Origin of the sequence: Azospirillum aestuarii, assembly GCF_016632405.1 — a bacterium.
In the GTDB taxonomy this organism is placed as follows: domain Bacteria; phylum Pseudomonadota; class Alphaproteobacteria; order Azospirillales; family Azospirillaceae; genus Azospirillum; species Azospirillum aestuarii.
Genome location: NZ_JAEPIV010000001.1, coordinates 908078 through 964852, shown reverse-complemented (window position 1 = coordinate 964852; position 56775 = coordinate 908078). Strand labels below are relative to the sequence as shown.

The window sequence follows — 56775 nt, the reverse complement described above, 5'->3', positions numbered from 1 at the left end:
GGGGCGGAGCGGAGCCATCGGCGGGCGCTTGCCCTGACGCCGTCGGAGGTGGATGCGCTGGTGAGCCTCGGCGCGCTCCACCTGAGGACCGACCAGCCAGCGGAGGCGGAGCGGCTGTTGCGTCGCGCCACCGTGACCGCACCCGACGCCGCCGTCGCCTGGAGCCACCGGGGCAGCGCGCTCGACCGGCTGGGTCGTGTCGAGGAGGCGTTCGCCTGCCACGGCCGGGCGGTCGACCGAGCGCCGGAGATGGCGGAGGCTCAGGCGAATCTCGCCATGCATTGGGCGCGGCGGCAGCGACCGGCCGAGGCCATCGCCGCCTACCGTCAGGCCATCCGGATCGATCCGGCACTGCCGACCGCTCATTACAACCTGTCGCTCCTGCTTCTGGAGCAGGGGGAGCTTCGCCCCGGATGGGCGGAGCATGACTGGCGCTTCGACACCCCCCAGTTCGGCGACCAGAAGCGGCGCTTCGCCGCGCGGCCCTGGCGTGGCGAGAACGTCGCCTCCGCCCGCCTGCTGGTCTGGCGGGAGCAGGGGGTGGGCGACGAGATTCTCTTCGCCTCCTGCTATCCCGATCTGCTGCGCCGCGCCGGGCATCTGGTGGTCGAATGCGACCGCCGTCTGGTGTCGCTCTTCGCACGCTCCCTCCCCGGAGCGACGGTCCGCCCGCCGACCGTGGAGCCGCGTGACGTGGACGTGCAGGTCGCCGCCGCGTCGCTACCGCGGTTTCTGCGGTCCGATAGGAAGCGGTTCCCGGCCCGGCCCTGGCTGGTGCCCGATCCCGGACGTGTGGACCACTGGCGGGACCGGCTGGCCGTTCTGGGGCCGGGACTGAGGGTCGGCATCGCGTGGCGCAGCCAGATCATGGATGGGGAGCGGCGGGCCGCCTACGTCACGCTCGACGCCTTGGCGCCGCTGTTCGCCGTGCCGGGCGTGGTCTTCGTCAATCTGCAGTACGGGGATTGCGCGGCGGAGATCGCGGCGGCGGAGGCTCGCTTCGGCGTGACCATCCACCGCTGGGACGATCTCAATCTCAAGGACGACTTCGAGGGCGCGGCGGCCCTGACGGCCAATCTGGATCTCGTCCTCACGCCCGCAGTCTCCTCCGGCGAACTGGCCGGCGCCCTCGGCGTGCCGGTGTGGCGCTTTGGGCATCGCGACTGGACGCAGCTCGGCACCGGCGTCCGTCCCTGGTTCCCGTCGATGCGACTCTTCCAACCACGCCCCGGCGAAGGGCTGGACGCCGTCATGGGCCGGATGGCGGCCACGCTGCGCCGGCTCATGCCCGGGGACGACGAACCGCCGCCCGGCGATGTTGCATGTGATCCGGACGCGCTGCTGGACACCGCCGCCGCCCATCACCGGGACGGTCGGCTGGCCGAGGCGGCTCCGCTGTACGAGCGCGTGCTGACGGCGCGGGCCGACCACCCGGTCGCTCTTCACCTGTCGGGATTGCTGGCGCACCAAAGCGGCGATTCCGATGCGGGTGCGGCGCGCATCACCCGTGCCCTGGACGCGCTGCCCACTTACGGTGCGGCCCAATCGAGCCTGGGAACCGTGCTGCTGGCGCTTGGCCGTGCGCCGGAGGCCGTGCGTCGGTTCCGTTTGGCGCTCGCCCTGCAGCCCGCCGCCGCGGCCACTCTGACCAATCTCGGCAACGCGCTGGAGGCGGCGCACGAGCTGACCGCCGCCGCCGAGGCTCACCGCCGGGCAACCTTGGCCGACCCGGTGCTGGCGGAGGCGCATGACAATTGGGGCGCCGTGCTGACCCGGCTCGGCGCGTTGAAGGCGGCCGAGGGGCGCCATCGCCACGCCCTGCGCCTGGCCCCGGACCGCGAGGTTGGCTGGCTCAATCTGGGGGTGGCGCTGCGCCGGGTGGGGCGGCTGGACGACGCGCGGCGGGCGCTGGTCCGCGCGCTGGCCCTGGCGCCGGCGCAAGAGGATGCGTTGGGCAACCTGGGCCGATTGCTGCGGGACCGGGGCGAAGCCGTCGCGGCGGAGCGCTGGTGCCGCCGTGCCCTGGCGGTTGAGCCGGGGCATCCGGCGGCCGCCTTCAACCTCGGGCTGCTGGATCTGGCCCGCGGCCGGCTGGAGACGGGCTGGGCCGGCTACGACGCCCGCTTCCGCGCCCGTGAGCTGTCCGGTGCCGCCCGGGTCGTCCCGGTTCCCGCCTGGGAGGGGGAGGACCCCTCCGGCCTTCGCTTTCTGGTCTGGGCGGAACAGGGGATCGGTGACGAGATCCTGTTCGCCGGTTGCCTGGACGAGCTGATCGCGCGGGCCGCCGCCGTGGTGGTGGAGTGCGACCGACGGCTGGTGCCGCTGTTCGCGCGGTCCTTCCCCCGCGCGGAGTGGCGTCCGGCCCCGGCGGACCCGGAGGCGCCCTGCGCCGGCATCGACCGCCACGTCGCCATGGGATCGTTGCCACGCTGGTTGCGGACCCGCCTCGACCACTTTCCGCAACGCCCATCCTTTCTGACCGCCGACCCGAAGCGGGCCGCCCGTTGGCGGGAGAGGGTGGACGCGCTCGGCCCCGGCCTGAAGGTCGGCATTGCGTGGCGCAGCGGGCTGATGACGGCGGAGCGTCGCGGAGCCTACGCACCGCTGGACATGTGGGGGCCGGTGTTCGCGCTGCCGGGGGTGGTTGTCGTCACCCTGCAATACGGTGACTGCGCCGCCGAGATCGCCGAGGCGGAGCGTCGGTTCGGCGTGACCATCCACCGCTGGGACGATCTGGACCTGAAGGACGACCTGGATGGCGTGGCGGCCCTGATGACGGCGCTCGACCTTGTCGTCACGCCGGCGAGTTCGGTGGGGGAATTGGCGGGGGCGCTGGGCATGCCGGTCTGGCGGTTCGGGCCACCGGGCGATTGGACGGCGCTCGGCACCGGGGCGCGGCCCTGGTTCCCGACCATGGCTTTGATCCCCGCGCCGCCGGGACAGCCGGCGTCCGGCGCCTTGCCGACAATCGCGCGCCGTCTGGCCGGGCTCCGTCCCAAGGCGGCGCCAGTCGTCGGAAAGAAAACATAAAGAAAGCCGGGAGCGAACCGTCCGCCGCTCCCGACTTTTCGAATCGGATCGATCCGGAAGGGTGTTAATTCACCCTGTGACTGGTTCTGGCCAAGCGATCAATTTCTTCCTTGAGGTGGAGCTTCTCAAGCTTCATCCGCTTGATGGCGCTATCGTCAGGCCACGAACGCTTCTCCTCGTCGAGGATGGCGCGGTCGAGACGCAGGTGCTTTTCCTGCAAGGAAGATAGGCGAGCATCAGTGTGCATGGGCTGCTCTCCGTCAGATCGAACCGGCTCCTGCCAAGTCCGGCAGGCCGGAAACCATAGTGTTCACCCATCCGTGCTGCCAAACAACCCCAAACTTTTGTCCTAGTACTCCAAAGACGGGGGGTGACCGCCCCTTACGATGGGGGGTAGGACGATTCGCCGCATAGGCCTGCCTTTTGCCGTTCGTTGCGGGATTAGACCAAAAGGCGGAGTTTCCTTGCGTCGTCATACCTCGTCGGGGTTGGGGTTCGTCATCATCCGGGTCAGCATCCGGGCAATTCGGCGGAGCAGGTCGGCAGAGGTCTCGCCTGGGTGTGGGGCGATCAGCCTTTGGGTGGGGAACCAGGGCCGCACCCCGCTGCCCATCCAGGTCCAGTCACGGCTGCCCAGCCGCCAGACCGGCACCCCCAGGGCGCCCGCCAACTCACCGGCGGCGGTGGCGGGCAGGATGACGAGGTCGAGCGCCGCCATCAGGGCCGCCACGCCCTCCAGATCGTTCTTCAGGTCCAGATCGTCCCAGCGGTGGACGCGCTGCACGCCGTCCGGCTCGATGGAGGCCAATTCGACGGCGCAGTCGCCGTATTGCAGGTTGACGATGCGGAGGCCGGGCACCTCCAGCAGCGGCAGCCAATCCGTGATGCGGGTGTAGGCGCCTTCGCGGTGCGCCGTGACGATCTGGCTGCGCCAACTGATGCCCACCTTCAGGCCGGGGCCGAGCGCGTCCACCCGCTCCCGCCAGAGGGCGGCCCGTTCCAGGTCCGGAGTCAGGAAGGACGGGCGGGCCGGAAAGCGCTCCAGCCGGTCCCGCCGCAGGGCGGGCAGGGAGCCGGCGGCGATCTGCAGGTCGCAATCCGGCGGGTCGAACCGCTCCCGCCCGTCGGCGGTGACGGATTCCGCCCGCACGGTTGCCCAGGGAAAGGCGCGGGCGTAGAGGGACACCAGGCGCGCATCGCACTCCAGGACCACGGACCCGCCGCTCTCCTTGAGGTCGCCGAAGACGGAGGCGAAGAGGATCTCGTCGCCCAGCCCCTGCTCCGGCCAGACCAGCAGACGGCGCCCGTGCAGGGGCTCGCCGTTCCAGACGGGCAGCGCGATGCGGCGCGCCCGCTGAAGCTGGCGGGCGGAGAAACGGCGACCGTAACCGGCCCAGCCGGTGACGAGGTCGCCGTCCGCCAGGGCCATCAGCCCGACGTTCCAGGCGGCGAGCGCCAGCCCGGGAGCCACCCGCAGGGCGCGGTCGAGGAAGTGCCGGCAGAGGGCCGGACGATCCGCCATCTTGGCGAGGGTGCCCAGGTTGTTCAGGGTGTCGGCGGAGTCCGGCCGCAGGGTCAGGGCGCGCCGGTAATGGGCCGCGGCGTCGTCGAAGCGTCCTTCCACTTCGCAGGCGTAGCCCAGGTTGGTGTGGGCCGCCGGGTTGGCCGGGGCGAGATGGATGGACCGGCGGTGCCAGCGCTTGGCCTCGGCCAGCCGGTCCGGCCCGTTCATGCTCAGCCCCATGTGGGTCATCGCCTCGGGGAAGTCCGGGCGCAGCGCGATCGCCCGGCGGAAGCAGGCGAGGGCGTGGTCCGGGCGGTTCAGGGCCTGCTGGACGAGGCCCAGATGGTTCCAGGCGGTGGGGAAATCCGGATCGATCCGGAGCGCCGCCGCGATGTTGCGCTCCGCCTCCGCGTGATGGCCCGCCTGATGCCGGGTCAGGCCGAGAAGATGGAGCGCGTCGCCGTGCCGTGGCGCCAGATCGAGGACCGCGCGGTAGGCCGCCATGGCGTCGTCCAGCCGCCCTGCCCGGTGCAGGGCGATGGCGTGGTTCAACAAGGCTTCCGGATCGGCGGGCGGCGGCGACGTCGGGGCCGAGGGGGGAGCGGCCACGCGGTCGGGAACAGGGGGCGGAGCGGGCCGCATCGCGGCAAGGCCGCGCGCCATGCCCGCCAGCACCTCGTCGAAGGTTTCGCCTGCACGTGGCTGGAACAGACGCATCGTCGGGAACCAGGGGCGGACGGCGGTGCCGAGCTGCGTCCAGTCGCGGTGCCCGAAGCGCCACACCGGCACGCCCAAGGCCCCGGCCAACTCACCCGCCGCCATCGCCGGGGTGATGACGAGGTCCAGATTGGCGGTCAGGGCCGCCGCGGCTTCGAAATCGTCCCTCAGATCCAGATCGTCCCAGCGGTGGATGGTCACACCGAAGCGTTTCTCCGCCGCCGCGATCTCCGCCGCGCAGTCGCCGTATTGCAGGGTGACGAACACCATTCCCGGCAGCGCGAACAGGGGCGCCCACTGGTCCAAGGTGGTGTAGGCGCCCTTGTGCTCGGGCGTCGCAAGCTGGCTGCGCCACGCGATGCCGACCTTCAGGCCCGGCCCAAGGGCATCCAACCGGTCCCGCCACAGGGCGGTGCGGGCCGGATCGGGCTTCAGCCAGGGCGTGAACTGGTCGAAGGAGGCGAGCGTTCCCCGCAGCAGTCCGGGCAGGCTGGCCGCCGGAATCTGAAGGTCGACGTCGGGGGGAACCATGGTTTCCCGCCCTTCGGCATCCAGCGTTTCCGCCCGCACCGTCGCGCGTGGGAAGGACCGGGCGAACAGGCCGACCAGCCGCGGGTCGGTTTCTATGGTCACCGGCCCGCCGCCCCAGGCGATCACATCGCCATAGCAGGAGGCGAACAGGATCTCGTCCCCGATCCCCTGTTCCCGCCAGATCAGCAGTCGGCGCCGGCGCAGCCCCTCGCCGCGCCACCGCGGCGCGTCGATCCGCCGGTCGGGCAGAACCCGGCCGGCGGCGAAGCGCCGTTCGTAGCCCTCCCAGCCGCGCTCCAGCCGTCCGTGCAGAAGGGCGATGACGGCGAGGTTGTCGCTGGCGCTGGCGAGGTTCGGGTCGTGGGCCAGCGCCTCCTCGTAACAGGCTTCCGCCTTCGCGAACTGCCCCTGCGCCCGAAGCGCGTTGCCGAGGTTGTGGATGGCCTCGACGGCGTGGGGGTTCCGGCTGAGCACCTTGCGGAAGCACCGCTCGGCCTGGGCGGGGCGTCCCAGCTTCAGAAGAACGCTGCCCAGATCGTTCAGCGTCACCGGGTTGTCGGGTGCGCGCTTCAGCGCCTCACGGTAGGCGATCTCCGCACCCTCATAGGCGCCCTTGCGTTGCAGGGCGGTGCCGAGATTGTGGTGGGCCTTCGGGTCGTCGGGCCGCAGCCGCAGCGCGGCGCGGGCCTGGGCCAGCGCCTCGTCCAGCCGCCCGGCGGCGCTCAAGGCATCGCTGAGGTTGGTGTGGGCCTCGACCATCGCAGGGGCCAGCACCGCGGCGCGGGCGAAGGCGCGCAAGGCGTCGGCAAGGCGGTTCTGGGCGCGCAGCGCGTTGCCGAGGTTGTACCAAGCCTTGGCGTAGCCCGGTTCAAGCTCCACCGCCGTGGTGAAGGCCAGCGCCGCCAATCCCGGCAGCGCCTGCGCCTGGAAGGCGTTGCCCAGATTGTGGCGCGGCTGGGCCGACAGGGGAGTCAGCGCGGCGGCCATGCGGTGCGCGTCCGCCGCCTCGGCGTGGCGGTCCAGCGCGGCGAGCGCGCTTCCCAGATTGTCGTGGTAGTCGGCGACGCCGCCGGCCTGCCGGATGGCTTCCTCGATCAGCTCCACGGCAGGGCCGGGATGCCCGGCCTGGAGCGCCAGAACGCCCAGCAGATGCAGCGCGTCAGGGTGGCGCGGGTCGGCGGCCAGGACGGTGCGGTAGTCGCGTTCCGCATCGGCCAGCCGGCCCGCCCGATGGTAGGCGACGGCACGGCCGAGCCGGGCGGCGACGTCGTCCGGTGTCGTCGGCGAAGCCTGGTCGGGGGGCTGGTTCATGGGGTTCGCCTTTTCCGTCTGCCCGATCCGGACCCGTGTCTCAGGGCCTTCCACCGGTCTGTTGCCGGAAGGGAGTGCCATGTTCACCGGTTCCCGGTAAAGATGCTGTTAGCCCATGCCCCATTCAGGAGCCGTTCCGTGTCCGAACCGAGCGATCCGCCCCGTTCCCCGTCGCCGCGTCCGGGCCTGCTGGCCCGTGGCGTGGGGAGGCTCGGCGGATTGGCCGCTCAGGCGATGCGCCTCTATGCGGAGGCCAACGCCCTGGCCTCGGACGGGCTGGCCGTGGAGGCGGAAGCGGCCTACCGCCGCACGCTGGCGCTGAACCCGCGCTTCGCGGAGGCGCACAACAACCTGGGCAACGTCCTGCGCGCCCTGGACCGCGCGGAGGAGGCGGTGGCGGCCTATCGCGAGGCGCTGGCCTGCGGCCTCGACCATCCGCTGGTCCATTACAATCTGGCTTCGGCCCTGAAGGCGGCGGGCGACGCGGTGCCGGCCGAGCGGCATTTCCGCCGGGCGCTGGTCGAGGAACCGGCCTATGCCGAGGCGTTCAACAACCTCGCCAACCTGTTGCGCGACGGCGACCGGCTGACCGAGTCCGCCACCGCCTACCGCCGCGCCCTGGCCCTGCGGCCCGCGTGGGACGAGGCGCACGACAACCTGTCCGGCGCCCTCTACCTGCTTCACGAGGAGGGGCGGCACGAGGAGGCGGCATGCTTCGCCCGGCTCTGGCTGCGCGACCATCCCGACCATCCGGTGGCCCGGCACATCGGCGCCGCGATCGCCGGGCTGGACTCCGAAGAACGGGCGTCCGACGCCTATGTCCGGCAAGTGTTCGACCTGTTCGCCGGGGAGTTCGACGACAAGCTGCTCGGCGAGCTGGGCTACCGCGCGCCGACGCTGCTCGCGGAGGCGCTGGCCGGGGCGGGGATCGTGGTGGACGGGTCGCTGGACGTTCTGGACGCCGGTTGCGGCACCGGCCTGTGCGGCCCTTTCCTGCGCGGCCCGGCCCGGCGGCTGGTCGGGGTGGACCTGTCGCCGGGCATGCTGGAGCGCGCCGCCGCCCGTGGCCTTTACGACGCGCTGGAGGAGGCGGAACTCGGTGCCTTCCTGTCGACCCGCCCAGCGGCCTTCGACCTGATCGTGGCCGCCGACGTGCTGTGCTACTTCGGCGCGCTGGACGGGGTGCTGGCGCAGGCCGCCGTGGCGCTGCGTCCCGGTGGGCGGCTGGCCTTCACGGTGGAGCGGCTGGAGGAGGGCGGGGCGCCCTGGCGGGTCAGCCCGCACGGCCGCTACGCCCATACGGAGGGCCATGTGCGGGACGGCCTGAGCGCCGCGGGGTTGTCCGTTTCGCGCCTCTGCCCGGATATCCTGCGCCATGAGAGCGGTGCGCCGGTGGCCGGGCTGGTGGTGCTGGCGGCGCGGCCCTGACGAGGCCGCTAAAGCGAATTTTCATTCGCTTTAGATTCATACGGCCTCATTTGCCGGCCGGGCTTCGGCCGCACTTGCGGCCGGGACCGCAGTCGCGGTCCAAAGCGGATTGAAATCCGCTTTAGCCAGCCTCAGTCGAGCATCGGCAGGCCGGTCTCGATCCGCACCAGGGCGGCGAGCAGCGGGGCGCCGATGTCGCGGCGGACGAAGTTGCTCGCCCGGTCCGCGGCGTTGAGCGAGCCCTGGAAGCTCTTGCGCCAGCGGTCGTCGCCGTACATCACCTTCTCCGCCTTGGCCTTCTGGGCGAGCAGGCCGGGACGGCGGCCGGCGGATTCGTCCACCAGTCGGGTCAGCCGCTTCATCAGCTCGTTGGCGCTGGTCGGGTCGCCGCGCTTCAGCGCCGCCTCGATCAACTCGGCCAGGGCCTCGCCGCGGATGTCGAGGTCCTGCACCTGCTCGGCGTAGGACAGCGCCACCGAGGCGTCGGAGCGGCGGGCGATGCGGCCCAGCACCGCCGGGATCGTCCAAGGATTCTCGTCCTGCACGGTGCGCAGCAGGCCGAGAGCCAGATTGGTGTCGCCCAGCTCCGCCGCGGCGACGGCCAGCTCCGGCGGGCAGCAGTCGGTCTTGGTCTCGCGGAATTTGGAGAACTGCGTCTCCACCGTGTTCAGGAACAGGGTGCGGGCCGCCCCCTCCTTGCCGGCGCGCAGCAGAGTCTGGGCGACCAGACCCAGCTCCCAGCTGCAGTTGCGGGCGGTGGCGTAGGCCTTGGCCTCCTCGGCGAGTTGGCCGGCCAGCGCCATGTCGCCGCGCCACGCCGCCGCCTTGGCGATGTCGGCGAGGTTGTAGATGCGGGTCGAGCATTCCGGGATCTGCCGGGTGATGTCGAGCGCCAGCTGGCTCTGCCCCATCAGGGCGAGCGCGCGGGCGACGAACAGATCCTGGCCGGCCCCGTCGGACGCGGCACCGCGCCGCACCGCGCTGACGAAGGGCGCGATGATCTCCTTCGACCGCGCGGTGTCGCCGATTGTGTTGTAGGCGACGGCCAGCGACAGCCAATCCCAGCGCGCGGCGGTGATCGGCGTCTCCACCGGGGGCAGCATTTCCGCCACGCGGTGCAGGAAGCACAGCGAGGTCATCGGCTCGTTGCAGACCAGCGAGCGGATGCGCGAGCGGAACTCGAAGAAGTCGAAGTCGCCGACGAACTGGTTGGTGACGAGCTGGACGGCCAGCGCGCTGTCCGGATACTTGACGACGATCTCGTTCAGCAGCCGGTCGGCCTCCTTCAGGAATCGGCTTTCCTCGGCGATGTCGTAGGTGTTGTCCGCCTGCCGGATCATCTGCATCGCCTGGACGAACAGGCGGTTGGCCGGCCCCTGGTCGGGCTGCGGCTGCTGCGCCATCGCCGGAGCGCCGGCCCCTCCCGCCGCCACGGTGAACGCCGCCAGCGCCACGAGCAGGCTCATGGCGGCGGAGGCGGCAAGACGGCGGGCGAGGGCGGGCAGGATGGCCATGGCGGTGCGGAAACCCTGGTGCGCTAGAGGACGCGGGCGTAATTGACGACACGCTGGACGTTCGGCAGCGTGCGGGCGTGCTCGATCACGCGGTCGAGCTCGCCCTGGTGGGTGGCCAGACCCATGAGATAGACGACGCCGTTGACGGTATCGATGCTGAAATTCTGGCTGTGAATCTGCGAATCGAAGGTGAGCTTCGTGCGCAGCTGCGTGGTGATCCAGGTGTCGCGGGCGCTGTCCATGATGCCCGAGTCCGTGTCCACCTGGATCTCGTTGATGACTTCCTTGACGCCCTCGACCTGCCAGCACAGGCGCACGGCGTCGAGGCGCATCTGGGCGTCGGTGGCGCGGCCGGTCAGCAGCACGCGGCCCTGATCGACCGTCAGGCCGATGCGGCTGTGCATCTCCAGCGAATGCTGAAACCACAGGTGGTTGATGCGGGCCTTGATCTCGGTGTCCGAGGCGAAGCCGGACAGGCCGCGATGCTCGCTGGCCGCGACGACGGCGGTGCCCCCGGCGGCGCCCAGCACGACGGGCGCGCAGCCAGACGCAAGACCCGCGACAGCGGCCATCCCGACCAGCGCCCAAAGGCGGCCAAACCCCGACACGCTCTGCCTCCGATCCCCGGCCCGCCGAAAGAACGGGCGGGCGGAAAAAGTCATGCCGCAGGTGCGTTGGCAATGGGGAATCTTGGGAGTGTCAGGCTTCATCGTGGTTTTGTCCCAGGGTGATGCACGAATGTTTCACTCGCTGCGAGCGCGAAGGAATCCGGGCTAGGCGAAGGGCGCGCGCGTCACCAGACCGGCGATTTCGCGCGCGAGAACGCGGGCGATCTTCTGCCGCGCCTTGGGGTCGCGCAGGATCGCCTCGTCCTTCGGATTCGACAGGAAGCCGGTTTCCAGCAGAACGGACGGGACGTCCGGCGCCTTGAGCACCGCGAAGTTGGCCGAGCGCATCGGGTTGTCCAGCAGCGGAATGTCCTTGCCCGCCCCCTTCACGATCGCGTGCCGGGCCACCAGCGCCGCGTGCCGGGTGTGGCGCGCCGTCAGGTCCAGCAGGATTTCCTTCACGGCCTTCTTGGCATCCTTCACGTCGACGCCGCCCAGCCGGTCGACGGCGTTTTCCTTGTGCGCCAGGGCTGCCGCGAAGGAGTCGGAGCTTTTCTCGGACAGGGTGTAGGCGGACAGGCCGCGGGCCTCGCGGTTGGGCGCGCTGTCGGCGTGGATGGACACGAACAGGTCGGCCCGCGCTTCGCGCGCCGCATCCACCCGCTCGCCCAGCGACAGGAAGCGGTCGCCGTCGCGGGTCAGCGTCACCCCCAGCCGGTGCTGCCGGGACAGAAGGCGCCCCACCTCCTGCGCGATGTGCAGGGTGATCTCTTTTTCCTGGGTGCCGCGGACGCCGATGGCGCCGGGATCGATGCCGCCGTGGCCGGGGTCGAGCACAACCATGCGCTGCCGCGCCGCCGGGCGGGGCTTGGTCTGGGCGCCCGCGGCGTGCGGGAGCAGCAAGGCGCCGGCCCCGGCGAGGGGGACGGTCAGCGCCAGTTGGAGAAGACGTCTGCGTTCCATTCGCCCCTGATTCCGCAAGGAGTTGGGGCCGCCGAAACCAAAAGTCCTGAGCGCGATCGGAAAGGCGGCGTCCGGCCCTAACAGGCCTGAGGTTGAGCCCAAGGTGTGAGCGTTAACCAATGGGGACGCGCAAAAGGGTTGTCAAGGCCGGGTGGGTTAGCTCCGCCAATTGTCGCGGCCAAGCCGTCATGAAGGGCGTCGCCACCCTACGAAGATTCGACTCTTTCCAAGAATTCCTTGATGATGATGGCCGAAAGCGCTAAAATTTTAGAAATAAGCTCGGGAGGTGGCGATGTTGAGGAAAGCCTTGTTCAACATCATCCGGCAGGAGCAGCGCGAGGTCGAAGACGAACTCGAAAAGGAAGAGCGCCGCACGGCTCCCGACGTCGGCCGGGTGGTTGCTTTGCAGCGCGAGGTTACCGACCTGCGTCGCGAACTGGAACATTACAGCGACGTCTGATCGCACGAATACGAACAATTTCGTCCACCGACCCCTTTCCTGCACCGGCGGGAAAGGGGTTTTCTGTATTCGCATGCGCTCTGTCGAGCATTGTAGCGGCGCAGCATTGAAATGCTGCATCGCAGCATAATTCTGCTTATTCAATGAGCAGTGATTGAGTCGCGTCCTAAACTATGACTGAAAATTAATCACGGGCGTGCCCGAAATCGCGGAACCGGTTGATCCAAAGCAATGGGCGCGCCGGACGCGCTTGGCAGACTTCCGGGGTAGCCTGTTTGTCACAGGGGCGATTCATCCCATCCGGCCAAGCACATGAACGGGCCGGGGCGGCAGGCTGCGGGACCGGGTGAGACCGACGACGAACCGCTGGCACGCCGGTTGCGGGGTGCCAGTCCGAACGCTCCCTGCTCCCTGGATGGAGGGCTGCCCGATGACGGACGCTGTTTCGGACGCCTTGGCCGAAGACGCCCAGAACGTCCCCGTTCACTCCCTCGTGCCCACCGTGCGCCGCCGACGCGGCGGCGAATTGACCGCCGGCCTCTCGCTGGTGTCGCAACGCTACCTGCTGCTTCTGCGCTTCGCGGTCGTCAACGCCGCGGGCTTCGCCCTTCTCGCCGCCGCCTGGGCGGAGGGGCTGATCGACCCCATCGTCGCCACCGACAGCACGCATCTGTGCCTGTTGATCCTTTTGGTCTTCCTGGCCGGACTGGCCCTGTCGGCGCAACGCATTCTGCGCACCAGCCGCGAATTGAACCACGCCAAGGAATTCGACCCCTCCGTCCCGTCGCGCGCCGCACGTTATCTGGCGGAGGTTCGCGGGCGGGATTCCGGGGCGCGGTCGATCGCCGCGTCGTCCCTGAAGTTCAAGCTGTCGGCGCGCATCGGCACGGTGCGGCAGATCTCCTCGACCCTGGTGATCCTCGGTCTGATCGGCACGGTCATCGGCTTCATCATGGCCCTGTCGGGCGTCGACCCGGAGAAGGCCGGCGACGTCGCCGCCATCGGCCCGATGGTGTCGAAGCTGATCGAGGGCATGGCGGTCGCGCTCTACACCACGCTGGTCGGCGGCGTCCTGAACATCTGGCTGAACATCAACATCGGCCTGCTTTCGGGCGCCACGGTGAACCTGATCACCGAGATCGTCGCCGTGGGGGAACGCCATGCAGGCCCTTGACCAGTTCGAGGACGACGACGCCGGCACCGTCTTCCGCGACGTCATCACGCTGGCGCTCTGCGGCTTCGTGGCGGTGGTCATCCTGCTGCTTCCCCACATCCGGCCCGAGGCCAAGCAGGCCGACACGGCCGGCGTCGCGGCGCCCGGCAACGTGATGGTCGAGGCGCGCTGGCCCGACGAGCTGGACGCCGACGTGGACCTGTGGGTGGAGGCGCCGGGCGACGTGCCGGTCGGCTATTCCAACAAGTCCGGCGTGATCTTCAACCTGCTGCGCGACGATCTCGGCCGCAACGCCGACCCGACGAAACTGAATTACGAGACCAGCTACAGCCGCGGCATCCCGCCCGGCGAATACGCGGTGAACCTGCATCTCTACCGCAACAAGGCGACGGTCTTCCCGGTCCCGGTCACCGTGGTGGTCAGCGCCAAGCGGCCGGACGGCGACAACGCGCGCCAGCTCCTCGCCACCACCGTCCAGCTGGACCGGGAGGGGCAGGAGCTGACCGTCTTCCGCTTCAAGCTGACGGAGTCCGGCGAGCTGGTCGGCGACAGCGTGCACAGCCTTTACAAGCCCCTGCGCAGCGGAAGGAAATCATGACCCAACTGCTCGACTTCCAGGTCGCCGCGGTCGCGCTGGCCGCCACGCTCGCCACCATCGCCATCTGGGCGCCGCGCCGGCTGTGGGTGAAGGTGTCGGCGGTCGCCGTCTCCATCGGCTTCATGCCGGTCGCCTACGCCGGCATGGCCGACCTGCTGAGCAAGCCGAAGCCGGTCCGCATGGAATGGGCGCAGAGCGCCACCGCCCAGGCCACCATTCTGGGCGCCCAGATCAAGGAGGGGCAGGGGATCTACCTGTGGCTCCAGTTGGAGGGCGGGGCCGAGCCGCGCTACTACAAGCTGGCATGGGACCAGAAGTTGGCCGAACAGCTCCAGCAGGCGATGCGCGAGGCGGAAAGGAACCGGTCCGGCATGGCGATGACCCTGCCCTTCGAAAACACGCTGGACCCCGACAAGCCCAAATTCCACGCCCTGCCGCAGCCGCAGCTTCCGGAGAAGAACGGCGAGGAGGGCGGGCCGGGACCGATGGTCTACCGCCATCCCGGCATGGACGCCTGAAGCCCTGAACTCGACCCGGTCGTGACGCTGGGGGAAGGGGCACTCATCCCAGCTTCACGTACCCCCGCTCGATCACCCGTTCCGCCGCTTCGAAGACGGCCTGCATCTCCTCGTAGGCGCGGCGGACGCGGGCCAGCTCCTCGATGGCGGCGGCGTCGGGATGGCGGTGATCCGCCACCTTCAACCCGGCCCGCAGATAGTCGGCCCGCAGCTCCGCCACCCGGACGGCCATGCGCAGGAAGGAGGTCTGGTTGAGGTTGGGAAGCTCGCGCCCCATCACCTCGCAATTCGCTTCCAGGACCGCCGCTTCCATGTTCTCCAGGAAGTGCATGATCCGGTGCCGCGACGTGCTTTCCGCCGCTTCCGGGGTCAGCAGCTTGTCAACCTTGCCCTTGGCGTATTCGCCGATGATCTTTCCACCCATGCCCATGGCTCGCCTCCGCCGTCGGCCCGATGCCGAAACGGCGCATTGTCGCATGGGAATCCTTACCAAATGCTGCCGGAGGGGCGTTCCGGTATTCCCACATTGCACGATGCATCCCGCGGACGATCGTGCTAGGGAATTCGCCCTTGAGTCCAGGTCGCAATGGTAGGCGCGCATGTCCGGCACCGGTTCCGAATACATCCTCACCGTCTCGTGCCCCGATGCCGTGGGCATCGTCTATGCCGTGTCGGGCTTCCTGGCCGAGCGGTCGTGCAACATCATCGACAGCGCGCAGTTCGGCGACCGCGGGACCAATCTGTTCTTCCTGCGCATTCATTTCTCGGCCGTCGCGTCGGGGCCGTCGCAGGCGGAACTTCAGGCGGCCTTCGCCGAGCAGGTGGCCGAGCGCTTCGGCATGACCTGGAAGCTGCACGACGCCGGGCGGCGCCAGCGGGTGCTGATCATGGTGTCGAAGTTCGGGCACTGCCTGAACGACCTGCTGTACCGCTACCGCACCGGTTATCTGCCGATCGAGATCCCGGCCATCGTGTCCAACCACCGCGACTTCTACCAACTCGCGGCGTGGCACAACATTCCCTTCCACCATCTCCCGCTGACCAGCGACACCAAGGCCCAGCAGGAGGCCCGTCTGCTGGAGATCGCGGAGCAGGAGAAGGTCGATCTGGTCGTGCTCGCCCGCTACATGCAGGTGCTGTCCCCGGCCCTGTGCGAACGGATGGCCGGGCGGGTCATCAACATCCACCATTCCTTCCTGCCCAGCTTCAAGGGCGCAAAGCCGTACCATCAGGCGCACGCCCGCGGCGTGAAGCTGATCGGCGCCACGGCCCACTACGTCACCTCGAACCTCGACGAGGGGCCGATCATCGAGCAGGAGGCGGAGCGCGTCGATCACACGATGACGCCCGACGACCTGGTGGCCATCGGGCGTGACATCGAGAACATCGTGCTGGCTCGGGCGGTCCGCTATCACGTCGAACACCGCGTCCTGCTGAACGGCGGACGCACCGTGGTCTTCAAGTAACGGCTGGGCTTCCCCAGCCCTCCGCGGAACCTCAGTGTTTCATGGCGAGCGAGGCTTCCTCGGGGTGGGGGGTGAAGACGGCGCGGGTGATCGCCTGCTCGATCTGCTCGCGGGTGAAGGGCTTGGGGATCACCGGGCCCAGATGCTCCAGCCCCTGCTTGGCCAGCTCGTTGGGGAAGGCGGTGACGAAGATCACCGGCAGGAAGCGCTGGCGGCGAAGCTCCCGCGCCACCTCGATTCCGTTGTCGCCCTCGGCCAGACGGATGTCCATCAGCGCCAGCGTCGGCGCATGGCGGGAGGCCAGCGTCAGCGCCTCGTCCATGGTGGCGGCGTTGCCGCAGACGGTGTGGCCCATGCCGCGCACGGTCTCCGCCAGATCGAAGGCGATGATGGCGTCGTCCTCGACGATCAGGATCGTCGCCGTCAGCCTTGTCCGCACCCGCTCGCGGGCGAAATTCAGCCGCTCCACGGCGTCCTCCGGAGCAATCCCCAGCACGATGGCCGCGTCGGCGACCGGCAGATCCTCCAGATTGACGAGCAGGTAGAGGCGGCGATCCATCTCGTCCAGGCTGTGCAGCGCGGCTTCGACCGGATGGGAGCCGGGGGCGCCGGCGCGGGCGCCGGAGCTGTCCTGCAATTGGTTTAGGTATCGGTAGAGCGAGCCGCGCGACAGGTCCACCGCCGTCGACCCGCCCGGCCCGTCCAGGTACCATTCCAGCGTGCGCGTCACCAGGGCATCCCCCTGCGTCGATGTGCCGGTCAAGGCCCGCGCATAGCGTCGCAGATAGGGCAGATGTTCCATCAGGTGGCGGGTGTTGTGATCCATGACTTTTTCCCCGTACCTCCAGCCAGTGCGAACCGCCGAGGGGCGCTGGCTTGCCTGCCGCGTTTTCCGGACTTTGCCGAATGTTCCCGTCCGATCGCTTACAAAGTTAAGTTCATATGGCGCAGTTCGCGCCGTATCGGGAGTGAAGACGAAAGGGTTATTCGGGATAGCTTGATCGGATTAAGTCCCTGAGCCGATCGGGCGGCGCCATACCCCGTTCGCTCGGGCGCGGGGGCTTTTCGGGAGGCCTGACCCCGGTCCGGTCGTTGCACATGCGAGGGAAACGGAACAATCGGCAAAGGCCGGTTGTTGGGAGTGCCAATGGTGTGATTCCTCCCTGAACCGCCAGTCACTGCCGCCGCAGCGCCTGTCCCAGCGGGGACGCGCCGGCGGCGTTTTTTTGCACGGCATCAAAAAAAAGCGCGCCGGTGGGCTTGCGCCGGGATGAGTGCGATATTACTGACTGTCCCCGGCGTCGCGCACCGGTGGCGGAACGGCTTGGAAGCCGCCCGGCACCGCCTCGCCAGACCCGTGCCTGTCGAACCGCGAATGCCAGGGCCGCGAATGCCAGAGTCGCGTATGACCGAACCAGATTTCGACCCGGCAGACTCCGATCCGCCCGATTCCGATCCGCCAGACTCAGATCCGTCGGTGACCGACGGCATGGCGCCGGACGAACTGGCGGATTTTCATGCCTGGCGGCAGCGCGTGGTCGGCACCAATATTTCCGACAAGACCTTGCTGGCGACCGATTATCTCAATCACTTCAATGAAATCGTGATGCTGATCGAGATGATTCCGGACATGCCCGACATGCTGGAGGAATGCCTGATCTGGCAGCCCAAGAGCTATTCCGAGCATTTCCGCGACAGCGGATTCTCGGACAAGGATCTGGCCATCGAAGCGTACGGTCACGTCCCCGCCAAGTTCAAGCGGCCGTTCGAGGACACCATCGCCCAGGCGCATCAGGTGGTCCGCCACACGCTGGAGCGCGTGTCCGTCGACATTCAGGATGGGGCGGGCGACAAGCTGAGGATGGACTGCCAGACCTCCGTCGCGATGATCCACCGAATCATCCAGGTCGCCAACGGCATCATCCACGGCACCGCCCACGTCATGGAGCAGGCCGAAATCGACCTGTATCTAAGCGCCGAATAGGCCGCGTCGCGCTTGGGGCAAAACGCCCGATCCCTGCGCAGATGATTATTGCTTGTGCACCAAGCATTCTTTCCTTGCATGGCTCAAAGGCCGAGCGTCCAACTACAGTAAGCCTTCGAACGAAGAGGAGGCGGCGCTGCGGCGGATGCCTCCCACCGGGAGTGGAGACAGACCGTGAAGGGACCCGCCACCGCAGCGGCCGAGGCATCGGCCGGGGCGCAGGGGGACGTGTCGGTCGATGTGGAGGCTGCGGCTGACCTTGCCGCCTCCCCGGAGATGCGCCTCTGGTTGCGTCTTTCGGCGTGCGCCGTTCTGATCGGCGCCCGGCTGCGCAGCCGTTTGCGCGACGAGTTCAGCACCACCCAGCCGCGTTTCGACCTGCTGTGCCTGCTCGACCGCCAGCCGGAGGGGCTGACCATGGGAGAACTGTCGAAGCGCATGATGGTCACCAACGGCAACGTCACCGGCATTGTAGAACGGCTGACCACGGATGGGCTGGTCACGCGCGCCGCGGCGTCGAACGACCGGCGCATGCAGTTCGTCCGGATCACCCCCGAAGGCAGCGCCCTGGCGCAGGCCATCGCGGCGGCGCAACGCCGCTGGCTGGCCGAGCTGACGGCGGGAATGCCCCACGGCGACGTGGTCCAGTTGATGGGGCTGTTGGGAAAGCTCAAGAACACCGTGCGTGGCGGAGGCGTCAGGGGATGATCCGGTCCGGTCATATCGACAGTTTCACCCGCGACCGGCTGCCGCCGCCGGCGCAGATGCCCGATTTTTCCTACGACCGCCCCGAACTGACCTATCCCGAGCGTCTCAACGCCGCCGCAGCCCTGCTGGACGTCTGGCGCGAGCGCGGCTGGGACGAACGTCCCTGCGTCATCGGAAACGGCGACGTGTGGAGCTACGGCCGCTTCCGCGACACGGTGGACCGCATCGCGCGGCTGCTGACCGAGCGGTTCGGCATCGTTCCGGGCAACCGCGTGCTGGTGCGCGGGACCAACACGCCGATGCTGGCCGCCTGCTGGATGGCGGTGCTGAAGGCCGGCGCCGTTGTGGTGCCGACCATGCCGCTGCTGCGCGCGGCGGAGCTGGAAAGCATCATTGAGCGGGCCGCCGTCTCGCTGGCGCTGTGCGACGCGCGCTTCGCCAAGGATATCAACGCGGCGGCGGAAACGACGGGCGGGGGAATGCCCGTCGTGACCTTCAATGGCGGCGACCTGGAAGGGCGGCTGGAGGAAACAGACGCCGGCTTCGCTGCGGTGGACACCGCCGCCGACGACGTGGCGCTGATCGCCTTCACCTCCGGCACCACCGGCAAGCCCAAGGCTACCGCGCATTTCCACCGCGATCTACTGGCGGTGGCCGACCTGTCGCCGCAATCGCTCCTGAAGACCGGCGGCGACGACGTGTTCTGCGGCACGCCGTCGCTCGCCTTCGCCTATGGCCAGGGGGGAATGCTGCTGTTCCCGCTTCGGGTGGGGGCGTCGGTTGTGCTGCTGGACCGGGCCACGCCGGAACGGCTGCTGGAGATGACCGCCCGGCACAGGGCGACGGTGATGTTCACCGTGCCGACCGTCTACCGCGCCATGACCGCGCGGATCGAGGAGGACCCGGCCCTGGCCGAGGGGCTGCGCACGCTGCGCGCCTGCGTCTCGGCGGGAGAGCCGCTGCCCGCCACGACGCTGGAGGGCTGGCAGGCGGTGACGGGGATGGAGATCCTCGACAGCTTCGGCACCACGGAGATGCTGAACGCCGTCCTGCATTCGCCGCCCGGCGCCGTCCGTCCGGGCGCCACGGGCAAGGTGGTTCCGGGATACGAGGCCCGCGTGGTCGACGACAGCCTGACCCCGCTGCCCCCCGGCCAGATCGGACGGCTGGCCGTGCGCGGCCCGACCGGCTGCATCTATCTGGACGACCCGCGCCAGGAGAACTACGTGCAGGGCGGCTGGAACCTGACCGGCGACGCCTTCCGCATGGATGAGGACGGCTATTTCTGGTATCACGCGCGGACCGACGACCTGATCGTCTCCGCCGGCTACAAGATTTCCGGCCTGGAGGTGGAGGACGTCCTGCTCGGCCACGAGGCGGTGGAGGAGTGCGCGGTGATCGCGGCGCCCGATCCGCTGCGCGGCTCCATCCCCAAGGCCTTCATCGTCACCCGCGACGGCGTGCGGCCCAGCGACGATCTGGCGGAACGGTTGCAATGCTACGTCAAGGACCGGATCGCTCCCTACAAGTACCCCCGCGCGGTGGAGTTCCTGGAACAGTTGCCGCGGACGGAGACCGGCAAGATCCAGCGCTACAAGCTGCGGCAGAGGGAATGGGTCGAGAACGAGGATTGACCACGGGCCGGGCGGCGCACGCACCGCTGGTACAGTTCCTGCTCTTCGCGGCGGTCGGCTGCGCGGCGGCGGTCGGCCATTACGGCGTGCTCATAGCCCTGTCGGAGTTGGTGGCAGCCCCGCCGGTCCTGGCCTCGGCGGCGGGTTTCCTCGTCGGCGGCGTCATCAGCTACCTCCTCAACTACGGCCATGTCTTCCGCAGCGAGCAGGAACATCTGCCCACCGCCACGAAGTTCGTCGCCGTCGCGGCGGTGGGGCTGTGCCTGAACAGCGCCATCATGTGGGCCTTGGCGCAGCGGCTGGGCCTGCATTACCTGCCGGCCCAGCTCACCGCCACGGCGCTGGTGATGCTGTGGAGCTTTGGCGCGAACCGCTATTGGACCTTCAACTCCGGATCGTCCCCCGGCTGACCGCCCGCCGGCCGAGCATGGGAATGGGCGACGAAGGAATGGCGGTGCGGCGTCGGGCCGATGTTCTTCGCCAGACGATCGCCCCGCAACCCGGCGGCGGACAGCCGGGCCTGCAATTCCGCCGGCGTGTAGGTGGAAAAGCCGGCCTCCCGCCGGATGCGGCGATAGTCGGACAGCGCCATGCGCCCCAGCCCCATCAGCGCCGCCATCAGGAAGCCGTGCCGGCGCGCCATGCCGAGCTGGCTGGCGATGTCGCGCAGCATCGGCGTGTCGGGCTCGACCACGTCGGCGATCAGGATGCGCCCCCTCGCGCCGATCAGGTGGCGCCACCGGTGAAGGACGCCTTCCAACTCCTCGCGCGGGATGTATTGCAGCACGGAGACCGCCAGAACCAGATCGACGCTGCCCGTCGGCAGGGCGGCGAGGTCATCGTCGTCGAGCACCCGGATTCCCGGATGGCCGGACAGCCGGTCGCGCAGGCGTTGCCGCACCGCGGGGGCGGCGTCGTACAGCCAGACGTTTCGGCAGCGCTTCGCCATGGCTTCCGCCGCGAGCGCGTCGCCGCAGCCGAAATCCAGGACGGTCCCCCCCTCCGGAAGATGGGCGTCGAGGTCGTTCTGCAGGCAGGCGAAATGCGCTTCTAGGTTGCGCTGATTAGCGTAGATGGCGTTGGGACGGTTCCAGAAATCGACCCAGCCGCTGGAACCCTGGCCGCCCGGCGGCCCGGACGACATCCCGTTTTTCTGGCCGTTTTTCTGGCCGTTGTTTTGCATGTCCCGCATCCCTTTTTGTGGGTCGTTTCCTGCCGAGAGGATTGTGTTGTTCGTCTCTTCGCCAGGAAGAGCCCCCTCGATCCGACCGCGTCGCAATCATGGTAGGTGCGAACAAATGGAGCGGTCAAGAATGACCGGCGGGGCCTATGCCGCCGGAGGGTGCGGAGAAGCGGGAGGCGGTGTCAGCGCGCCGGAAACTCGGCGAAGCGGGCGAGCCGGATGTTCCGCTCGGCAAGCAGGGCGGCGAAGGCCGGGCTCTTGAGATAGTCGTGCTCCACCTTGCGCTGGTCCACCAGCGGGTCGGCGCGGCGCAGGGCCTCGTCCGGGATGCCGGGATGGACCATCACCAACAGCCGCCCGGTGGGACGATCCAGGAACCGCGCCATCAGCTCCGGAAAGGGTTGACGTCCGGAGAAGTCGTAGACACCGGCGAAGCGGTCGTTCGCGGGAATGCCGCGCGCCCGCGCCCGCCGCGCCAGCCCGCCGCCCAGCCCGCCGATCAGCAAGGTCTTCGGCACCGCCACGCCGCGGCGCAGGATGGCGGCCACCGGCTCCCCGCACAGACGGACGTAGGCGCCGGGCAGGGCGGCCAAGGCATCGGCGACCGCATCGCGCACGGTGGGGAGCTGGTGGACGTGCTGGTGACCGTCGATGTAGGCGGGCGGTCCACCCCAGGCTGCGGTGAAGGCGTCGATCTGCCGGGCCAGCTCCTCCCGGATTTCCTTGGGGTCGAGGCCGCCGGTGTAGGCCAGTGTCATCAGCCGTCCCAGCGGCGGCAGCTTTCCGTCCGGCGCCAGCTTGGGCAGGGAACCCAGCGGCGGCTGGTCGGTCAGGGTGAAATGCAGCCCGACGTCGGCCTTGCCGGCCAACTCTTTCAGCGGCGCGGCCCCTTCCGCCCAATAGGGGCACAGCGTCATGGCCGAGGTCGCCGTCAGGCGCCCGGCGGCGATGAGGTCGCGGATGGCCTCGTTGACGCCCGGAGACAGGCCGTAGTCATCGGCGCAGAGCAGGACCGGATGCGTGGAACGCGGGGCTGGGGTGGTGTCGGTATCGGGCATGGCGATGTAAGGTAGGACCGAAAGCGGCGCAAAGCCGGGGAGGGGATGATGGAGTGGGACAGCCTGTGGTTCAACGGTCATGCGGCCACCATGGGGCCGGCGGGTCCTGTTCGGGACGCGGCGATCGCCGTGAAGGACGGGCGGATCGCCTGGATCGGCGCCGCCAAGGACCGCCCCGCCGGTCGCGCCGCCGAGGAGCATGACTTGGGCGGGCGCTGGGTCACGCCGGGGCTGATCGACTGCCACACCCATCTGGTCTTCGGCGGCAACCGCGCCCGCGAGTTCGAGATGCGGCTGGAAGGGGCGACCTACGAGGAGATCGCGCGGGCCGGGGGCGGCATCGCCTCGACCGTCGCCGCGACCCGCGCCGCCGACGAGGATGGCCTGATCGCCAGCGCCGCCGTGCGCCTGCAACGGCTGCTGGCTGAGGGCGTGACGGTGGTGGAGGTGAAGTCCGGCTACGGCCTTGACCTCGCCACGGAGCGGCGGATGTTGCGCGCGGCACGGGCGCTGGGCGAGCGTTTCCCCGTTACGGTGCGGACGACCGGGCTGGCCGCCCACGCGCTGCCGCCGGAATTCGCCGGACGGGCGGACGACTACATCGCGCTGGTCTGCGACGAGATTCTGCCCACCCTGGCCGCGGAAGGGCTGCTCGATGCGGTGGATGCCTTCTGCGAGCGGATCGCCTTCTCGCCGGAGCAGACGGCCCGCGTGTTCGACACCGCGCGGCGGCTCGGCCTGCCGGTGAAGCTGCACGCCGACCAGCTCTCGGACGGCGGCGGGGCGGCACTGGCCGCCCGTTACACGGCGCTGTCCGCCGACCATGTGGAGCACACGAGCGAGGAGGGCGCGCGGGCGATGGCCGCGGCGGGGACGGTGGCGGTGCTGCTGCCCGGCGCCTTCTACACGCTGCGCGAGACCAGGCTGCCGCCCATCGACCTGTTCCGGCGCCATGGCGTGCCGATGGCGGTGTCAACCGACTGCAACCCCGGCACCTCGCCCACCGTGTCGCTGCTGTTGATGCTGAACATGGCCTGCACCCTGTTCCGCCTGACCCCGCAGGAGGCGCTGGCCGGAGTCACCCGCAACGCCGCCCAGGCGCTGGGCATGGCCGCCTCCCACGGCACGCTGGAGCCCGGCAAGGCCGCCGATCTGGCGGTGTGGGACGTCGGCGACCCGGCGGAGCTTTGCTACTGGCTGGGCGCCAACCCTTGTGCCGCGGTGGTGCGGGGCGGCCGGCTGGTGAATTCGCTCCAGGGGTAAGATATCATCGGGGCAACGCGGGCAGCCGGCCAATAGCCCTCTCCCCAGAGGGGGGAGGGGACTTCGATTGCGGCGGCACTGTTCCCGTCTGAAAACAACAAACGCATCAAGCAAAATTCGAGAGGGGCGAGTCACATGTCCGACACCAAGCCGCCGGCGGAACAGTCGGCCAACCGCCGCGTCATCCGGGCGCCGCACGGCACGGAACTGTCCGCCAAGTCCTGGCTGACCGAGGCGCCGCTGCGCATGTTGATGAACAACCTCGACCCCGACGTCGCGGAGAACCCGGACGAGCTGGTGGTCTATGGCGGCATCGGGCGGGCGGCGCGGAACTGGGACTGTTTCGACGCCATCGTGGCGTCGCTGAAGACCCTGAACGAGGACGAGACGCTGCTGGTCCAGTCGGGCAAGCCGGTCGGCGTCTTCCGCACCCATGCCGACGCGCCGCGCGTGCTGATCGCCAACTCCAACCTCGTGCCGCACTGGGCGACCTGGGACCATTTCCGGGAGCTGGATGCCAAGGGCCTGATGATGTACGGCCAGATGACCGCCGGGTCCTGGATCTACATCGGCAGCCAGGGCATCGTGCAGGGCACCTACGAGACCTTCGTCGAGGTCGGGCGGCGGCATTACGGCGGCGACCTGAAGGGCCGCTGGATTCTGACCGGCGGGCTGGGCGGCATGGGCGGCGCGCAGCCGCTGGCCGCGACCATGGCCGGGGCGTCGATGCTGGCCGTTGAATGCTCCGCCCGCAGCATCGAGCGGCGGCTGGAGACCAAGTATCTCGACCGCTCCGCCACCAGCCTCGACGAGGCCATGGCGATCCTGTGGGAGGCCCAGGCCGCCGGCAAGGCGGTATCGGTCGGTCTGCTCGGCAACGCGGCGGAGGTGTTCCCGGAACTGGTGCGCCGTGCCAAGGCTGACCCGCGCTTCCGCCCCGACGCGGTGACCGACCAGACCAGCGCCCACGACCCGCTGAACGGCTATCTGCCCGCCGGCTGGACGATGGAGGAGGCCGAGACGAAGCGCCGCACCGTCCCGGCGGCGGTGGTCGCGGCAGCCAAGGCCTCGATGGCGACGCACGTCCGCGCCATGCTGGACTTCCACGCCATGGGCGTGCCGACGCTGGACTACGGCAACAACATCCGTCAGGTCGCCAAGGACGAGGGTGTGGCCGACGCCTTCGCCTTCCCCGGTTTCGTCCCGGCCTATATCCGGCCGCTGTTCTGTCGCGGCATCGGCCCCTTCCGCTGGGCCGCCCTCTCTGGCGATCCGGAGGACATCTACCGCACCGACGCCAAGGTGAAGGAGCTGATGCCCGACAACCCTCACCTGCACAACTGGCTGGACATGGCGCGCGAGCGCATCCGCTTCCAGGGCCTGCCGGCGCGCATCTGCTGGGTGGGGCTGGGCGACCGGGCACGGCTCGGCCTCGCCTTCAATGAGATGGTGGCGAAGGGCGAGCTGAAGGCCCCCATCGTCATCGGGCGCGACCATCTCGACAGCGGCTCCGTCGCCAGCCCGAACCGCGAGACGGAGGGGATGATCGACGGGTCTGACGCGGTCTCCGACTGGCCGTTGCTGAACGCGCTGCTGAATTGCGCCTCGGGGGCGACCTGGGTGTCGCTGCACCATGGCGGCGGCGTCGGCATGGGCTTCAGCCAGCATTCCGGCATGGTCATCGTCGCCGACGGTACGGACGCCGCGGCCAAGCGGCTGGAGCGGGTGTTGACCAACGATCCGGGCACCGGCGTGATGCGCCACGCCGACGCCGGCTATGACATCGCCAAGGACTGCGCGAAGGAGCAGGGGCTCACGCTTCCGATGATCGGCTGACCGGCTTGGCGGGGGCGGGCTTGGCGGGGGCGGCGCGCGGCGGCAGGGTCGCCAGCGCCACCCCCGGCAGCACCAGCAGCACGCCCAGCAGGTGGAACATCTGCAACTGTTCCCCCAGCAGCGCCCACGCCGCCACCGCCGCCCACAGCGGCATGACGTAGAGCGAGGTGCCGGCCCGCGCCGGCCCCATCAGGTTGATCGTCTTCTGGTAGGTCAGGAAGGCCAGGACGGAGGCGAACAGCGCCACCCCGGCGATGCGGATGGCGGCGTCCAGGCTCAGCGGGACGGGGCGCAGGGCCAGCGACTCCCACAGGTAGAAGGGGGCGAGCACGACGACACCGGCCAGCGCGTTCGCCGCGAACACCGTCACCACCGGCAGCGAGCCGCGCGTCTGGCGCAGCAGCACCGTGTAGACCGCCCAAGCCGCCGACCCCACCAGGATCAGCAGATCGCCGGCGTTGAAGGACAGATGGAGCAGCGCCTGCGCGTCGCCGCGGGTCAGGATCACCAGCACGCCGGCCATCGCGACGGCGATTCCCACAGCCTGCCGCGGCGTCACCTTTTCGCGCAGCCAGAGGGCGGCGATCATCAGGATGATGACCGGGCTGGTCGCGTAGATCAGCGCGGCGTTGGTGGCACTGGTGCGCTCCAGCCCCATGTAGACGACGGCGCCGCAGATGCCCTGAGCCAGCGCGCCCAGCAGAAGGAAGCGCTTCCACGAGGCGCGCAGAACGTGGCGGTGCTGGATCAGGCCGGGCAGGGCCAGCGGCAGGATGATGAGGAAGGCCAGCACCCAGCGCCAGAAGGCCAGACCGACCGGCGGCACGATGGAGGCCGCGGCCCGCCCGATCACCACGTTGGAGGCGAAGAAGGCCGAGGAGAGAAGATACAGGGCATAAGCTGTGAAGACGGCGTTGCGCGGCTGGCGGTCCATGGGGCGTCCGGGGAAATCGGTGGGCGTCTTACGGAGCCTGCGGCCCCAGCAGCATCACCAGCTTGTAGTCGGATCGTCCGGCGGGGCACAACGTCACTTGTTCGTAGACCAGCGTCCCGTCCAGGGGATGGGTGAAGCCTCGGGTGCCGCCCTCCCGCTCCAGCACGCCCTGGTCCTGCCACAGCCGGGCGAAGCGGGGCGAGGCCGCGCGCAGGCCGTCGACCAGCGTGGTCACCTCCGCATCCCCGGCGCGGCGGGCGGTGTCGGCGCGGAACTCGGCGAGCAGCCGGCGGGCGCGATCCTCCCAGCCGGCGATGAATTCCCGCGCGCTCGGGTCGAGGAAGACGTAGCGCAGCAGATTGCGCTCCGCCCCGCCCAGCCAGCCGGAAAAGAGATGGGCCGCGGGGCCGTTCCAGCCGCGGGCGTTCCACACGCGGTCGAGCAGATAGGCCGGTGCCGCTACAACCTCCAGCGCCGCCAGCAGCGGGGCGGGCGGCTGGTCCGGCCCCTCCGTCGCGTCGGCGTCGGGATCGCGCTTGCGCGACAGCTCGAACAGATAGGCGCGCTCCGCCGCGGTCAGCCGCAGCGCCCCGGCGATGCGCGCCAGCGCCTGCGGGGAGACGGAGACCTCGCGCCCCTGTTCCAGCCAGGTGTACCAGGTCGGGCTGAGGCCGCAGAGCTGGGCGGCCTCCTCGCGGCGCAGGCCGGGCGTGCGGCGGCGGGCGGAGCCGGTCTGAGGGATGCCGGCCTCCGCCGGGGTCAGCCGCTCCCGGTGGGCGCGCAGGAAGGCGCCCAGCCGGTGCCGGGCATCGTCGTCGGAACTCATGGTGGCAGCGCTTATACCAGGATAAGCGCTTGCCTTGTACCAGTTTGCCGGACGGCCGATGCTGGGGCTTCGAGACGAGTCCGCCCCAACAAGCACGAACGGGAATCGCCGCCATGACCAACAGCCACCACGGCGTCGTCGCCGCACAGTACGGCCAGCGCGCCGACGCCTATGTGACCAGCGCCGTCCACGCCTCCGGCGCCGACCTGGACCAGATCGAGGACGCGCTGCGCGGCAGGAACGCCGGCCGCGTGCTGGATCTCGGCTGCGGCGGCGGCCATGTCGCCTACCGTGCCGCCCCCCACGCCGCCGAGGTGGTGGCGGTGGACGTCACCGCCCCGATGCTGGAGGCGGTGGCCCGCAACGCGGCGGAGCGCGGCCTGACCAACATCACCACCACCCAGGCCCCCGCCGAGCGTCTGCCCTTCCCGGACGGTCATTTCGACGTGGTGCTGAGCCGCTTCAGCGCCCATCACTGGCTGAACGCCGAGGCCGGCCTGCGCGAGGCGCGGCGGGTGCTGGCCCCCGGCGGGCGGGCGGTCTTCGTGGACATCGTGTCGCCGGGGCATCCGCTGCTGGACACCCATCTCCAGGCCGTGGAACTGCTGCGCGACACCTCGCACGTCCGCAACTACAGCGCCGCGGAATGGATGGCCGCACTGTCGCGCGCCGGCTTCGCGGTGACCAGCCTGACGCCGCGCCGCCTGCGCATGGAGTTTGTCGTCTGGACCGCCCGCACCTCCACCCCGGATCTGCGCGCCCAGGCCATCCGCGCCCTGCAGGACCTCGCTTCCGACGAGGTGCGCCGCCACTTCGACATCCTGGAGGACGGCAGCTTTCTCCTGGACAGCCTGACCATCGAAGCGGAGGCTTGCTGAACCACAACAAAAGGTCAGGGGAGGGCCGGTGATGGGCGACGTTCGTGTGCGAAAGGCCGGTCTTGCCGACGCGGGCGCGGTTACCGGCCTGGTGGCCGCTTTGCTGTCCGAACTGACCGCCGGGCAGAGCGACACGCCGCGGGCCGTCATGCTGGCCGTCGCCGAATCCCTGCTGAGCGGCAGCGAGTCCTACACGGTCTTCCTGGCCGAGGACCGGGCGGGACGCCCGCTCGGCGTCGCGACCATTTCGGAGGGGGCCTGCGTCTCCGCGCTGGGCCGGTTCGGGACGATCCGGGAATTGTACGTGAAACCGGAGTCGCGCTCCGCGGGGGTGGGGCGGGTGCTGATCCGGGCCGTTCTCGACCATGGCCGCGCCCATCGCTGGACGCGCGTGGAGGTGGGGGCGCCGTCCGCCGCGGAGTGGCCGGATTCCCTGCGATTCTACCGGCGCGAGGGCTTCACGGAGATCGGGCCGCGCCTGAAATTCCGCTTGGCCTGACACCGACCGTAGAGCTTGCGTGATGCCGCTTGGTTGCGTGTTGACAGACGATTCGGCCACGCGCCAAATGAACCCGCATCACCGGCCGCCGGAGAGAACGGGCGGCCATTCGACCGAACACGGGAGGTTGTTAGGAATGAAGCGCATCCTGCTGGGTGCCGGGCTCGGCGTTGCCGCCACCTTGGCGCTTGCTGCGCCGGCCCAGGCCGCCAAGACCCTCGTCTATTGCTCCGAGGGCAGCCCTGAAAACTTCAACCCGATGGTCAACACGACCGGAACGAGCTTCGACGTCTCGCTGCCCGTGTACAACAACCTCGTGCAGTTCGAGCGCGGCGGCACCAAGGTCGTCCCCGGCCTCGCCGAGACGTGGGAGGTGTCGGAGGACGGGCTGACCTACACGTTCCACCTGCGCAAGGGCGCGAAGTGGCACAGCAGCAACGACTTCAAGCCGACCCGCGACGCCAACGCGGACGACGTGCTGTGGTCGTTCAATCGTCAGTGGAAGAAGGATCACCCCTTCCACAAGGTGTCCGGCGGCGCCTATGACTACTTCAACGACATGGCGATGCCCGACCTGCTGAAGTCGATCGAGAAGATCGACGACTACACGGTCAAGTTCACGCTCAACAAGGTCGAGGCGCCCTTCATCGCCAACCTGGCGATGCCCTTCGCGGCCATCCAGTCCGCCGAGTACGCCGACGCCCTTCAGAAGAAGAACCAGATCGACAAGATCGATCAGGCGCCGATCGGCACCGGCCCGTTCCAGTTCGTCGCCTACCAGAAGGACGCGGTCATCCGCTACAAGGCGTTCGAGCAGTATTGGGGTGGCAAGGCGCCGCTCGACAACCTCGTCTTCGCCATCACGCCCGACGCCGCGGTCCGCTACGCCAAGCTGAAGGCCGGCGAGTGCCACATCGTGCCGTACCCGAACCCGGCCGATCTGGAGGCGATGAAGAAGGACGCCGCCATCAATCTGATGGAGCAGGAGGGCCTGAACGTCGGCTATCTGGCCTTCAACGTCACCAAGAAGCCCTTCGACGACGTGCGCGTCCGCCGCGCGCTGAACATGGCCATCGACAAGAAGGCCGTGGTCGACGCGGTGTACCAGGGGGCCGGCGTTCCGGCGAAGAACCCGATCCCGCCGACCATGTGGTCGTACAACAAGGAGATCGAGGACTACCCCTACGATCCGGAGCGCGCGAAGAAGCTGCTGGCCGAGGCCGGGTTCCCGGACGGCTTCGAGACCGACCTGTGGGCCATGCCGGTGCAGCGTCCCTACAATCCCAACGCCAAGCGCATGGCCGAGATGATGCAGGCGGACCTCGCCAAGGTCGGCATCAAGGCCAAGGTCGTGCAGTACGAGTGGGGCGAGTACCGCAAGCGCCTCCAGGCCGGCGAGCACCAGATGGGCATGCTGGGCTGGACCGGCGACAACGGCGACCCGGACAACTTCCTGCACGTCCTGCTCGGCTGCGAGGCCGCGCGTCCGGGCGGGTCGAACATCGCCAAGTGGTGCTACAAGGAGTTCGACGACCTCGTCGTGCAGGCCAAGCGCACCACCGACATCGCCGCCCGCACCAAGCTGTACGAGCAGGCGCAGGTCATCTTCAAGGAAGAGGCCCCGTGGCTGACCGTCGCGCACTCGGTCGTCCACATGGCGGTGAGCAAGAATGTGGTCGATTACAAGATGGACCCGTTCGGCATCCATCGCTTCTACGGCGTCGATTTGAAACAATAATCTCAGCGTAGCAAGCGGCTTTACAAAGCGGTGGCCGGGGCATTAAACCCCCGGCTTCCCTTTGCGGATGCAGAGGTAAAAGGGGGCCGCGGCCCCCTTGCTTTCGTTTCGAGCCCCCGGTGACGATCCGATGCTACGCTTCATCCTGACGCGGGTGAGCCTGGTGATTCCGACCTTTCTCGGCGTCACCTTCCTGACCTTCCTTCTGATCCGCCTTGTTCCCGGCGACCCCATCGAGGTGCGCGTCGGCGAGCGCGGAATCCCCCCCGAACGGCTTCTCGAACTGCGGCACGAACTGGGGCTGGACCGCCCGCTGTGGCACCAGTTCCTCGACTACATCGGCGGCGTCCTCCAGGGCGACCTCGGCGTGTCGCTGGTGACGCGCAATTCGGTGTTCAGCGAATTCGTGACGCTGTTCCCGGCGACGCTGGAACTGGCGGCGCTGGCCATGCTGTTCGCCACGGTGGTCGGCCTGCCCGCGGGAATCATCGCGGCGGTGCGGCGCGGCTCGATCTTCGACCACGGCGTGATGGGCATCAGCCTGACCGGCTATTCCATGCCGATCTTCTGGTGGGGCCTGCTGCTCATCCTGTTCTTCTCGGTGGGGCTGGGCTGGACGCCGGTGTCCGGGCGGCTCGACCTGCTCTATTACGTGGAGCCGGTGACCGGCTTCATGCTGATCGACACGCTGATGGCCGGCGAATACGGGGCTTTCTGGTCGGCGCTGCACCACCTCATCCTGCCGATGATCGTTCTCGGCACCGTTCCGCTGGCCGTCGTGGCGCGCATGACGCGCTCCGCCATGCTGGAGGTGCTGGGCGAGGACTATATCCGCACCGCGAAGGCCAAGGGGCTGGCGGGCAAGCGGGTGATCGGTCTGCACGCGCTGCGCAACGCGCTGATCCCCGTGGTCACCGTGATCGGCCTCCAGGTGGGCACGCTGCTCGGCGGCGCGATCCTGACCGAAACCATCTTCTCCTGGCCCGGCGTGGGCAAGTGGCTGATCGAGAGCATCAACCGCCGCGACTACCCGGCGCTCCAGGGCGGGGTGCTGCTGATAGCGACGACGGTGATGACCGTGAATCTGCTGGTGGACGTTCTCTACGGCGTCCTGAACCCGCGCATCCGCCATTCGCGGTGAGGTGAGCCATGACGAACCCTACGACGACGGGCGTTCCGGAGACCCTTCCGGCCGCTTCCCCGCCGGTTTCCCAGCCGCCGCACCCGCTGGTCGAGTTCTGGTACCATTTCCGGCAGAACAAGGGGGCCATGGCCGGCCTCGCCGTGATCCTGCTGATCGCCGTTGTGGCGCTGTTCGCCGAGTTGGTGGCGCCGCACGATCCCAACATCCAGTACCGCGACGCCATCCTGGTGCCGCCGGTCTGGCAGGAGGGCGGGCGCTGGGCCTTCCTTCTCGGCACCGACGACATCGGGCGCGACATGCTGTCGCGCCTGATTTTCGGGGCGCGGCTGTCGATGATGATCGGCCTGATCGTCGTCACGCTGTCACTGGCGGTCGGGCTGGCGCTCGGCATGATCGCCGGCTTCTTCGGCGGCGTCACCGACGCGCTGGTCATGCGCTTCATGGACATCCTGCTGTCGCTGCCCAGCCTGCTGCTGGCCGTGGTGGTGGCGGCGATCCTCGGGCCGGGGCTGGTCAACGCCATGCTGGCCGTGTCCATCGTGGTCATCCCGCACTACGCCCGCCTGACCCGCGCCGCCGTGATGGCGGAGACGAACAAGGACTACGTGATCGCCTCCCGCGTGGCGGGGGCCGGGCCGCTGCGGCTGATGCTGGTGGTGATCCTGCCGAACTGCGTGGCGCCGCTGATCGTCCAGGCGACGCTGGGCTTCTCTACGGCGATCTTGGACGCCGCGGCGCTGGGCTTCCTCGGCCTCGGCGCGCAACCGCCGACTCCGGAGTGGGGCACCATGCTCGCCTCCTCCCTCCAGTTCCTCCAGCGCGCCCCCTGGGTCGTCACATGGCCCGGTGTGGCCATCCTGGTGACGGTGCTGGCCTTCAACCTGCTGGGCGACGGGCTGCGCGACGCGCTCGACCCCAAGCTGAAACGCTGATGCCTGCCATGCCTCTTCTCGACATCAAGAACCTGTCCGTCGAGTTCACCACGCGCGCCGGGACCTTCCGCGCCGTGGACGGGATCGACCTCACCGTGGACGAGGGCGAGGTTGTGGGCATCGTCGGCGAGTCCGGGTCCGGCAAGTCCGTGACCTCGCTCGCCGTGATGGGCCTGCTCGGCTCCAACGGCACGGTGGTCGCCGACCGCATGCACTTCGGCGGCAAGGACCTGCTGGCGATGAGCCCGTCGCAGCGCCGGAAGATCACCGGCAAGGACGTGGCCATGGTCTTCCAGGAGCCGATGACCAGCCTGAACCCCTGCTTCACCGTCGGTTTCCAGATCATGGAGACGCTGAAGGTGCATGAGGGGCTGTCCGGCAAGGCGCTGCGCAACCGCGCCATCGAACTGCTGGAGCAGGTCGGCATCCCGGCCCCGGAAAGCCGCCTGTCGGCCTTCCCGCACCAGCTGTCCGGCGGCATGAACCAGCGCGTGATGATCGCCATTGCCATCGCCTGCAACCCGCGCCTGCTGGTCGCGGACGAGCCGACGACGGCGCTGGACGTGACCATCCAGAAGCAGATCCTCGACCTACTGGTCCGCCTCCAGAAGGAGCGGGGCATGGCCCTGATCCTGATCACCCACGACATGGGCGTGGTGGCGGAGACGGCGCAGCGGGTGGTCGTCATGTACGCCGGGCAGGTCGCCGAGACGCGCCCGGTGGACGCCCTGTTCAAGGCGCCGCGCCACCCCTACACCGGCGCGCTGCTCGACGCGCTGCCGGAGCGGGCGCTGGGCAAGCGCCGGCTGCCGACGATTCCCGGCGTCGTGCCGGGCATCGGCGACCGGCCGCAGGGCTGCCTGTTCAACCCGCGCTGCCGCTTCGCCACCGACCGCTGCCGCATCGAGCGGCCGGCCCTGTTCGACGTGGACGCCGGCAAGGCGCGCTGCTTCTATCCGCTCGCTGATGCTCCGGTCGGCGCCGGGGAGGTCCTGTGATGTCCGACATTCTCACCGAAGTCATGCCGGCGACCGGTCCGGTGGTCCTGGAAGCCATCCACCTGCGCAAGCACTACGCGGTCAAACGCGGCGCCTTCAAGCCGGCGGCCACCGTCAAGGCGCTGGACGGCGTGTCCTTCCAGCTCGAAGCCGGGAAGACGCTGGCGGTGGTCGGCGAGTCCGGCTGCGGCAAGTCCACGCTGGCGCGCTCCGTCACGATGATCGAGCCGCCGTCGTCGGGGCAGCTTCTCTATGACGGGCGCGACGTGGTCGGGCGCACCGCGTCGGAGATGAAAGAGCTGCGGCGCACCGTCCAGATGGTGTTCCAGAACCCCTACGGCTCGCTGAACCCCCGCAAGACCGTGGGGTCCATCCTGTCGGAGCCGCTGGTCATCAACACCCCGATGGGCAAGCAGGAGCGGCGGGAGCGGGCCGTCGCCATGATGGCGAAGGTCGGGCTGCGCCCCGATCAGGTGGACCGCTACCCGCACATGTTCTCCGGCGGCCAGCGCCAGCGCATCGCCATCGCGCGCGCGCTGATGCTGAACCCGCGGGTGGTGGTGGCGGACGAGCCGGTGTCGGCTCTCGACGTGTCGATCCAGGCGCAGGTGCTCAACCTGATGATGGATCTTCAGGAGGAGCTGAACCTCGCCTACCTGTTCATTTCCCACGACCTCAGCGTGGTCCGGCACATCGCCGACGCAGTCATGGTGATGTATCTGGGCCGTCCGGTGGAGCATGGGCCGAAGGACGTGGTCTACAGCCGGCCGCGCCACCCCTACACCCGCATCCTGATGGCCGCCACACCGCGGGTGAACCCGGCGTTGCGGGCTGAGCGGGTGATCCCGAAAGGCGAACTGCCCTCGCCGCTGAACCCGCCGCCGGGCTGTCCCTTCCACAAGCGCTGCCCCTACGCGACGGAGCGTTGCGCGACAGAGGTGCCCGCCCTGCGTCCGGTGGACGAGCGGCTGGTCGCCTGCCACTTCGCCGAGGACATGACCTGAGGATAAATGGCCGCGGTGTTCGGTGGTATCGTCAGGCACCGCGGCCGGTTTTGTCCTGAAGGGCGTCGATGCGTTTGGAGGCTTCGGCCTTCGTCAACTCTCCGTCGAAGGATTCGCCGGCCTCCTCGCTGAGCGTCTTCAGGTACGAGGCCTGCGCGCCGGTCATCGGCTCGTCGCCCGTGGTCCAATCGTCCGGGTCCTTCTCGCGGTTGGAGTGCTCGGCACCTCCGGCGTCCGAGGTTTTCGGGTTGCTCCCAGGATTCGGTGCATCTCCGCGATGGGGCTGGGGGTGATTCTCACGCTTGTTGTCGCGTTTCGTGTTCATGAAATGTTCCTTTCTGCCGGAAACGTCTGTCGAACAGGTGCCTGCGGGATTGGTTCCCGGCTTTGGTTCCCGGCTTTGGTTCCCGGCGTTGGTTCGCCGACCGTTGAAGCGCCATGCGGAAGACGTTACCCTTTCGCGGGCTGGGGTTTTCTTCGGCCGGTGAGGTTGGGTCCAGCGCGAGGGACGGAACGAAATGCCGCTGATGGTGTGGAACGACAAGCTGAGCGTCGGGATCGCGCAGTTCGACGAGGAGCACAAGCAACTGGTCGCCCTGGTCAACGAGCTGTTCGACGCCGTTCAGGCCGGGCGCAGCAAGGAGGCGCTGGGCGGCATCCTCGACAGCCTCGTCGCCTACACCAAGTCGCACTTCACCCATGAGGAGGAGCATTTCGCCCGCCTCGGCTATCCGGACCGCGACGCCCACAAGGCGGAACACGACGCGCTGGCCAATCAGGTGCTGGAGGTGCAGCGCAAGTACCACGCGGGCGCCACCGCCACGCTGAGCATGGAGGTGATGAACTTCCTGAAGAACTGGCTGATCAAGCACATCCAGGGTACCGACAAGAAGTATGGTCCCTTCCTGAAGGAAAAGGGCGTGGCGTAAAGGGCCATTTCCGTAAGCACGATCGCCGGGACAGGACGTCCCGGACCGCTCCCTTCCACTGTCCGACCGCGGGCCTCTCCCCATGCGCGTCGCGCGTCAACCCGGCAGGTCCGTCGCCGGGCGTCGGGAACTCTTGGCCGGGGCCGGGGTTCATGACGTGACGGATGACTCCTGAATGGCTCCGTCGTCGCGCAATTCCGGCGAAGGTGCGCCGATGAACGATGGCCGACACGGAGCCGTCCCGCCACCAGCGCCTGGGCTGCCAGCGTTTGGGTCCGCGCGTGTTGCCGCGAATCCGTCCCCCGCTCTCCCGATCCCACCATCGCCGCCCGGCTCTCCGCGGCGCCGCCGTTGTGCGCCATCGCCGCCTGAGCATGACGATCCGGAGACACACGCAACCCTCACAGGGTCAGAACCATGGAAGAACAGTGGCTTCTCAAGGCGAAATTCGTTGCCTTCAACCTGACCATTTCAGCGTTCGTCTTCGTCCTGTATGCGCAGGGGTGGCTGGACCGGGTTCTGACCGGGCACATCGCCGTGGCGACCGCGATCATCGGGATCGTCTTCCTGGTCGGCCTGGTGATGTCAGCCTATCGGGTGTGGAAGATCGGTGGGGAACTGGACCTGGCCAAGCTCGGCGGCGGGCGGCTGATGAAGGTCGAGAGCGAGCGCGCCCTGGAAATCCGCCTGTTCTCCCGGATCTCGCATCTTCAGCACATTGCCAACGCGCTCGGCATGCTCGGCCTGATCGGAACGGCCTGGGGCTTCAGCCTGTTTGCCGCGAACATCACCCCGGACATGGTGGGCAATGCCGCGTCGGCCGGCGCCATGGTGACCACGCTGGCGAGCGGGCTTGGCGTGGCGATCTACGCCACGATGCTCGGCGGCGCCCTGTGCCTGTGGACCACCTGCAACCTGCAACTCCTGCGCGGGGCTACGGCCTCGCTGTGCGCGCTGATCATGGACGAGGCCCATGCCCGTTCGCGACTTGCTCCGCGGACCGGGGCGCCGGACTTCACCGCGCCGCAAGCGGCTCCCTATGGCGCCCTGCGCGGTGAGGCCACACCATGAACGATTTCCTGGGCGAGGACCAAACCGGTGTGCTCGTCGCGCGGGATCTGCTGACGCTGCTGCTGTGCGGCTTCGTGGCCTGCGCGGTGCTGGCGGTCCCCTTCATCAACGAGGCGAAGAAGACCGAGGCCAACCAGCAGAACGAGTCCTCCTCGTCCGCCGCGGCGGGCATGGAACCGCCGGGAAACGTCATCATCGAGGCGCGCTGGGACGACAAGCTGCGCAGCGACGTCGATCTGTGGGTGCAGGCACCGGGCGACGTGCCGGTCGGCTATTCGAACAAGTCGGGGCTGATCTTCAACCTGCTGCGCGACGATCTGGGCGCCTACGCCGATCCCACCGAGATCAATTTCGAAACCTCCTATTCCCGCGGTATTCCTCCGGGGGAATACACCGTCAACGTGCATATGTTCCGCAATCTTGAGAATGTGTTTCCCATCTGGGTCCGGGTGGTCGCCCGCGTCAAGGCGGAGCATGAATCGGGGGCCGCCACCGTCGCCGCCACGCGCGTCCGGCTGGACCACGAAGGGCAGGAGATCACCGCCTTCCGCTTCAACCTGAGCGAACGGGGCGAACTGGTGGCGGGGTCCTTGAACGCCGTGTTCAAGCCGCTGCGCTCGGCGAAAAATTGACCCGTCGGATCGAGAGTGCGCCATGGAAAGCCTGACCGTCATTTTCGGCTTCGTCGCCGTCGTCACCTTGCTGCTCGTCCTGTCGGCGCTGCGCTGGACGCGCAACCGGATGGCGCGCGTGGTGATCCTGCTGCTGTTCGCCCTGCTGCTGCCGGCGGCCTACGCCGCGCCGGCGGCGCTGCTGGGCCGGGCGAAGCCGGTCACGCTGGAATGGATGGGGTCCAACGTCCGCGAGGCGAAGGTTCTGAGCGCCACGCTGGTGGAGAACGAAGCGATCTATCTCACCCTTCTCTGGGAGCAGGCGCCCAACCTCTACCGCCTGCCCTGGGACCGCCGCATGGCGGAGCAGTTGCAGGAAGCCCAGCGCGAGGCCCAGCGCAACGGCACCAACCCGATGATGCGGCTGCCCTTCGAGCGGTCCTGGGACGACCGGGAACCGCGATTCTACGCGCAGCCGCAGCCGAAGATGCCGGACAAGCCCTATGAGAACGCTCCCGGCAACGGGGGGCCGGGCGGCAATCCGGGGATCGAGTTCCAGCACCCCGGCCAACCGACCTGAAACCCGACGGGCCGATTTCCATCGCGTGCTGCGTGCAGGCCCCTTGAAGGCGGGGGGCGGGCTCGTCTACGGTTCCGCGATTCCGTCCGCCCGAGCAAAGAGAGTTCCATGCCGTCCTTCGACATCGTGTCCAAGACCGACATCCACGAAATCGACAACGCGCTGAACGGCATGCGCCGCGAGATCGAAACCCGCTTCGACTTCAAGGGCTCGCGCTGCACCGTGGAGCGCACCGAGAACGACATCACCCTGCTGGCCGACGACGCCCCCAAGCTGGAGCAGATGCAGGAGCTGCTGCGGGTCTATGTCACCCGACGCAAGCTCGACGCCGGTGCCCTGGACTATTCCAAGCCGCCGGAACGGGCGGCGGGCGATGCGCTGCGTCAGGTCATCACCGTCAAGCAGGGCATCGCCCAGGACCTCGGCAAGACCATTGTCAAGGCGATCAAGGACGCGAAGATGAAGGTCCAGGTCTCCATCCAGGGCGACGAGCTGCGCGTCACCGGCAAGAAGCGCGACGACCTCCAGGAGGCCATCACCCTGGTGCGCGGGCTGAAGATCGAGCAGCCGCTGCAATACTTGAACTTCCGGGACTGAGGTTCGGCCAAGGCTCGGCCGGGTCGGTTTTTGCCGCGTGGTCGGTCATTCCTGCCGGGTGGGGCGGAAATTTTTGCCGGGTGCATGGGCTGAAGGTTTGGCTCATGGCCCGACGCTCCGCCCCCTTCTCGTGATGGCCCGTCCTTTGCTTGCCGTGATCCGGTAGCCGAACGCCGCAGGGTCCACGCGCCATGTCGATACCGGCCAACGCCGACGCCTCCCAGTTGATGCGCATCCGGGCTGAAGAGCTTCTGGAGCGCAAAGGCACGGGTGCGCCCCGGCAGGCCGGGGAGCTCGCCGGCCAGTTCGCCGCGATGCTGGAGCAGTTGAACGGCGTCGGCGGCGAGGACGGTGCGACTGGCCTGATGGCGTCCTCTGCGGCGGGTCCGGTCACGGGAAGTTCCGCGATCGCCCACCGGCTGGGAGTCGGCGCCGTCAGCGTCTTTGCACAGAGCGGAGCGGACGAGGCATCGGGCGGCCAGGCCGCCGAAAGCCACACGCCCGACATGCAGGCGCCCAACGCCCAGGAGGCCATGCAGGTGGTGCAGAGCGCGCTCCAGGCCGAGAGCGCGCCGAACTTCCGCTGGCTGACCACGTTGCTGACCCAGAGCGTCCCCGACCACATGAAGGCAGGCTCCGCCCAGTGATGGGACGGCCGGGCCTCAGCGGACGTCCAACCGGCGTTCCAGCGTGACCACCGTTTTGCCGGCGCGGGTCAGCGTCACGATGCCCTTGTAGGGCCCCTTCGGCCATCCGGCCGCCGGCCGCTTCAGCCCTTGGTAGGCGAACCAGACGGCCTTGTCCCCGGAGATGCCCTTGCTGTTGTCGAACAGGGTGCGGCCATCGCCGTCGAGGATGCGGATTCGCTGGGTGTCGCCGTCGCGGACGCCCATGATGTCGGACCATAGCACCAGCAGGGGCGAGTCCGGCGTCAGCGCCTCCGCGGCGAACTCGCCGTGGCGGGCCGGCTCGGCCTCCGGAACGCGGCTGGTGGCGAAGCCGGCGTTGAGGCCGGCGGTCGGACGGTAGGCCAGCGCCTTGGCCGTGGCGGCGTTCCACAACGGCGTCATGGGCTGGCCGCAGGCGGTGAAGGGCTGCTGGCCGACGAAGGGGTCGACGACCGCGCCGTTGTGGCGCACGCCGAAATGCAGATGGGGGAACTCGGTCAGTCCCGACAGCCCGACCTCGCCCAGCCGTTGCCCGGCCTCCACCCGCTGGCCGGGAGTGACCGCGACGCTGCCGCGCTTCATGTGCAGGTAGGCGGTCTGCCAGCCGTCGCCATGCTCGATGATGACGGCGTTGCCGCCCCCGACCTTCATGACGGTGTCACGCCCGATGACGTTGACGTTCACGTCCTCCATGCCGTCGCGCACCCGCAGGACGGTGCCCGCCGCGGCGGCCAGCACGGCGACGCCCTTGTCCATCGCCGTGTAGTCGGGCAGGCGGAAGTCCGTTCCGTCATGGCCGTCGTAGCTCAGCCGGCCGCAGGCATGGTCGCGCCAGCCGGGGCCGGCGTCCTCATCGACGTAGTTCTGGATGAAGCAGGTTTCCCCGATCCGGCACGCGATCGGCAACCCGAAGGCCGGTGCCTCCGCCGCCGCGGGGCCGGCGAAGCCCAGCGCGCCCGCGACGAGGCTTGCGGACAGGAGGGTGGCGATGGCGGCGCGGATCATGCGGGCTTCCCAAGGAAGAGAGGCGGGTCTGCGAGGGCAGGGTGAGGCAAGCCCCGTTCCGATGCAACCGCAAGGAAGCCATACGCCGCCCAGCCAAGGTCCTCCAGCCGGAGCCCATCAGCCGGTGCCCTGCACCGCGAGCACTTCGGACGCCAGGACAGCGGGCTTGATCGGCTTGCAGACTATCCTGAACAGGGGTGGGCTGGTTTACGCCCCGTTTATGAGCGGGGGCCGCCATGCATCCATGTCAAGGCACCCGCCACGCGCGGCCGCACGGCGTTGACTTGGCGTGCCGTCCGCGTAAACTGTTGATGCCTTCACAGAGAGGGTGCCGGCCGCCCATCACGGGGACCGGCGGATTGGGTCATATCGCTTTCAAGAGGATGTGACATGAGCACCGCATTGGCACTGACCACGCCGTTTGCCGGCGAGTCGCTGTCCCGCTACATCGAGCAGGTCCACCGCTTCCCCGTTCTGGGCGCGGAGGAGGAGTATGTGTTGGCCACCGCATGGCGCCAGCATGGCGACATGGAGGCGGCCCGCAAGCTGGTGACCAGCCACCTGCGTCTGGTCATCAAGATCGCCACCGGCTTCCGTGGCTACGGCCTGCCGATGACCGACCTGGTCGGCGAGGGCAACATCGGCCTGATGACCGCCGTCCGAAAGTTCGAGCCGGACCGCGGCTTCCGCCTGTCCACCTACGCGATGTGGTGGATCAAGGCATCCATTCAGGAATACATCCTGCGCTCCTGGAGCCTCGTGAAGCTGGGCACCACCGGCGCGCAGAAGAAGCTCTTTTTCGGCCTGTCCCGCCTGAAGCGCAAGCTGGGCGAGTTCGGCAACGGCGACCTGAAGCCGGAAAGCGTGTCCCGCATCGCCCAGGAACTCGACGTGCCGGAAAGCGACGTGGTGGCGGTGAACCGCCGCTTCGTCCAACCTGTGGCCTCGCTGAACGCGCCGCTCTCCGCCGGGGAGGGGACGGCGGAGATGCAGGACTTCCTGCCCGACGAGCGCCCGAACGCCGAGGATAGCCTGCTGGAGCGCGACGAGGCGATGCACCGCAGCGCCATGCTGCGCGATGCTATGGCGGTGCTGAAGGAGCGCGAGCGCGACATCCTGACCGCCCGCCGCCTCAGCCCGTCGCCCAAGACGCTGGAGGATCTGGCCGCCGTTTACGGCGTCAGCCGCGAACGCATCCGCCAGATCGAGGAACGCGCCTTCCAGAAGCTGTCCCAGCGGGTGCGGGAACTCGCCGCAGCGGCATAAAGGGGGGCTTGTTGCCTCCCACGCCGCCATGGTGTATATCGAAAGGCGTAGTTCCTGGGAGGTTGGTAACTGATTTCGGCACCGTTCCTCCGGATGAGACGGGACGGCGTTCTCCTGCCCAGGGTTGTGGTACGGGGAGCTGTGGATGCAACAGATGTTGTGATTTCGCCGCAATTTGTTGGAAAATGCTCCGCAAGCCGTCATAATGACAACTCGGTTTCTGTGCACCCCTGGGTATCGGGCCTCGTGTCGAGCCTCGGGGGCGCCTTGGCGAGCGGGTACGGTTTTGTCCAACGTGTCTCCGGCAGAGCATCAGGGGCCTGACAGCCCGTCGGCACCGGCAATGCCGACGACCTCGGCGTTTTTGGCGTCGCTGGCCGAAAGCCTCATGCACCAAGCGTCCTTCGCGCTGGTCTACGCCGACGCCGGGCGGCGCTGCCTGTTGGCGAACCCGCTCTTCGCCGCCGTGTTGGGGACGTCGCCCGAAGCCCTGGTGGGGCAACTTCTGGCCGAACTGGACCATCCGCTGGCGCGCGCCGTCGTGCAGGCACTGGACCGCTCCGGACAAACCGGGGAGGCCGCTCCGGTCGATTGCGAGGTCGAGCACGCGGACGGCGGACGCGGCGTGCTGACCGGCTGCGTCCTGCCCCATCGCACCGGCGACGGCGGGCAAGGCTTCCTCGGGCTGTTCCAGGATGTAACCGACCCGGCCCGCATCGCCGATTTCGTCCTGCGCCGCGACCCCTTTGTGACCACCCTGCTCGACGCGGCGGTGGATGGCGTGGTGGTGGCGGACCGTCATGGCATCATCCGCACGGTCAACCGGTCCTGCCGCGACCTGTTCGGCTATGACGAGGAGGAACTGATCGGGCGGAACGTCTCCGTCCTGATGCCGCCGCCCTTCTCCCGCGATCATGACAAGTACATCGGCAGCTATCTGGAGACGGATCGCGCCAAGATCATCGGCATCGGGCGCGACGCGCTGGGACGGCGCAAGGACGGCGCGGTGTTCCCGATTCATCTCAGCGTCGGCCAAGCCCGCTTGGCGCGCGATGTCGTGTTCGTCGGCATCATCCGCGACATCTCCGAGCGGCTGGCGGCGGAGCAGAAAGCGACCTATCTGGCCCGGCACGACCCGCTGACCGGCGTCCTGACCCGCACCGCTTTCCTGGAGGAGTGCGAGGCGGTGCTCGCCGCGCCCTTTCCTGGCCAGGAAGGGGGCCTGTTCGCGCTCTACGCGCTCGACGTCGACCAGTTCAGCGACATCAACGAGGCGTTCGGCTTCCATGTCGGCGACGCCGCGCTGAAGGCGATGGTCAGCCGCGTGACGGAGGTGCTGCCGCAGCAGACCTACGTCTGCCGCATCGCCGCCGACGAGTTCGCCGCCCTGTCCCGCGTCGAGAGCGCGGAGCAGGCGGAAACCCTGGCCGATCTGCTGCATGACCGGCTGACCGCCTCCATCTACGCCGATCGCCATTGGGTGCGGCTGCGGCTGTCCATCGGCGCCGCGGTGCAGGACGCCGACATCCACACGCTGGAGGAGCTGAACGCCAAGGCCAAGCTGGCGCTCCAGGCCGCCCAGCACAACGGCGGCAACACCGTCTGCTTCTACACCCCGGAGATGGCCGCGGCGGCGACCCGGCGCATGTTCCTGACCATGCATCTCGCCCACGCCATTGAGCGGAACGAGCTGCACATGGCCTACCAGCCCATCGTCGAGGCCCGGTCCGGCCGGATCGTCGGGGCGGAGGCGCTGCTGCGCTGGAACCAGCACACGCTGGGGCCGGTCTCTCCCTGCGAGTTCATCCCGGTCGCCGAGGAAAGCGGCCTGATCGTCCCCATCACCGACTGGGTTCTGAACGCCGTCGTCGAGCAGATGGCGGCGTGGGAGCCGGCGGGCACCCTGCCCAATCAGATCTTCATCAACATTTCCGGTCCGCAGTTCCTGCGCGGCAACCTCAGCGCCCGTCTTGAGGAGCTGCTGGGCCGCCACCCGGAGTTGCGCGGGCGGCTGGGGCTGGAGATCACCGAGCAGGCGGCGGTGCGCGATCTGAAGGCCGCCGTGCAGACCTTGACGGAGCTGGAGGCCATCGACGTTCAGGTGGCCATCGACGATTTCGGGTCGGGCTACTCGTCGCTCAGCTACGTGCAGCAGCTTCCGGTGTCGAAGCTGAAGATCGACCGCGCCTTCATGGCGGACATCCCGGACAACCTGAAGAACGGGGCGCTGGTCCGCGCCGCGGTCGGCATGGCGCACGGCCTCGGCCTCGTCACGGTGGCCGAAGGGGTCGAGACGGAGGAGCAGCGCGACTTCCTGGTGTCCGTCGGCTGCGATCTGCTCCAGGGCTACCTGTTCGGCCGCCCCGTCGGCCCCGACGCCTTCGCGGCGATGATCCGAGCCCAGCAGCCCGCGATGGCCTGACCGTCCTGGGGAGTGGCCGCAAGGGGCTCATCCCTCCAGCCGTTCCGGTTCCTTCCCGGCCAAGGTGGGCGCCTCGATGGCGCGGGCGGGCAGGCGCTCGCGGCGGGTTTCCCGGCGCTGCCAGCGGCGGAAGGAGCGTTTCGACCACCAGGATTCGATGGTCTGCCAGAACCGTTCCGGCCCCTGGAACAGCGGCACGCGCGGCTTGTCGATCGCCGAGGGCTCCAGAGCGAGCCCGACCGACGTGATCTGCCCGTCCTGCATGTCGCGGACGATCAGCTCCACGCCGCCCATCCGCATCCGGTCGCCCAACTCGCAACTGCCGCCGAACTCGTTGCGCAGCAGGTCGCGCAAGGACCGCTGGGCGTTGGCCAGCGACAGGGGCAGGCCGTACATCTCGGCGATCTGCTCCACCGTGGCGTCGGGATTCAGCGCCAGATCGCCGTAGAAGGCGCGGTCGTCCTGGTCCAGCGGGCGGCTCTCGGCGAACAGCTTGTCGATCAGCGGCAACTGGCTGGGCGGGGTGAACAGATAGACCATGTCCCCGGCCTGGAGCGTCCGCGCCTTGTGCAGCGGCACCACGCGGCCGTCGCGGATGACCAGGGAGGGGCGGGCGAAGCGCGGCGTGCGCTGGCCGCGGGCGGCGGGGCTCTTGGGATGGACGGTGTAGGCGACCATCTCCTGGTCGGCCTCGCCGGGCAGTTCCAGCTCGAACCGCTCGACCGGGCCGCGCCGCGGCGGGACGATCAGCTTCAGCCAGCGCGCCATCGGCCCGATGGTCCAGCCCTGCACCGCCAGCGACACGATCACCACCAGGAAGGCCGTGTTGAAGATCACCTGCCCGCCTGGCAGCTGGCCCAGGATCGGCACCAGCGCCAGCAGCATCGACACCGCGCCGCGCAGCCCGACCCAGGCCATGAAGGTCTTCTCGTTGGCCGAGAAGCGGAAGGGCAGCAGGCACAGCCACACCGCCAGCGGGCGCGCCAGCAAAATCAGCAGGACGGCCAGGGCCAGGGCGGGCAGGGCGATCGCCCCGAAATCATGCGGGGTGGCGAACAGGCCGAGCATGACGAACATGACGATCTGGCTGAGCCAGGTCAGGCCCGAGTGGAACTGCCGCAGGCCCAGCGCCCCGCGCAGCTTCACGTTGCCCGCGACGAGGCCGGCGGCGTAGACGGCGAGGAAGCCGCTGCCCCCCAGCTCGTTCGTGCCGGCGAACAGGAACAGGGCGAAGGCCAGGGTAACCACCGGGTTCAGGCCGGGGTCGAGGCGGGCGTTGTTGATGAAGGCGGCCAGACCGGCCCCGCCCAGGACGCCCAGGACCGCTCCGCCGGCGATCTGCTTGACCAGGAAGCCGACCAGTTCCAGCGGCGTGCCCCAGCCGTGCAGAGCCGCCTCCACCAGCATGGCGGTCAGCAGGATGGCCGTCGGGTCGTTGCTGCCGGACTCGATCTCCAGCGTCGAGCGCACGCGGTCGCGGATGGTGATGCCGCCGACCCGCAGCAGGAAGAACACCGCCGCCGCGTCGGTGGAACTGACCGCCGCGCCGACCAGGAAGGATTCGATCCAGGGAAGGCCCAGCAGAAAATGCGCGGCGACGCCGATGACTCCGGAGGTGATGGCGACCCCGAAGGTAGCGAGGCTGAGCGCCGGCCACGCGGCGGCGCGATAGCTCGACAGCTTGGTGTCCAGGCCACTTTCGAAGAGGATCACGGCGAGCGCGATGGAACCGATCAGGAACGCGCTGTCCGCATCGTTGAAGCTGATGCCTCCGACGCCGTCGATCCCAGCCACCAAGCCGACGCCGAGGAAGATCAGCAGCAGCGGCGTGCCGATCCGCAGCGCCAGATAGCTGGTCAGGATGCTGACGATCAGCAGTGACGACCCGATCAGGATGATGGTGCTCGCCGTCTCCATAGTCCTCGCGCCGGGATGGGGATGATGCCGCCTTCGTGGTACAGCCGATTTTGGCAATTCTTGGGCGCGAGTGCAACGCAGCGACCAAAATTTCCCAATGTTCCTAAAATAATACAGAAATGTCTCCCGCAACGCAGCATTGCGACGGACTACAATCCTTCCGGGTTAATGCAACAGGTGAGGGGCATTTCATGTTTCGTATACGGCGTATTCCGGCACTGCCCCTCGCAGCCCTGACGCTTGTTCTGTCTTCCTCGGCGGCGATGGCGGGGTCCTTGCCAAGCTTGGACCGGCCGGCGGCCGGCGGCGGTGCCACGCCGATCCGGTTCGACAAGAAGGCCATCGACCTCAACGGTTGGGGCGCTCTGGAGGTTGGCCAGACGGAAAGCGCGTCGCGCCGGATGGTGGCGACCACGCCGGTGCGCGACCAATGGTTCTCCGACCCGGTTTTCATGAACGACGGCGCCTTCGGCGGACCGGACGCGCGGGCGACGTATTATTCGCCGCGCCTGCACGGCTTCAACATCGGCCTCGGCTACACCCCCGTCCGCACGGAACTGGGAGCGGCCGATCCGCTCGCCCGCCATGTGGTGGAAGGCGTGGTGCGGCATGACGGTCGGCTGGGCAAGGCCCGGCTGCGCCTCACCGCGGGGGCGGGCAAGGCCGCCGTCGCCAAGGACCGCGGCACGCCCCGCCGGTCCTGGGTGGTCGGCGGACAGGTGACGTTGCCCGGCGTGACGGTCGGCGCCGGCTATCGCGAGCAGTTGCCCGACGACGGCGCCGCGCGGCGGACGCTCAACGCCGGCCTCTATCTGGAGCAGGGCACGCCGCTGCGGGGCTGGACGGTGATGGGGCGGCTGGCCCACACGCAGGTCGGCGCCGAGGACCCGCAGGAGGCCTGGTCCACGGGCCTGCGGTTCCGCATGTCCCCGAAGGTCAGCGTCACCGCCGATCTGGGCACCATGACCTATGGCGGAGACCCGTCCGACAGCACGATGCTGCGTGTCGGCACCCGCGTTCTGTTCTGAACGGTGGCCCAAATGGGCCTGATATCCCTCTTTCGTCCTCATCCAAGGGTGGTTTCCCGACGGAATTGCGCTGTCGTGGAAGCAAATTGCCTTCCCGCCTGTTTATAGGGGCGAGAAGCACCACAAGGAGGGTTTGGACATGTCTCGTTTGCGCCTGATCGGAACCGCCATTGCGCTGTTGACGCTCGCGGCCTGTTCGACCGGCGGCGTGGTGGGCGGCACCGCTGGCGCCGCTGGCGGCTACGCGGTGGACGGCAAGCGTGGCGCCATCATCGGTGGCCTGGGCGGCGCGGCGCTGGGCACGGCGCTGGATCGCTGACCGGACGCGACGGACACGATCCGTTGCCAAGGACGACAAGCGCGTCGCGCCGACCGGGCGCGGCGCGCTTTCTCTTTTTCAGCCCCGCCATTCCTTCCGCAGGATGGCATACTGCATCGTGTTCTCGAAGATGGGTTTCCCCTCGCCATCCGTTGTGAAGGATATGAACTCGACGAACAGCCCTTCCTTCCTCATGCCGAGCCTTTCGCACAGGCGCTGCGACGCGACGTTGGTCTCCTCGACATAGGCGTAGAGGCGGCGGGCCTGCTTCACCATGAACAAATGGTCGAAGAGAGCCCGCGCGGCCTCCGTGGCGTATCCCGCCCCTGCAAAATCCGCGTTGAAGTTCCAGCCGACGGTATAGGTGTCCGGCGGCTCGGGCACCTGGAACACGTCGCCGATCACCCGCCCGGTGCTTCGCAGGCATACGGCGATGTGCTCGTCGCTTCGGCTGCGCGTTTCCACCTCGGCGGCGGCCGCGTCGAGGTTGTCCAGTTCGAGCGAGAGGAAGCAGCTTGCCCGGGGGTGACGCAGATAGGCGAGCAGGTCGGGCGCGTCCCCCTCCCGGAAGGGCCTCAGGATCAGGCGGTCGGTGGTGATGGGGTCCATGCGTCGTCTCAGCGGAAGGGGCCGGAACCGGAAGCCGGCAGATCATGAGCCGGTCATTTTTGCCGCCCGGCACATCCACACCACCAGAAATCCCACTTATGCGGTTGATTGCCAACCATATTCAAGGTTGCACAAAACTTGCTTGTCGGATCTCCGGCTCATCGGTCACGAGAAACCGTCATGCAAATCTCCAACTATTTCAGCGACGTCTCCCGCGTCGTCGCCAAGTTCACGGCGCGGAACGAGAAGACCGAGCCGGAGAAGGAAGCGAGCGGGGTCAGCGCCGCCGACGCCTTCCTCAAGGAGGCGCGGAAGACGCCGGCCCAACGCATCCGGGACCAGCTTCTCGCCCGCATGAAGCTGGACGAGGAGTCCCTTGCGGCCATGCCGTCGGAAAAGCGGGCCGCGATCGAAAAGCAGATCGCCGAGGAACTGAAGCGCCAGCTGTCCGGCGAGAAGGACCGGCGCGGCGCGGCGGTCGACCTGACCGCCTGACTCCGCTCAGACCGGGGACGAGAAACCGAAAACCCGGAGCGCGTCCTGCAGGTCGGGGAGGACGCGCTCGACGGCGGCCTCCCCTTCGCGGATGCAGTCGTCCGCCCGGTCGAATTCCGACAGGCCGATGTGGCCCAGCCGGGGCGTGATGTGCACGTCCGGCGGCTCGCCCGCCAGACGGGACCGCGCGATGCGGTCGGTGACGATGCCGAGCGAGGAGACCATGACGCCGAACAGGCTCGGCCCTTCGTAATCGCGCCGGAAGATGCGGCGGCTCAGGGCGCCGATGGGCACGCGGAAGCCGGCGCGGCCCTTGGACTCCCCATCCGGCTCGGGCTCCTCGTCGATCAGCTTCAGGAGATCGAACCCCGCCGCGGTCGGTACGGCGGCGCCGGGGCGCCGCGATTTGCCGATGATGTCGGCGGCCAGATTCACGGCGATGACCATCTGGGCGCCCAGGGCTCGGCAGGCCGACACCGGCACCGGGTTGACCAGGGCGCCGTCGACCATCCAGCGCCCCTCGAACCGCACCGGGGGGAAGACTCCCGGCAGCGAGAAGGAGGCGCGCAGGGCGTCCACCAGCGGGCCGTTGCGCATCCATACCTCGTGCCCGGTGACCAGATCGGTGGCGATGGCGGCGAAGGGGCTGGGAAGCTCCTCGATCTGGATGTCGCCCAGATGGTGGCGCATCTCGGCGACCAGCCGGTCCCCGCCGATCAGGCCGCCCCCCTGGCGCAGCCGCAGGTCCAGGTAGCCGACGATCTTCATCCGGGTCAGGCCGCGCGTCCACTCCTCCAGCGCGTCGAGCTTGCCGGCGAGATGGAGGCCACCGACCAGCGCCCCCACCGAGCTGCCGCAGACGATGTCCGCCTCGATCCCGTAGCGCGTCAGCGCCCGCAGGACGCCGATGTGCGCCCAGCCGCGCGCCACACCGGCGCCCAGGGCCAGACCGATGCGTGGCCGGTGATGGTGCTGGCCGTAGCGATTGCCGGGCCCCTGTCCGTTTCCGCCGTCCGCCGCCATGGCGCCTCCTTTGCACAGGGTGGAGCGCGTGCCGGTCGGTATGGTGCCATCCGGCCGGTTAAGGAAGCTTGACCGGTTCCGGCCCGGCGGACAAGGCCCGGCGGACCAAGGTCCCGGAGGACGAGGCTGATGGACAAGGCTTGATGGACAAGCACCGGCGCCATCGGCTAAGCCAACGCGATTGCGCTACAGGAAGACGTGCACGTGAGCAAGAAGAGCGGAGAACGGCTGCGCCTCGACGCGGCGACGGAGCGGCTGATGGGCCGCATGCTGCGGGAATGGGTGCGCCCCTACACCGGCAAGCTGATGCTGTCCTTCCTGCTGATGGCCGTGGTGGCGGCGGCGACCGGCGCCTATCCGCTGCTGATCGATCAGGCTTATTCGATGTTCTCCGAGCAGGACCGGGGCATGCTGCTGGTCATCCCGCTGCTGATCATCGTGGTCACGGCGGTCAAGGCGCTGTCCATGTACTCCCAGACGGTGGTGACCACCGACATCGTGCAGCGGATCATCACCGACGTGCGCCTGTCGATGTTCGACCATCTCCTGAGGTCCGACACCGCCCAGCTTCACGCGGCTCCCACCGGCACGCTGACCTCCCGCTTCATCAGCGACGTCGACCTGATCCGCAACGCCCTGTCGCGGACCCTGACCGGGCTGGTGCGCGACATCCTGACGGTGATCGCGCTGGTCGGGTCGATGTTCTATCTCGACTGGGTGCTGTCGCTGATCGTCTTCCTGATCTACCCGATCGCCGCCATTCCCATCGTGAACATCGGCAAGCGGCTGCGCCGCGTGTCGCGCGACACCCAGGCCCAGATGGGTGACATGACCGCCCTGCTGACGGAAAGCCTGGCCGGGGCCCGCATGGTCAAGACCTACTCCCTGGAGGATTACGAGCGCGCCCGCGCCGCCCGTGCCTTCGAGGACAACTTCGCCCTGACCATGAAGGCGACCCGCGCCCGCTCGCGCATCGATCCGATGATGGAGGTTCTGGGCGGCGCCGCCGTGGCCGGGGTGATCGCCTTCGCCGGCTACCGCATGGCGATGGGCGAGGGCTCGGTCGGCGCCTTCTCCGGCTTCGTCGGCGCGCTTCTGATGGCGGCGCAGCCGGTGCGGGCCATCGGCACGCTGAACGCCGTGCTCCAGGAGGGTCTGGCCGCCGCCCAGCGCATCTTCGAGCTGGTGGACGAGAAGCCGACCATCACCGAGCAGCCCGGCGCCAAGCCCCTCGTGGTGGAGCGCGCCGCCGTGTCCTTGCGCGGCGTCCGCTTCGCCTACGAGGAGGGGACGGAGACGCTGAAGGGCATCGACCTGGAGGTTCCGGCGGGGGCGACGGTGGCCCTGGTCGGGCGCAGCGGCGCCGGCAAGTCCACCGTGTTCAACCTGATCCCGCGCCTCTACGACGCGACCGGCGGGCAGGTGCTGATCGACGGGCAGGACGTGCGGGCGGTGACGCTGAAGAGCCTGCGCGGCGTCATCTCGCTGGTCAGCCAGGACACGGTCCTGTTCAACGACACCGTGCGCGCCAACATCGCCTTCGGACGGCTGGACGCTCCCTTCGACGACATCGTGGCCGCCGCGAAGGCCGCCGCCGCGCACGACTTCGTCGCCCGGCTGCCGGAGGGCTACGACACGGTGATCGGTGACCGCGGCGTGAAGCTGTCGGGCGGCGAGCGGCAGCGCCTCGCGCTCGCCCGCGCCTTCCTGAAGGACGCGCCGATCCTGCTTCTGGACGAGGCGACGAGCGCGCTGGACAGCGAGTCCGAGCGGCTGGTGCAGGGCGCGCTGGAGCGGCTGACCCAGGGGCGCACGACACTGGTCATCGCCCACCGGCTGGCCACCGTGCGCAACGCCGACCGGATCGTCGTGATGGAAGGCGGACGCATCCTGGAGCAGGGCACCCACGACGCCCTGATCGCGCAGAATGGCACCTACGCCCGCCTGTGCAAGCTCCAGTTCGGCGAGGACGGGGAAGCCGCCCTGCTGGCGCCCTGATCCGGCAATACAGAGGACGGGCGACCCCGACCGGCGGTCAATCCGCCGCGGGCATCATCTCCACCACGGCGTTGCGCAACTCGTGGGCGGCGATGGGCTTGTGCAGCAGGGTGTGGCCGCCCGCGCGGGCTTCCGCCAGACGCTCCGGGGCGGTGTCCCCGGTGATGATCGTCGCCGGCACCGGCGTCCTCAGCCGATCGCACACCGCCCGGATGGCGTCCAGCCCGGTCTTCCCATCGCGCAGGCGGTAGTCGGCCAGGATGGCGCTCGGCCATTCCCCGCTTTCGACGTGCTGAACCGCGTCCTCGATGGAGCCCGCCGTCAGCACCCGGTACCCCCAGCCCTCCAGCATCGCCTGCAAGCCGTGGCGGATCAACGGTTCGTCGTCGATCACCAGGATCATGCCCCGCCCGACGGCCGTCACCAGCCGGGCGCCCGCCGGATCGGAGCGGATGGCGTGGCGGGCGATCAACGGAACGTCGATGCAGAAGGCGGAGCCGGTTCCCAACCTTGAGCGCAGCTGAACCTTATGGCCGAGCAGGCGGGCGAGGCGGCGCACCACCGCAAGGCCGAGCCCAAGCCCCTTGCTGCGGTCACGCTCCTGGTTGCTGACTTGGAAGAACTCCTCGAAAATCTCCTCGTGCTTGTCGGGAGAGATGCCGATGCCGGAGTCCATCACCTCGATGCGCAGGCGCTCTCCCTTCCGCCGGCAGCCGATCAGCAAACCGCCCCGTTCGGTGTAGCGCAGCGCGTTCTCCACCAAGTTGCGCAGGATGCGCATCAGCAGGGCCGGATCGCTGCGGATCGTCAGGGTGCAGGGGACCACGCGCAGCCGCAACCCCTTGGCCTCCGCCTGGGGATGGTACTCGGCGCCCAACCGCTCGATGATCGGGCCGATCGGCAGGTCCTGCAGTTGGGGAACGATCAGACCGGCATCCAGCTTGGACACGTCGAGCAGGCTGTCGAGCAGCATGCGCAGTCCGTCCATGGCCTGCCCCATGGAGTCGAGCAGCTGGGACGCGGGGTGTCCGTCCAGACGTTCCTCCAGGGCGGATTGGAACAGCATCATCGCCTGGACCGGCTGCCGCAGGTCGTGGCTCGCGGCGGCGAGGAACTTGGATTTCGCGACGTTGGCGCGGTCTGCCTCGGACTTCGAGGCGCGCAGGGCGTCCTCGGTGCGGCGGCGTTCGGTGATGTTGCGGACGATCCCGGTGAAGTAGCGCCGCTCCCCGGCGGTCCATTCGGTGACCGCCAATTCGATCGGGAAGATCGATCCGTCCTTGTGCCGCCCTTCCACCTCGCGCCCGATGCCGATGATCCTCTTCTCGCCCGTGCGCTGGTAGGCCTGCAGATAGCCGTCATGGGCGGAGTGGTATGGCTCCGGCATCAGCATGCGGATGTTCCGGCCGACCGCTTCGCGGGCCTCATAGCCGAAGATGCGCTCCGCCGCCGGGTTGAAGCTCTCGATCGTTCCGGTCGCGTCGATGACAAGCATGGCGTCCACCGCGGTCTGCACGATGGCCCGGTGGCGGGCCTCGCTTTCCGCCAGCGCCGCCTCGCGCCGCCGGATGAGATCCGCGGCGTTGCGGATGGCGCGTCCCACCGCCTCGATCTCGGACACGCCACCGTCGGGCGGTGGAACGGGGTGTCCGGCGCCCAGGGCTTCCGCCGCTCTGGCCAGTTGGGAGACGGAGCGCGTGAGGCGCCGTCCGAGTGAAATCGCCGCCCCGATCCCGATCAGCAGAAGAACGAGGCCGCCGCCGGTGAAGAGCAGGAGGGCGTGGCGCGCCGGAGTGGCCACCAGGCTTGTGGGGACGCTGGTCGCGACCACCCAGCCGAAGTTCCGCGACCGGCTATAGGCCTGGATCGCCTCCACACCCTCCAGATTGACGGCGTGGTGGATTCCGTCCGGCATATCCTGCATGCCGGTCCACAGCGCGGGGGGAAGCCGTTTGCCGACGAGCTGCCCGCTCAGATGCGACCGGGCGAGGACGACGCCGTCCTGGTCGATCACCCCGGCCCGCCAGCCCGCCGGGATGCGCTCCGGCGACACGATGGCCTGAAGCCGTTCCTGAGGGATGGTGAGGCTCAGCAGGTAGCGGATCTGGCCGTCGCGGATCACCGGGGCGATCACCGCCAGAAGCGGCGACTGGCTCACGTCGCCGATGAAGAGCCCGGTGACCTGCGGCCGTCCCGTGTCGATCACCCGTTGGTCGGCTTCGAGCACGGTGCTGTCCGGCAGCTCCGTACCCCAGGGCACCCGGCTGTTGACCCGTTGCCGGCCTTGCGGATCACGGAGAACAACGTTGGTGCCCAGGCGGTCGCGCACGCCGGCAGCCTGCCGGTAGAAGGCGGACAGATCATCCGTCGTCAGGCTTTCCGACGTGGACAGCACCTCGGCGGCGGCGATCTGGCGGCTCACCTCGCGTTCCACATCCTCGGCCAGCAGGCGCGTCCGGTCGAGCACGAGCTGTTCCGTTTGCTGGGCCTGCGCATCGACGTTGCGGATGAGGAGGAACACTGAGAAGAGGACCAGCGGCACGGCAACCGCCATGACCAGAAGGATCAGCCAACCCCGCACCCGTTGCGGTCGCATGTGCCAAGTCAGACGCCGAATCGGACGCAGCGACGTCTCCGGATTGGGGGTCATCGGATCGGCCGGAGTTCAAACGCAACCTTGCACCGGATCGCTTGAGGACAGCGGCCGATCGATGAGGCGTGTCCGGTCCGAACATACCGAGGCATTTCGCAGACCATTCCTGAGGTAACCGGTTGCGGGCATCCCTGAACCGAACTGTATCATAACGCACAATAATTGGTTGATAATCCATGCATCCGGTCATGGAAGAGCGTTCCAGGGGGCGCTGGAACGCACGAAGCGCTTTCCGGGCCCGCTTCGGCGCGCGTTCCCCGGCGGCGGTTGGCGCCGGGGGCGATCCGGTCTATGGTTCCGCCCCATGGAACCAGCCCTCGACGACGCGATCCGCCTGCACAAATCCGGCAACCATGCGGGGGCGGAGCCGCTCTACCGCGCCGTGCTGGAGCGCGAGCCGGCGAATCGCGGCGCGCTGCAAATGCTGGCGATGCTTCTGGTGCAGACCGGGCGCCCGGCGGAGTCCGTCGACCATTTCCGGACGATCCTGCGGCTGGAGCCCGGCGGCGTTGCCGGCTACAGCAACCTCGCCGCCGCCCTGCGTCTGGCCGGGCAGGGGGCGGAGGCCATCGCCTGCCTGCATCGGGCGCTGGCCCTCGACCCGGCCCACGCGGCCTCCTGGTTCAACCTCGGCAATGGGTTGAAGCAGCAGGAGAAGGCGGCGGGCGCTGACCGCGGTTACCGGCGGACCCTGGCGCTGGCCCCCGGCCACGCAGGGGCGGCGGGTAACCGGAAGGCGTTGCGGGATCAGTGGGGGCCGCGGCTGGACGAGGCGGAGCGGCGGACCGCCGCGGCGCGCCACCCGATGGCGGACGCCGACACCCGAACGGCGGCGGCCGAGGCCCTGGTGGCGGTCGGCGATGAGGCGGCGGCGGAAGCGATGGCGCGCGCCGCCCTGGACCGCGATGGCCGCCACCACCAAGCCAACCGCCTGCTGGGGCGTCTGCTGCTGGGACGCAGCGGGGCGATGGGTGTTCAGGACGGAAAGCCCTTCGCGGTCGACCGTGCGCTGGTCGAGGAGGCCATCGGCGCCTTGCGCCGGGCCGTCGCCGTCCGCCCGGACGACGACGAGGCCGACTGGCTGCATGTCGCCGCGGTGGCGACACTGGTGCAGGTGGGCATGGCGTCCGACGCGATGCTCCGTGACGGGGCGCGGGCCGCCTGGGTCCGCCTGCGGCGCCATCCCAAGGACACGGTCGCGGCGTCCGTCATCGGCTTCCACGTCTACCGCCGGGACCGGCTCGTCCTCGCCTCCTGGCTGAGCCGACGTTTTCGGCGACGCTTCACCGCGGCGGAGGTCGCGCGGGAGCATGAACTGGGCCTGTGGACCATGCTGCGCGCCGACGACGCCTTCTTCCGCGCCCTGCCGCCGGTCGAAGCGGTGCTGGAGCGCATGGCCCCCCTGCAGTGGCGCATCGAGCCGGCGCCGGGACTGGTCGGGGAACCGGCGGTCTTCTTCTGCTGCGACGACGTGTATTTCCGCCGGTTCGCCCCGGCACTGCTGGAGTCATTGGCGGAGCGGATGCCGGGTGCCACGGTCGCCGTCCATGTGGTGGCCCCGTCGCCGGAGACGGAGCAGGCCATGGCCCGTTGGCGGACGGACGGACGGCTGAGCGTGGGATTCTCGCTGGACCGGCCGGACATGGCGGGATGGACCGACATCAAGCGCGTCACCTATTACGCCTCCGCCCGCTTTCTCCGCGCCTTGCAGTGGCTGCGCCGGCTGGACCGCCCATTGATGGTGATCGACACCGACGCGCGCGTCGCCCAGGACCTGCGGGCCCTGCAGGCGGAGATGACGGGCCACGACGTCGGGTTCCTCGTCGACGGGCGCCGCCGCGGGCCATCGCGGGAAATCACCGTCTGCTTCAACGTCTACGGCAACACGCCGGGCGGCGACCGCTTCCTGTCGCTGCTCGGCTCCTACATCGGGCATTTCCTGGCGGGGGCGGAAGTCTATTGGATGCTGGACCAGATGGCCCACTACGCGGTGCTCGACTGGCTGAACCGGCACGAGCCGGTCCGCGTGCGCCGCTTCGACTTCCTGACCTTCCCCTATTGCCACTTCGTTGGGGCGAAGTGACGCGCCGTCCGGATCACTCCCGTCCGAGAACCCGGTCGACCACCGTGTCGGCCCACTCGCGGGAGCGGAAGCTGGCCTTGGCCTCCACCGGGTCGTAGACGCGCTCCACCCAGTCCCAGAAGGCGATCGGGCGCTTCTCGTTGTAGGCGGCGTAAAGCTCGAAGAAATAGTCGAGGATGCCGGTCTTCGCCTGCTTGAAGTGGCCGTACTTCCAATGGAGTTGCTTGGTCGCCCGCTCCAGCGGCGCGCCCTCGTGGATGAAGAGGTAGAGCGCCGACATGAAGCCGGCGCGGTCCGCCCCCGACTTGCAGTGCAGAAGCGCCGGATACTGCATGGTCGCGAACAGGTCGCGGGCCTTCAGCAGCGTCTCCTTCTTCGGCATGTCGCGGGAGTTGACGGGAAAGTCCACCAGCGTCAGCCCGGCCGCCCGGCAGGCCTCGGCCTCCAGGATGTAGGAGGCGCAGTCGCGGCTGCCGCGCAGGTTCAGGATGGTCTTCACGCCGTGCCGCGCCGCCTCGCGGATGTGCGAGGGCGAGGGCTGGCTCGCCCGGTACATGTTGGGGGAGATGCGGTGGGTGTTGGAATAGACCAGCCGGAAGCAGGCGTGGTCGATGAACACGCTTTCGACATGCCCGAGCGCCCGTTGCAGCGGGGAGATCATGCGCCCGCGCGCCCGCTTGATCCCGTCGGCCAGCGCGGTGGTCGTGTAACGGCGCAACATCTTCCTGGTGGTGGCCACGCAGCAGTCTCCAAATCGACAAGGCCGCCAACATAGGCACACTTCGCGTGGCGTCAAGGCCGCCGCGCCGCTGGGCTGTGCGGCGGTTTGGTCATCCGGCCCGCAGGACCCGCCCGTAGATATCGTACCGCGCGGCCAGCGACAGCACGATCTCCATGTAGAGATTGATCAGGCCGTTGGCGTAGAAGGCCGGGCAGCCGGTGTAATGGCGCTCGCCCGGCTGGGCGGTCGGCTCGATCAGGTCGGCGTTGAGGACGATCATGCCGCCCGGAGCCTCCGCGTCATAGACGAAGGCGGTCTGGTGGCGGGGCAGGGGGTGGA

The 56775-nt window shown here is 68.8% G+C and carries 52 protein-coding genes (2 of these 52 only partly in view); 33 read left to right on the top strand and 19 right to left on the bottom strand.

The genetic code is table 11. The features are described from left to right. On the top strand, positions 1-3030 hold the 3' portion of the coding sequence (locus JJL56_RS04430; protein WP_345772544.1) for a tetratricopeptide repeat protein. It extends 2955 nt beyond the left edge of the window; the window shows 3030 of its 5985 coding nt (coding positions 2956-5985); the start codon falls outside the window, past its left edge; the stop codon is at positions 3028-3030. Between the two features lie 64 nt (positions 3031-3094). On the opposite strand, the gene JJL56_RS04425 is transcribed toward JJL56_RS04430, so the two are convergent. Continuing rightward, entirely contained in the window at positions 3095-3277 is a 183-nt protein-coding gene (locus JJL56_RS04425) for a YdcH family protein (RefSeq protein ID WP_040134215.1), read from the bottom strand. A 225-nt stretch (positions 3278-3502) separates the two neighbouring features. Continuing rightward, positions 3503-7093, bottom strand: a complete 3591-nt coding sequence (locus JJL56_RS04420) for a tetratricopeptide repeat protein (protein ID WP_200484278.1) — start codon at positions 7091-7093, stop codon at positions 3503-3505. 138 nt (positions 7094-7231) lie between these two features. On the opposite strand from JJL56_RS04420, the gene JJL56_RS04415 reads away from it, so the two are divergent. Further along, the gene (locus JJL56_RS04415) at positions 7232-8521 is read left to right on the top strand and encodes a methyltransferase (RefSeq protein WP_200484277.1); all 1290 of its coding nucleotides are present in this window, start codon (positions 7232-7234) and stop codon (positions 8519-8521) included. Between the two features lie 131 nt (positions 8522-8652). Here JJL56_RS04415 and JJL56_RS04410 read toward each other — a convergent pair whose 3' ends face one another. From JJL56_RS04410 to JJL56_RS04400, 3 genes are all read right to left on the bottom strand, one after another. Then, the gene (locus JJL56_RS04410) at positions 8653-10035 is read right to left on the bottom strand and encodes a hypothetical protein (RefSeq protein ID WP_145623414.1); all 1383 of its coding nucleotides are present in this window, start codon (positions 10033-10035) and stop codon (positions 8653-8655) included. A 23-nt stretch (positions 10036-10058) separates the two neighbouring features. Further along, positions 10059-10643: a BON domain-containing protein gene (locus JJL56_RS04405; RefSeq protein WP_035679005.1), complete on the bottom strand. Its 585-nt coding sequence runs from the start codon at positions 10641-10643 to the stop codon at positions 10059-10061. 165 nt (positions 10644-10808) lie between these two features. Next, positions 10809-11606, bottom strand: a complete 798-nt coding sequence (locus JJL56_RS04400) for an N-acetylmuramoyl-L-alanine amidase family protein (protein WP_145623415.1) — start codon at positions 11604-11606, stop codon at positions 10809-10811. 307 nt (positions 11607-11913) lie between these two features. Here JJL56_RS04400 and JJL56_RS04395 point away from each other — a divergent pair, with 307 nt between their 5' ends. The 4 genes from JJL56_RS04395 to JJL56_RS04380 all read left to right on the top strand — a co-directional run bounded on the left by JJL56_RS04395 (position 11914) and on the right by JJL56_RS04380 (position 14356). After that, the gene (locus JJL56_RS04395) at positions 11914-12066 is read left to right on the top strand and encodes a hypothetical protein (RefSeq protein ID WP_200484346.1); all 153 of its coding nucleotides are present in this window, start codon (positions 11914-11916) and stop codon (positions 12064-12066) included. A gap of 430 nt (positions 12067-12496) precedes the next feature. Further along, entirely contained in the window at positions 12497-13240 is a 744-nt protein-coding gene (locus tag JJL56_RS32905) for a MotA/TolQ/ExbB proton channel family protein (RefSeq protein ID WP_247890921.1), read from the top strand. Next, a complete protein-coding gene (locus JJL56_RS04385; protein WP_145623416.1) occupies positions 13227-13838 on the top strand; it encodes a hypothetical protein in 612 nt (203 codons plus the stop codon). Before JJL56_RS32905 ends, JJL56_RS04385 begins: the two co-directional genes overlap by 14 nt. Continuing rightward, positions 13835-14356, top strand: coding sequence for a hypothetical protein (locus JJL56_RS04380; protein ID WP_145623417.1), 522 nt, complete (start codon positions 13835-13837; stop codon positions 14354-14356). The genes JJL56_RS04385 and JJL56_RS04380 overlap by 4 nt, the downstream gene beginning before the upstream one ends. 43 nt (positions 14357-14399) lie before the next feature. Here JJL56_RS04380 and JJL56_RS04375 read toward each other — a convergent pair whose 3' ends face one another. Further along, entirely contained in the window at positions 14400-14786 is a 387-nt protein-coding gene (locus tag JJL56_RS04375; protein ID WP_145623418.1) for a hypothetical protein, read from the bottom strand. 169 nt (positions 14787-14955) lie between these two features. On the opposite strand from JJL56_RS04375, the gene purU reads away from it, so the two are divergent. Continuing rightward, positions 14956-15822 (top strand): formyltetrahydrofolate deformylase, encoded by an 867-nt coding sequence (purU, locus tag JJL56_RS04370; RefSeq protein WP_200484276.1) that lies wholly within the window; start codon positions 14956-14958, stop codon positions 15820-15822. A gap of 31 nt (positions 15823-15853) precedes the next feature. On the opposite strand, the gene JJL56_RS04365 is transcribed toward purU, so the two are convergent. Then, entirely contained in the window at positions 15854-16648 is a 795-nt protein-coding gene (locus tag JJL56_RS04365) for a response regulator (protein ID WP_145623420.1), read from the bottom strand. A gap of 498 nt (positions 16649-17146) precedes the next feature. On the opposite strand from JJL56_RS04365, the gene JJL56_RS04360 reads away from it, so the two are divergent. The 4 genes from JJL56_RS04360 to JJL56_RS04345 all read left to right on the top strand — a co-directional run bounded on the left by JJL56_RS04360 (position 17147) and on the right by JJL56_RS04345 (position 20558). Next, entirely contained in the window at positions 17147-17806 is a 660-nt protein-coding gene (locus JJL56_RS04360; RefSeq protein ID WP_345772543.1) for a hypothetical protein, read from the top strand. A gap of 174 nt (positions 17807-17980) precedes the next feature. Then, positions 17981-18514 (top strand): MarR family winged helix-turn-helix transcriptional regulator, encoded by a 534-nt coding sequence (locus JJL56_RS04355; RefSeq protein ID WP_145623423.1) that lies wholly within the window; start codon positions 17981-17983, stop codon positions 18512-18514. After that, the gene (locus tag JJL56_RS04350; RefSeq protein WP_200484275.1) at positions 18511-20148 is read left to right on the top strand and encodes an AMP-binding protein; all 1638 of its coding nucleotides are present in this window, start codon (positions 18511-18513) and stop codon (positions 20146-20148) included. Before JJL56_RS04355 ends, JJL56_RS04350 begins: the two co-directional genes overlap by 4 nt. After that, a complete protein-coding gene (locus JJL56_RS04345) occupies positions 20145-20558 on the top strand; it encodes a GtrA family protein (protein WP_200484274.1) in 414 nt (137 codons plus the stop codon). Before JJL56_RS04350 ends, JJL56_RS04345 begins: the two co-directional genes overlap by 4 nt. Here the strand turns inward: JJL56_RS04345 and JJL56_RS04340 are convergent. Both JJL56_RS04340 and JJL56_RS04335 read right to left on the bottom strand, forming a co-directional pair. Continuing rightward, positions 20522-21292: a class I SAM-dependent methyltransferase gene (locus tag JJL56_RS04340; RefSeq protein WP_247890283.1), complete on the bottom strand. Its 771-nt coding sequence runs from the start codon at positions 21290-21292 to the stop codon at positions 20522-20524. The two genes, JJL56_RS04345 and JJL56_RS04340, sit on opposite strands and share 37 nt — an antisense overlap. 221 nt (positions 21293-21513) lie before the next feature. After that, on the bottom strand, positions 21514-22389 hold the full coding sequence (locus tag JJL56_RS04335; protein ID WP_200484272.1) for a ChbG/HpnK family deacetylase: 876 nt from the start codon (positions 22387-22389) through the stop codon (positions 21514-21516). Between the two features lie 48 nt (positions 22390-22437). Between JJL56_RS04335 and hutI the strand changes: the two genes are divergently transcribed. Continuing rightward, entirely contained in the window at positions 22438-23652 is a 1215-nt protein-coding gene (gene hutI, locus JJL56_RS04330; protein ID WP_200484342.1) for an imidazolonepropionase, read from the top strand. Positions 23653-23787: 135 nt separating this feature from the next. Next, on the top strand, positions 23788-25488 hold the full coding sequence (gene hutU / locus JJL56_RS04325; protein WP_200484271.1) for a urocanate hydratase: 1701 nt from the start codon (positions 23788-23790) through the stop codon (positions 25486-25488). Here the strand turns inward: hutU and JJL56_RS04320 are convergent. Both JJL56_RS04320 and JJL56_RS04315 read right to left on the bottom strand, forming a co-directional pair. Further along, a complete protein-coding gene (locus tag JJL56_RS04320; RefSeq protein ID WP_200484270.1) occupies positions 25466-26422 on the bottom strand; it encodes a DMT family transporter in 957 nt (318 codons plus the stop codon). The two genes, hutU and JJL56_RS04320, sit on opposite strands and share 23 nt — an antisense overlap. 28 nt (positions 26423-26450) lie before the next feature. After that, positions 26451-27248 (bottom strand): helix-turn-helix transcriptional regulator, encoded by a 798-nt coding sequence (locus JJL56_RS04315; RefSeq protein WP_200484269.1) that lies wholly within the window; start codon positions 27246-27248, stop codon positions 26451-26453. 113 nt (positions 27249-27361) lie between these two features. On the opposite strand from JJL56_RS04315, the gene JJL56_RS04310 reads away from it, so the two are divergent. From JJL56_RS04310 to JJL56_RS04280, 7 genes are all read left to right on the top strand, one after another. Further along, positions 27362-28126 carry a class I SAM-dependent methyltransferase gene (locus JJL56_RS04310; protein WP_200484268.1) on the top strand — a complete coding sequence of 255 codons (765 nt, stop codon included), beginning with the start codon at positions 27362-27364 and terminating at the stop codon, positions 28124-28126. 31 nt (positions 28127-28157) lie between these two features. Beyond that, positions 28158-28625: a GNAT family N-acetyltransferase gene (locus JJL56_RS04305; RefSeq protein ID WP_200484267.1), complete on the top strand. Its 468-nt coding sequence runs from the start codon at positions 28158-28160 to the stop codon at positions 28623-28625. A 136-nt stretch (positions 28626-28761) separates the two neighbouring features. After that, entirely contained in the window at positions 28762-30363 is a 1602-nt protein-coding gene (locus tag JJL56_RS04300; protein WP_145623434.1) for an ABC transporter substrate-binding protein, read from the top strand. Positions 30364-30493: 130 nt separating this feature from the next. Then, complete coding sequence (locus tag JJL56_RS04295; protein WP_014198674.1) at positions 30494-31504, top strand: ABC transporter permease subunit; 1011 nt, start codon at positions 30494-30496, stop codon at positions 31502-31504. An 8-nt stretch (positions 31505-31512) separates the two neighbouring features. Then, positions 31513-32439 (top strand): ABC transporter permease subunit, encoded by a 927-nt coding sequence (locus JJL56_RS04290; protein WP_200484266.1) that lies wholly within the window; start codon positions 31513-31515, stop codon positions 32437-32439. 8 nt (positions 32440-32447) lie between these two features. Further along, complete coding sequence (locus JJL56_RS04285; protein ID WP_145623436.1) at positions 32448-33437, top strand: ABC transporter ATP-binding protein; 990 nt, start codon at positions 32448-32450, stop codon at positions 33435-33437. Beyond that, positions 33437-34441 (top strand): peptide ABC transporter ATP-binding protein, encoded by a 1005-nt coding sequence (locus JJL56_RS04280; protein WP_200484265.1) that lies wholly within the window; start codon positions 33437-33439, stop codon positions 34439-34441. Before JJL56_RS04285 ends, JJL56_RS04280 begins: the two co-directional genes overlap by 1 nt. 31 nt (positions 34442-34472) lie before the next feature. On the opposite strand, the gene JJL56_RS04275 is transcribed toward JJL56_RS04280, so the two are convergent. Continuing rightward, a complete protein-coding gene (locus tag JJL56_RS04275) occupies positions 34473-34766 on the bottom strand; it encodes a DUF3072 domain-containing protein (RefSeq protein ID WP_200484264.1) in 294 nt (97 codons plus the stop codon). 193 nt (positions 34767-34959) lie between these two features. Here JJL56_RS04275 and JJL56_RS04270 point away from each other — a divergent pair, with 193 nt between their 5' ends. The 6 genes from JJL56_RS04270 (at position 34960) to JJL56_RS04245 (ending at position 38876) form a co-directional block, all read left to right on the top strand. Next, positions 34960-35370 carry a bacteriohemerythrin gene (locus JJL56_RS04270; protein WP_103039172.1) on the top strand — a complete coding sequence of 137 codons (411 nt, stop codon included), beginning with the start codon at positions 34960-34962 and terminating at the stop codon, positions 35368-35370. Positions 35371-35787: 417 nt separating this feature from the next. Further along, complete coding sequence (locus JJL56_RS04265) at positions 35788-36441, top strand: MotA/TolQ/ExbB proton channel family protein (protein ID WP_200484263.1); 654 nt, start codon at positions 35788-35790, stop codon at positions 36439-36441. Continuing rightward, complete coding sequence (locus JJL56_RS04260) at positions 36438-37073, top strand: hypothetical protein (RefSeq protein WP_145623440.1); 636 nt, start codon at positions 36438-36440, stop codon at positions 37071-37073. Before JJL56_RS04265 ends, JJL56_RS04260 begins: the two co-directional genes overlap by 4 nt. 22 nt (positions 37074-37095) lie before the next feature. After that, positions 37096-37632, top strand: coding sequence for a hypothetical protein (locus JJL56_RS04255; protein WP_035679071.1), 537 nt, complete (start codon positions 37096-37098; stop codon positions 37630-37632). A gap of 108 nt (positions 37633-37740) precedes the next feature. After that, complete coding sequence (locus JJL56_RS04250; protein ID WP_145623441.1) at positions 37741-38229, top strand: YajQ family cyclic di-GMP-binding protein; 489 nt, start codon at positions 37741-37743, stop codon at positions 38227-38229. A gap of 191 nt (positions 38230-38420) precedes the next feature. Continuing rightward, a complete protein-coding gene (locus JJL56_RS04245; RefSeq protein WP_145623442.1) occupies positions 38421-38876 on the top strand; it encodes a hypothetical protein in 456 nt (151 codons plus the stop codon). A 15-nt stretch (positions 38877-38891) separates the two neighbouring features. Here JJL56_RS04245 and JJL56_RS04240 read toward each other — a convergent pair whose 3' ends face one another. Next, positions 38892-39902, bottom strand: a complete 1011-nt coding sequence (locus JJL56_RS04240; protein ID WP_145623443.1) for a M23 family metallopeptidase — start codon at positions 39900-39902, stop codon at positions 38892-38894. Positions 39903-40292: 390 nt separating this feature from the next. Between JJL56_RS04240 and rpoH the strand changes: the two genes are divergently transcribed. Together rpoH and JJL56_RS04230 are read left to right on the top strand one after the other, a co-directional pair. Further along, positions 40293-41168 carry an RNA polymerase sigma factor RpoH gene (gene rpoH / locus JJL56_RS04235; RefSeq protein ID WP_145623444.1) on the top strand — a complete coding sequence of 292 codons (876 nt, stop codon included), beginning with the start codon at positions 40293-40295 and terminating at the stop codon, positions 41166-41168. 388 nt (positions 41169-41556) lie between these two features. Next, complete coding sequence (locus JJL56_RS04230; RefSeq protein WP_247890920.1) at positions 41557-43590, top strand: putative bifunctional diguanylate cyclase/phosphodiesterase; 2034 nt, start codon at positions 41557-41559, stop codon at positions 43588-43590. 27 nt (positions 43591-43617) lie between these two features. On the opposite strand, the gene JJL56_RS04225 is transcribed toward JJL56_RS04230, so the two are convergent. Beyond that, positions 43618-45507: a potassium/proton antiporter gene (locus JJL56_RS04225; RefSeq protein WP_145623446.1), complete on the bottom strand. Its 1890-nt coding sequence runs from the start codon at positions 45505-45507 to the stop codon at positions 43618-43620. 275 nt (positions 45508-45782) lie between these two features. Between JJL56_RS04225 and JJL56_RS04220 the strand changes: the two genes are divergently transcribed. Together JJL56_RS04220 and JJL56_RS04215 are read left to right on the top strand one after the other, a co-directional pair. Then, positions 45783-46535, top strand: a complete 753-nt coding sequence (locus JJL56_RS04220) for a porin (RefSeq protein WP_247890919.1) — start codon at positions 45783-45785, stop codon at positions 46533-46535. A 139-nt stretch (positions 46536-46674) separates the two neighbouring features. After that, complete coding sequence (locus tag JJL56_RS04215) at positions 46675-46854, top strand: hypothetical protein (RefSeq protein WP_014198692.1); 180 nt, start codon at positions 46675-46677, stop codon at positions 46852-46854. Positions 46855-46932: 78 nt separating this feature from the next. Here JJL56_RS04215 and JJL56_RS04210 read toward each other — a convergent pair whose 3' ends face one another. After that, on the bottom strand, positions 46933-47463 hold the full coding sequence (locus JJL56_RS04210) for a GNAT family N-acetyltransferase (protein WP_200484260.1): 531 nt from the start codon (positions 47461-47463) through the stop codon (positions 46933-46935). Between the two features lie 180 nt (positions 47464-47643). On the opposite strand from JJL56_RS04210, the gene JJL56_RS04205 reads away from it, so the two are divergent. Then, positions 47644-47958 (top strand): hypothetical protein, encoded by a 315-nt coding sequence (locus JJL56_RS04205; protein ID WP_145623449.1) that lies wholly within the window; start codon positions 47644-47646, stop codon positions 47956-47958. A gap of 6 nt (positions 47959-47964) precedes the next feature. Here the strand turns inward: JJL56_RS04205 and JJL56_RS04200 are convergent, their stop codons facing one another. Then, a complete protein-coding gene (locus tag JJL56_RS04200; protein ID WP_200484259.1) occupies positions 47965-48981 on the bottom strand; it encodes a patatin-like phospholipase family protein in 1017 nt (338 codons plus the stop codon). A gap of 204 nt (positions 48982-49185) precedes the next feature. On the opposite strand from JJL56_RS04200, the gene JJL56_RS04195 reads away from it, so the two are divergent. Then, positions 49186-50979 carry an ABC transporter transmembrane domain-containing protein gene (locus JJL56_RS04195; protein ID WP_200484258.1) on the top strand — a complete coding sequence of 598 codons (1794 nt, stop codon included), beginning with the start codon at positions 49186-49188 and terminating at the stop codon, positions 50977-50979. 37 nt (positions 50980-51016) lie between these two features. On the opposite strand, the gene JJL56_RS04190 is transcribed toward JJL56_RS04195, so the two are convergent. Continuing rightward, positions 51017-53575, bottom strand: coding sequence for a hybrid sensor histidine kinase/response regulator (locus JJL56_RS04190; protein ID WP_247890399.1), 2559 nt, complete (start codon positions 53573-53575; stop codon positions 51017-51019). Between the two features lie 361 nt (positions 53576-53936). On the opposite strand from JJL56_RS04190, the gene JJL56_RS04185 reads away from it, so the two are divergent. Beyond that, complete coding sequence (locus tag JJL56_RS04185) at positions 53937-55715, top strand: tetratricopeptide repeat protein (protein ID WP_200484256.1); 1779 nt, start codon at positions 53937-53939, stop codon at positions 55713-55715. A 13-nt stretch (positions 55716-55728) separates the two neighbouring features. Here JJL56_RS04185 and JJL56_RS04180 read toward each other — a convergent pair whose 3' ends face one another. Together JJL56_RS04180 and JJL56_RS04175 are read right to left on the bottom strand one after the other, a co-directional pair. Then, positions 55729-56454: a protein tyrosine phosphatase family protein gene (locus JJL56_RS04180; RefSeq protein ID WP_247889276.1), complete on the bottom strand. Its 726-nt coding sequence runs from the start codon at positions 56452-56454 to the stop codon at positions 55729-55731. A gap of 91 nt (positions 56455-56545) precedes the next feature. Beyond that, positions 56546-56775, bottom strand: partial view of a hypothetical protein gene (locus JJL56_RS04175; RefSeq protein WP_145623454.1) — the 3' end only. 772 nt of this gene lie beyond the right edge of the window; the window shows 230 of its 1002 coding nt (coding positions 773-1002); the start codon falls outside the window, past its right edge; it ends in the stop codon at positions 56546-56548.

Coding starts and splice junctions, on each gene's coding strand:
- JJL56_RS04425 (WP_040134215.1), bottom strand. CDS start 3,277: ATGCACACTGATGCTCGCCTATCTTCCTTGCAGGAAAAGCACCTGCGT.
- JJL56_RS04420 (WP_200484278.1), bottom strand. CDS start 7,093: ATGAACCAGCCCCCCGACCAGGCTTCGCCGACGACACCGGACGACGTC.
- JJL56_RS04410 (WP_145623414.1), bottom strand. CDS start 10,035: ATGGCCATCCTGCCCGCCCTCGCCCGCCGTCTTGCCGCCTCCGCCGCC.
- JJL56_RS04400 (WP_145623415.1), bottom strand. CDS start 11,606: ATGGAACGCAGACGTCTTCTCCAACTGGCGCTGACCGTCCCCCTCGCC.
- JJL56_RS32905 (WP_247890921.1), top strand. CDS start 12,497: ATGACGGACGCTGTTTCGGACGCCTTGGCCGAAGACGCCCAGAACGTC.
- JJL56_RS04385 (WP_145623416.1), top strand. CDS start 13,227: ATGCAGGCCCTTGACCAGTTCGAGGACGACGACGCCGGCACCGTCTTC.
- JJL56_RS04380 (WP_145623417.1), top strand. CDS start 13,835: ATGACCCAACTGCTCGACTTCCAGGTCGCCGCGGTCGCGCTGGCCGCC.
- JJL56_RS04375 (WP_145623418.1), bottom strand. CDS start 14,786: ATGGGCATGGGTGGAAAGATCATCGGCGAATACGCCAAGGGCAAGGTT.
- purU (WP_200484276.1), top strand. CDS start 14,956: ATGTCCGGCACCGGTTCCGAATACATCCTCACCGTCTCGTGCCCCGAT.
- JJL56_RS04365 (WP_145623420.1), bottom strand. CDS start 16,648: ATGGATCACAACACCCGCCACCTGATGGAACATCTGCCCTATCTGCGA.
- JJL56_RS04350 (WP_200484275.1), top strand. CDS start 18,511: ATGATCCGGTCCGGTCATATCGACAGTTTCACCCGCGACCGGCTGCCG.
- JJL56_RS04340 (WP_247890283.1), bottom strand. CDS start 21,292: ATGTCGTCCGGGCCGCCGGGCGGCCAGGGTTCCAGCGGCTGGGTCGAT.
- JJL56_RS04335 (WP_200484272.1), bottom strand. CDS start 22,389: ATGCCCGATACCGACACCACCCCAGCCCCGCGTTCCACGCATCCGGTC.
- hutI (WP_200484342.1), top strand. CDS start 22,438: ATGGAGTGGGACAGCCTGTGGTTCAACGGTCATGCGGCCACCATGGGG.
- hutU (WP_200484271.1), top strand. CDS start 23,788: ATGTCCGACACCAAGCCGCCGGCGGAACAGTCGGCCAACCGCCGCGTC.
- JJL56_RS04320 (WP_200484270.1), bottom strand. CDS start 26,422: ATGGACCGCCAGCCGCGCAACGCCGTCTTCACAGCTTATGCCCTGTAT.
- JJL56_RS04315 (WP_200484269.1), bottom strand. CDS start 27,248: ATGAGTTCCGACGACGATGCCCGGCACCGGCTGGGCGCCTTCCTGCGC.
- JJL56_RS04310 (WP_200484268.1), top strand. CDS start 27,362: ATGACCAACAGCCACCACGGCGTCGTCGCCGCACAGTACGGCCAGCGC.
- JJL56_RS04305 (WP_200484267.1), top strand. CDS start 28,158: ATGGGCGACGTTCGTGTGCGAAAGGCCGGTCTTGCCGACGCGGGCGCG.
- JJL56_RS04300 (WP_145623434.1), top strand. CDS start 28,762: ATGAAGCGCATCCTGCTGGGTGCCGGGCTCGGCGTTGCCGCCACCTTG.
- JJL56_RS04295 (WP_014198674.1), top strand. CDS start 30,494: ATGCTACGCTTCATCCTGACGCGGGTGAGCCTGGTGATTCCGACCTTT.
- JJL56_RS04290 (WP_200484266.1), top strand. CDS start 31,513: ATGACGAACCCTACGACGACGGGCGTTCCGGAGACCCTTCCGGCCGCT.
- JJL56_RS04285 (WP_145623436.1), top strand. CDS start 32,448: ATGCCTCTTCTCGACATCAAGAACCTGTCCGTCGAGTTCACCACGCGC.
- JJL56_RS04280 (WP_200484265.1), top strand. CDS start 33,437: ATGTCCGACATTCTCACCGAAGTCATGCCGGCGACCGGTCCGGTGGTC.
- JJL56_RS04275 (WP_200484264.1), bottom strand. CDS start 34,766: ATGAACACGAAACGCGACAACAAGCGTGAGAATCACCCCCAGCCCCAT.
- JJL56_RS04270 (WP_103039172.1), top strand. CDS start 34,960: ATGCCGCTGATGGTGTGGAACGACAAGCTGAGCGTCGGGATCGCGCAG.
- JJL56_RS04265 (WP_200484263.1), top strand. CDS start 35,788: ATGGAAGAACAGTGGCTTCTCAAGGCGAAATTCGTTGCCTTCAACCTG.
- JJL56_RS04260 (WP_145623440.1), top strand. CDS start 36,438: ATGAACGATTTCCTGGGCGAGGACCAAACCGGTGTGCTCGTCGCGCGG.
- JJL56_RS04255 (WP_035679071.1), top strand. CDS start 37,096: ATGGAAAGCCTGACCGTCATTTTCGGCTTCGTCGCCGTCGTCACCTTG.
- JJL56_RS04250 (WP_145623441.1), top strand. CDS start 37,741: ATGCCGTCCTTCGACATCGTGTCCAAGACCGACATCCACGAAATCGAC.
- JJL56_RS04245 (WP_145623442.1), top strand. CDS start 38,421: ATGTCGATACCGGCCAACGCCGACGCCTCCCAGTTGATGCGCATCCGG.
- JJL56_RS04240 (WP_145623443.1), bottom strand. CDS start 39,902: ATGATCCGCGCCGCCATCGCCACCCTCCTGTCCGCAAGCCTCGTCGCG.
- rpoH (WP_145623444.1), top strand. CDS start 40,293: ATGAGCACCGCATTGGCACTGACCACGCCGTTTGCCGGCGAGTCGCTG.
- JJL56_RS04230 (WP_247890920.1), top strand. CDS start 41,557: ATGCACCAAGCGTCCTTCGCGCTGGTCTACGCCGACGCCGGGCGGCGC.
- JJL56_RS04225 (WP_145623446.1), bottom strand. CDS start 45,507: ATGGAGACGGCGAGCACCATCATCCTGATCGGGTCGTCACTGCTGATC.
- JJL56_RS04215 (WP_014198692.1), top strand. CDS start 46,675: ATGTCTCGTTTGCGCCTGATCGGAACCGCCATTGCGCTGTTGACGCTC.
- JJL56_RS04210 (WP_200484260.1), bottom strand. CDS start 47,463: ATGGACCCCATCACCACCGACCGCCTGATCCTGAGGCCCTTCCGGGAG.
- JJL56_RS04205 (WP_145623449.1), top strand. CDS start 47,644: ATGCAAATCTCCAACTATTTCAGCGACGTCTCCCGCGTCGTCGCCAAG.
- JJL56_RS04200 (WP_200484259.1), bottom strand. CDS start 48,981: ATGGCGGCGGACGGCGGAAACGGACAGGGGCCCGGCAATCGCTACGGC.
- JJL56_RS04190 (WP_247890399.1), bottom strand. CDS start 53,575: ATGCGACCGCAACGGGTGCGGGGTTGGCTGATCCTTCTGGTCATGGCG.
- JJL56_RS04185 (WP_200484256.1), top strand. CDS start 53,937: ATGGAACCAGCCCTCGACGACGCGATCCGCCTGCACAAATCCGGCAAC.